The 57,106-nt window shown below is 39.5% G+C and carries 64 protein-coding genes and 2 riboswitches (2 of these 66 only partly in view); of the genes, 48 read left to right on the top strand and 16 right to left on the bottom strand.

Going from position 1 to position 57,106, the window contains the following annotated elements:
- The 9 genes from cobA to M3206_RS10340 form a co-directional block, all read left to right on the top strand.
- Positions 1-590, top strand: partial view of a uroporphyrinogen-III C-methyltransferase gene (cobA, locus tag M3206_RS10380; protein ID WP_251312453.1) — the 3' portion only. The gene continues 187 nt to the left of window position 1, outside the view; the window shows 590 of its 777 coding nt (coding positions 188-777); its start codon lies beyond the left edge, outside the window; it ends in the stop codon at positions 588-590.
- Between the two features lie 174 nt (positions 591-764).
- Complete coding sequence (locus tag M3206_RS10375) at positions 765-1,919, top strand: MFS transporter (RefSeq protein WP_251312452.1); 1,155 nt, start codon at positions 765-767, stop codon at positions 1,917-1,919.
- Between the two features lie 16 nt (positions 1,920-1,935).
- Positions 1,936-4,368 (top strand): nitrite reductase large subunit NirB, encoded by a 2,433-nt coding sequence (gene nirB / locus M3206_RS10370; protein WP_251312451.1) that lies wholly within the window; start codon positions 1,936-1,938, stop codon positions 4,366-4,368.
- Positions 4,369-4,381: 13 nt separating this feature from the next.
- Positions 4,382-4,687, top strand: coding sequence for a nitrite reductase small subunit NirD (nirD, locus tag M3206_RS10365; protein WP_251312450.1), 306 nt, complete (start codon positions 4,382-4,384; stop codon positions 4,685-4,687).
- Positions 4,688-4,714: 27 nt separating this feature from the next.
- Positions 4,715-6,853 (top strand): assimilatory nitrate reductase catalytic subunit NasC, encoded by a 2,139-nt coding sequence (nasC, locus tag M3206_RS10360; RefSeq protein WP_251312449.1) that lies wholly within the window; start codon positions 4,715-4,717, stop codon positions 6,851-6,853.
- 162 nt (positions 6,854-7,015) lie between these two features.
- Positions 7,016-7,957 carry a bifunctional helix-turn-helix transcriptional regulator/GNAT family N-acetyltransferase gene (locus tag M3206_RS10355; RefSeq protein WP_251312448.1) on the top strand — a complete coding sequence of 314 codons (942 nt, stop codon included), beginning with the start codon at positions 7,016-7,018 and terminating at the stop codon, positions 7,955-7,957.
- A 132-nt stretch (positions 7,958-8,089) separates the two neighbouring features.
- Complete coding sequence (nfsA, locus tag M3206_RS10350) at positions 8,090-8,836, top strand: oxygen-insensitive NADPH nitroreductase (protein WP_251312447.1); 747 nt, start codon at positions 8,090-8,092, stop codon at positions 8,834-8,836.
- A gap of 19 nt (positions 8,837-8,855) precedes the next feature.
- A complete protein-coding gene (locus M3206_RS10345) occupies positions 8,856-9,698 on the top strand; it encodes a DUF72 domain-containing protein (protein WP_251312446.1) in 843 nt (280 codons plus the stop codon).
- 95 nt (positions 9,699-9,793) lie between these two features.
- Entirely contained in the window at positions 9,794-10,006 is a 213-nt protein-coding gene (locus tag M3206_RS10340) for a hypothetical protein (protein WP_251312445.1), read from the top strand.
- 35 nt (positions 10,007-10,041) lie between these two features.
- Here M3206_RS10340 and M3206_RS10335 read toward each other — a convergent pair whose 3' ends face one another.
- On the bottom strand, positions 10,042-10,344 hold the full coding sequence (locus M3206_RS10335; RefSeq protein ID WP_251312444.1) for a YunC family protein: 303 nt from the start codon (positions 10,342-10,344) through the stop codon (positions 10,042-10,044).
- A gap of 207 nt (positions 10,345-10,551) precedes the next feature.
- Here M3206_RS10335 and M3206_RS10330 point away from each other — a divergent pair, with 207 nt between their 5' ends.
- The 6 genes from M3206_RS10330 (at position 10,552) to M3206_RS10305 (ending at position 16,545) form a co-directional block, all read left to right on the top strand.
- Positions 10,552-11,346 (top strand): thymidylate synthase, encoded by a 795-nt coding sequence (locus M3206_RS10330; RefSeq protein WP_251312443.1) that lies wholly within the window; start codon positions 10,552-10,554, stop codon positions 11,344-11,346.
- Positions 11,343-11,825, top strand: a complete 483-nt coding sequence (locus M3206_RS10325; RefSeq protein ID WP_251312442.1) for a dihydrofolate reductase — start codon at positions 11,343-11,345, stop codon at positions 11,823-11,825. Before M3206_RS10330 ends, M3206_RS10325 begins: the two co-directional genes overlap by 4 nt.
- A 56-nt stretch (positions 11,826-11,881) precedes the next feature.
- Positions 11,882-12,745: a sporulation protein YunB gene (gene yunB / locus M3206_RS10320; RefSeq protein ID WP_251312441.1), complete on the top strand. Its 864-nt coding sequence runs from the start codon at positions 11,882-11,884 to the stop codon at positions 12,743-12,745.
- Positions 12,746-12,834: 89 nt separating this feature from the next.
- Positions 12,835-13,016: riboswitch (Lysine riboswitch) on the top strand.
- A 195-nt stretch (positions 13,017-13,211) separates the two neighbouring features.
- Positions 13,212-14,747: a Na+/H+ antiporter NhaC family protein gene (locus M3206_RS10315; RefSeq protein WP_251312473.1), complete on the top strand. Its 1,536-nt coding sequence runs from the start codon at positions 13,212-13,214 to the stop codon at positions 14,745-14,747.
- A 189-nt stretch (positions 14,748-14,936) separates the two neighbouring features.
- Positions 14,937-16,439: a sodium-dependent transporter gene (locus M3206_RS10310; protein ID WP_251312440.1), complete on the top strand. Its 1,503-nt coding sequence runs from the start codon at positions 14,937-14,939 to the stop codon at positions 16,437-16,439.
- A 1-nt stretch (position 16,440) separates the two neighbouring features.
- Positions 16,441-16,545 carry a MetS family NSS transporter small subunit gene (locus M3206_RS10305; RefSeq protein ID WP_251312439.1) on the top strand — a complete coding sequence of 35 codons (105 nt, stop codon included), beginning with the start codon at positions 16,441-16,443 and terminating at the stop codon, positions 16,543-16,545.
- Positions 16,546-16,638: 93 nt separating this feature from the next.
- On the opposite strand, the gene M3206_RS10300 is transcribed toward M3206_RS10305, so the two are convergent.
- The gene (locus M3206_RS10300; RefSeq protein ID WP_251312438.1) at positions 16,639-17,640 is read right to left on the bottom strand and encodes a M23 family metallopeptidase; all 1,002 of its coding nucleotides are present in this window, start codon (positions 17,638-17,640) and stop codon (positions 16,639-16,641) included.
- Between the two features lie 188 nt (positions 17,641-17,828).
- Here M3206_RS10300 and lipA point away from each other — a divergent pair, with 188 nt between their 5' ends.
- Positions 17,829-18,713, top strand: coding sequence for a lipoyl synthase (gene lipA / locus M3206_RS10295; RefSeq protein ID WP_251312437.1), 885 nt, complete (start codon positions 17,829-17,831; stop codon positions 18,711-18,713).
- A gap of 34 nt (positions 18,714-18,747) precedes the next feature.
- Here lipA and M3206_RS10290 read toward each other — a convergent pair whose 3' ends face one another.
- A complete protein-coding gene (locus M3206_RS10290) occupies positions 18,748-19,359 on the bottom strand; it encodes a YhcN/YlaJ family sporulation lipoprotein (protein ID WP_251312436.1) in 612 nt (203 codons plus the stop codon).
- A gap of 122 nt (positions 19,360-19,481) precedes the next feature.
- Here M3206_RS10290 and M3206_RS10285 point away from each other — a divergent pair, with 122 nt between their 5' ends.
- Positions 19,482-19,757 carry a YutD family protein gene (locus M3206_RS10285; protein ID WP_251312435.1) on the top strand — a complete coding sequence of 92 codons (276 nt, stop codon included), beginning with the start codon at positions 19,482-19,484 and terminating at the stop codon, positions 19,755-19,757.
- Between the two features lie 27 nt (positions 19,758-19,784).
- Here M3206_RS10285 and M3206_RS10280 read toward each other — a convergent pair whose 3' ends face one another.
- Positions 19,785-20,072 (bottom strand): hypothetical protein, encoded by a 288-nt coding sequence (locus M3206_RS10280; RefSeq protein ID WP_425590726.1) that lies wholly within the window; start codon positions 20,070-20,072, stop codon positions 19,785-19,787.
- Between the two features lie 93 nt (positions 20,073-20,165).
- Entirely contained in the window at positions 20,166-20,435 is a 270-nt protein-coding gene (locus tag M3206_RS10275; RefSeq protein WP_251312433.1) for a DUF3055 domain-containing protein, read from the bottom strand.
- 109 nt (positions 20,436-20,544) lie between these two features.
- Here M3206_RS10275 and M3206_RS10270 point away from each other — a divergent pair, with 109 nt between their 5' ends.
- The 3 genes from M3206_RS10270 to M3206_RS10260 all read left to right on the top strand — a co-directional run bounded on the left by M3206_RS10270 (position 20,545) and on the right by M3206_RS10260 (position 22,560).
- Positions 20,545-20,985 carry a DUF86 domain-containing protein gene (locus M3206_RS10270; protein WP_251312432.1) on the top strand — a complete coding sequence of 147 codons (441 nt, stop codon included), beginning with the start codon at positions 20,545-20,547 and terminating at the stop codon, positions 20,983-20,985.
- Between the two features lie 85 nt (positions 20,986-21,070).
- Complete coding sequence (locus M3206_RS10265; protein WP_251312472.1) at positions 21,071-21,727, top strand: helix-turn-helix transcriptional regulator; 657 nt, start codon at positions 21,071-21,073, stop codon at positions 21,725-21,727.
- A gap of 65 nt (positions 21,728-21,792) precedes the next feature.
- Positions 21,793-22,560 (top strand): TIGR01457 family HAD-type hydrolase, encoded by a 768-nt coding sequence (locus M3206_RS10260; protein WP_251312431.1) that lies wholly within the window; start codon positions 21,793-21,795, stop codon positions 22,558-22,560.
- 67 nt (positions 22,561-22,627) lie between these two features.
- Here M3206_RS10260 and M3206_RS10255 read toward each other — a convergent pair whose 3' ends face one another.
- Entirely contained in the window at positions 22,628-23,125 is a 498-nt protein-coding gene (locus M3206_RS10255; RefSeq protein ID WP_251312430.1) for a phosphatidylglycerophosphatase A family protein, read from the bottom strand.
- 183 nt (positions 23,126-23,308) lie between these two features.
- Here M3206_RS10255 and yutH point away from each other — a divergent pair, with 183 nt between their 5' ends.
- From yutH to argF, 10 genes are all read left to right on the top strand, one after another.
- Positions 23,309-24,331 (top strand): spore coat putative kinase YutH, encoded by a 1,023-nt coding sequence (yutH, locus tag M3206_RS10250; RefSeq protein ID WP_251312429.1) that lies wholly within the window; start codon positions 23,309-23,311, stop codon positions 24,329-24,331.
- 81 nt (positions 24,332-24,412) lie between these two features.
- Positions 24,413-25,378, top strand: a complete 966-nt coding sequence (locus M3206_RS10245) for a 2-hydroxyacid dehydrogenase (RefSeq protein ID WP_251312428.1) — start codon at positions 24,413-24,415, stop codon at positions 25,376-25,378.
- Between the two features lie 12 nt (positions 25,379-25,390).
- Positions 25,391-26,170, top strand: a complete 780-nt coding sequence (locus M3206_RS10240) for an SDR family oxidoreductase (protein ID WP_251312427.1) — start codon at positions 25,391-25,393, stop codon at positions 26,168-26,170.
- Positions 26,171-26,577: 407 nt separating this feature from the next.
- The gene (gene argC / locus M3206_RS10235; RefSeq protein WP_251312426.1) at positions 26,578-27,612 is read left to right on the top strand and encodes an N-acetyl-gamma-glutamyl-phosphate reductase; all 1,035 of its coding nucleotides are present in this window, start codon (positions 26,578-26,580) and stop codon (positions 27,610-27,612) included.
- Positions 27,613-27,630: 18 nt separating this feature from the next.
- On the top strand, positions 27,631-28,857 hold the full coding sequence (gene argJ, locus M3206_RS10230) for a bifunctional ornithine acetyltransferase/N-acetylglutamate synthase (RefSeq protein ID WP_251312425.1): 1,227 nt from the start codon (positions 27,631-27,633) through the stop codon (positions 28,855-28,857).
- 21 nt (positions 28,858-28,878) lie between these two features.
- Positions 28,879-29,619, top strand: a complete 741-nt coding sequence (gene argB, locus M3206_RS10225; protein ID WP_251312424.1) for an acetylglutamate kinase — start codon at positions 28,879-28,881, stop codon at positions 29,617-29,619.
- Positions 29,616-30,773, top strand: coding sequence for an acetylornithine transaminase (locus M3206_RS10220; RefSeq protein ID WP_251312423.1), 1,158 nt, complete (start codon positions 29,616-29,618; stop codon positions 30,771-30,773). Before argB ends, M3206_RS10220 begins: the two co-directional genes overlap by 4 nt.
- 86 nt (positions 30,774-30,859) lie before the next feature.
- Positions 30,860-31,912: a carbamoyl phosphate synthase small subunit gene (locus M3206_RS10215; protein ID WP_251312422.1), complete on the top strand. Its 1,053-nt coding sequence runs from the start codon at positions 30,860-30,862 to the stop codon at positions 31,910-31,912.
- On the top strand, positions 31,905-34,997 hold the full coding sequence (locus M3206_RS10210; protein ID WP_251312421.1) for a carbamoyl phosphate synthase large subunit: 3,093 nt from the start codon (positions 31,905-31,907) through the stop codon (positions 34,995-34,997). Before M3206_RS10215 ends, M3206_RS10210 begins: the two co-directional genes overlap by 8 nt.
- On the top strand, positions 34,997-35,944 hold the full coding sequence (gene argF / locus M3206_RS10205; protein ID WP_251312420.1) for an ornithine carbamoyltransferase: 948 nt from the start codon (positions 34,997-34,999) through the stop codon (positions 35,942-35,944). Before M3206_RS10210 ends, argF begins: the two co-directional genes overlap by 1 nt.
- Positions 35,945-36,108: 164 nt before the next feature.
- On the opposite strand, the gene M3206_RS10200 is transcribed toward argF, so the two are convergent.
- On the bottom strand, positions 36,109-36,354 hold the full coding sequence (locus M3206_RS10200) for a NifU family protein (protein ID WP_425590725.1): 246 nt from the start codon (positions 36,352-36,354) through the stop codon (positions 36,109-36,111).
- Positions 36,355-36,511: 157 nt separating this feature from the next.
- On the opposite strand from M3206_RS10200, the gene M3206_RS10195 reads away from it, so the two are divergent.
- A complete protein-coding gene (locus tag M3206_RS10195) occupies positions 36,512-36,835 on the top strand; it encodes a YuzD family protein (protein ID WP_251312419.1) in 324 nt (107 codons plus the stop codon).
- Between the two features lie 87 nt (positions 36,836-36,922).
- Complete coding sequence (locus M3206_RS10190) at positions 36,923-37,219, top strand: LSM domain-containing protein (protein ID WP_251312418.1); 297 nt, start codon at positions 36,923-36,925, stop codon at positions 37,217-37,219.
- 60 nt (positions 37,220-37,279) lie between these two features.
- On the opposite strand, the gene M3206_RS10185 is transcribed toward M3206_RS10190, so the two are convergent.
- Positions 37,280-38,344 (bottom strand): NAD(P)/FAD-dependent oxidoreductase, encoded by a 1,065-nt coding sequence (locus M3206_RS10185; RefSeq protein ID WP_251312417.1) that lies wholly within the window; start codon positions 38,342-38,344, stop codon positions 37,280-37,282.
- 228 nt (positions 38,345-38,572) lie between these two features.
- Here M3206_RS10185 and M3206_RS10180 point away from each other — a divergent pair, with 228 nt between their 5' ends.
- Positions 38,573-38,809, top strand: coding sequence for a YuzB family protein (locus tag M3206_RS10180; RefSeq protein ID WP_251312416.1), 237 nt, complete (start codon positions 38,573-38,575; stop codon positions 38,807-38,809).
- Between the two features lie 221 nt (positions 38,810-39,030).
- The gene (locus M3206_RS10175) at positions 39,031-40,206 is read left to right on the top strand and encodes a NupC/NupG family nucleoside CNT transporter (protein ID WP_251312415.1); all 1,176 of its coding nucleotides are present in this window, start codon (positions 39,031-39,033) and stop codon (positions 40,204-40,206) included.
- A gap of 443 nt (positions 40,207-40,649) precedes the next feature.
- On the opposite strand, the gene M3206_RS10170 is transcribed toward M3206_RS10175, so the two are convergent.
- Positions 40,650-41,219, bottom strand: a complete 570-nt coding sequence (locus M3206_RS10170; RefSeq protein WP_251312414.1) for an ECF transporter S component — start codon at positions 41,217-41,219, stop codon at positions 40,650-40,652.
- A 188-nt stretch (positions 41,220-41,407) separates the two neighbouring features.
- A riboswitch (FMN riboswitch) is annotated at positions 41,408-41,563 on the bottom strand.
- Positions 41,564-41,659: 96 nt separating this feature from the next.
- On the opposite strand from M3206_RS10170, the gene M3206_RS10165 reads away from it, so the two are divergent.
- Complete coding sequence (locus M3206_RS10165; protein ID WP_251312413.1) at positions 41,660-41,902, top strand: hypothetical protein; 243 nt, start codon at positions 41,660-41,662, stop codon at positions 41,900-41,902.
- A gap of 17 nt (positions 41,903-41,919) precedes the next feature.
- Positions 41,920-42,783 (top strand): diaminopimelate epimerase, encoded by an 864-nt coding sequence (gene dapF / locus M3206_RS10160; protein WP_251312412.1) that lies wholly within the window; start codon positions 41,920-41,922, stop codon positions 42,781-42,783.
- A 54-nt stretch (positions 42,784-42,837) separates the two neighbouring features.
- Here dapF and mqnE read toward each other — a convergent pair whose 3' ends face one another.
- Positions 42,838-43,935, bottom strand: coding sequence for an aminofutalosine synthase MqnE (gene mqnE, locus M3206_RS10155; RefSeq protein ID WP_251312411.1), 1,098 nt, complete (start codon positions 43,933-43,935; stop codon positions 42,838-42,840).
- Between the two features lie 339 nt (positions 43,936-44,274).
- Between mqnE and M3206_RS10150 the strand changes: the two genes are divergently transcribed.
- The gene (locus M3206_RS10150; protein ID WP_251312410.1) at positions 44,275-44,454 is read left to right on the top strand and encodes an aspartyl-phosphate phosphatase Spo0E family protein; all 180 of its coding nucleotides are present in this window, start codon (positions 44,275-44,277) and stop codon (positions 44,452-44,454) included.
- Positions 44,455-44,536: 82 nt separating this feature from the next.
- Positions 44,537-44,893: a HesB/IscA family protein gene (locus M3206_RS10145; protein WP_251312409.1), complete on the top strand. Its 357-nt coding sequence runs from the start codon at positions 44,537-44,539 to the stop codon at positions 44,891-44,893.
- A gap of 60 nt (positions 44,894-44,953) precedes the next feature.
- On the opposite strand, the gene M3206_RS10140 is transcribed toward M3206_RS10145, so the two are convergent.
- The 3 genes from M3206_RS10140 to M3206_RS10130 all read right to left on the bottom strand — a co-directional run bounded on the left by M3206_RS10140 (position 44,954) and on the right by M3206_RS10130 (position 46,476).
- On the bottom strand, positions 44,954-45,115 hold the full coding sequence (locus tag M3206_RS10140; protein ID WP_251312408.1) for a hypothetical protein: 162 nt from the start codon (positions 45,113-45,115) through the stop codon (positions 44,954-44,956).
- Between the two features lie 138 nt (positions 45,116-45,253).
- Positions 45,254-45,427 carry a hypothetical protein gene (locus tag M3206_RS10135; protein ID WP_251312407.1) on the bottom strand — a complete coding sequence of 58 codons (174 nt, stop codon included), beginning with the start codon at positions 45,425-45,427 and terminating at the stop codon, positions 45,254-45,256.
- Positions 45,428-45,495: 68 nt separating this feature from the next.
- Positions 45,496-46,476: an NAD(P)/FAD-dependent oxidoreductase gene (locus M3206_RS10130; protein WP_251312406.1), complete on the bottom strand. Its 981-nt coding sequence runs from the start codon at positions 46,474-46,476 to the stop codon at positions 45,496-45,498.
- Positions 46,477-46,858: 382 nt separating this feature from the next.
- Here M3206_RS10130 and M3206_RS10125 point away from each other — a divergent pair, with 382 nt between their 5' ends.
- From M3206_RS10125 to M3206_RS10105, 5 genes are all read left to right on the top strand, one after another.
- Positions 46,859-48,058, top strand: coding sequence for an NAD(P)/FAD-dependent oxidoreductase (locus M3206_RS10125; protein WP_251312405.1), 1,200 nt, complete (start codon positions 46,859-46,861; stop codon positions 48,056-48,058).
- A gap of 100 nt (positions 48,059-48,158) precedes the next feature.
- Positions 48,159-48,641 carry an NUDIX domain-containing protein gene (locus M3206_RS10120; protein WP_251312404.1) on the top strand — a complete coding sequence of 161 codons (483 nt, stop codon included), beginning with the start codon at positions 48,159-48,161 and terminating at the stop codon, positions 48,639-48,641.
- 148 nt (positions 48,642-48,789) lie between these two features.
- The gene (locus M3206_RS10115; protein ID WP_251312403.1) at positions 48,790-48,924 is read left to right on the top strand and encodes a YuiA family protein; all 135 of its coding nucleotides are present in this window, start codon (positions 48,790-48,792) and stop codon (positions 48,922-48,924) included.
- Between the two features lie 86 nt (positions 48,925-49,010).
- A complete protein-coding gene (locus M3206_RS10110) occupies positions 49,011-49,334 on the top strand; it encodes a YuiB family protein (RefSeq protein WP_251312402.1) in 324 nt (107 codons plus the stop codon).
- Positions 49,335-49,703: 369 nt separating this feature from the next.
- Positions 49,704-50,387, top strand: coding sequence for a 3D domain-containing protein (locus M3206_RS10105; RefSeq protein ID WP_251312401.1), 684 nt, complete (start codon positions 49,704-49,706; stop codon positions 50,385-50,387).
- A gap of 33 nt (positions 50,388-50,420) precedes the next feature.
- On the opposite strand, the gene M3206_RS10100 is transcribed toward M3206_RS10105, so the two are convergent.
- Together M3206_RS10100 and M3206_RS10095 are read right to left on the bottom strand one after the other, a co-directional pair.
- Positions 50,421-51,254, bottom strand: a complete 834-nt coding sequence (locus tag M3206_RS10100) for a helical backbone metal receptor (RefSeq protein ID WP_251312400.1) — start codon at positions 51,252-51,254, stop codon at positions 50,421-50,423.
- Positions 51,255-51,270: 16 nt separating this feature from the next.
- Positions 51,271-51,753: a divergent PAP2 family protein gene (locus M3206_RS10095; RefSeq protein ID WP_251312399.1), complete on the bottom strand. Its 483-nt coding sequence runs from the start codon at positions 51,751-51,753 to the stop codon at positions 51,271-51,273.
- A gap of 112 nt (positions 51,754-51,865) precedes the next feature.
- On the opposite strand from M3206_RS10095, the gene M3206_RS10090 reads away from it, so the two are divergent.
- The 4 genes from M3206_RS10090 to M3206_RS10075 all read left to right on the top strand — a co-directional run bounded on the left by M3206_RS10090 (position 51,866) and on the right by M3206_RS10075 (position 55,726).
- On the top strand, positions 51,866-52,243 hold the full coding sequence (locus tag M3206_RS10090) for a DUF309 domain-containing protein (protein ID WP_251312398.1): 378 nt from the start codon (positions 51,866-51,868) through the stop codon (positions 52,241-52,243).
- Between the two features lie 81 nt (positions 52,244-52,324).
- Complete coding sequence (locus tag M3206_RS10085; RefSeq protein WP_251312397.1) at positions 52,325-53,812, top strand: leucyl aminopeptidase; 1,488 nt, start codon at positions 52,325-52,327, stop codon at positions 53,810-53,812.
- 142 nt (positions 53,813-53,954) lie between these two features.
- The gene (locus M3206_RS10080; RefSeq protein ID WP_251312396.1) at positions 53,955-55,274 is read left to right on the top strand and encodes a Na+/H+ antiporter family protein; all 1,320 of its coding nucleotides are present in this window, start codon (positions 53,955-53,957) and stop codon (positions 55,272-55,274) included.
- A 302-nt stretch (positions 55,275-55,576) separates the two neighbouring features.
- Positions 55,577-55,726: a hypothetical protein gene (locus M3206_RS10075; protein ID WP_251312395.1), complete on the top strand. Its 150-nt coding sequence runs from the start codon at positions 55,577-55,579 to the stop codon at positions 55,724-55,726.
- A gap of 34 nt (positions 55,727-55,760) precedes the next feature.
- Here M3206_RS10075 and M3206_RS10070 read toward each other — a convergent pair whose 3' ends face one another.
- The gene (locus tag M3206_RS10070) at positions 55,761-56,930 is read right to left on the bottom strand and encodes a CapA family protein (protein WP_251312394.1); all 1,170 of its coding nucleotides are present in this window, start codon (positions 56,928-56,930) and stop codon (positions 55,761-55,763) included.
- A gap of 111 nt (positions 56,931-57,041) precedes the next feature.
- Between M3206_RS10070 and kynU the strand changes: the two genes are divergently transcribed.
- Positions 57,042-57,106 carry the beginning of a kynureninase gene (gene kynU / locus M3206_RS10065; protein WP_251312393.1) on the top strand. 1,207 nt of this gene lie beyond the right edge of the window, so the window shows 65 of its 1,272 coding nt (coding positions 1-65); the start codon lies at positions 57,042-57,044; its stop codon lies beyond the right edge, outside the window.

The raw sequence follows: 57,106 nt of genomic DNA, 5'->3' as shown, positions 1-57,106 counted from the left end.
TGGATCAAGACATGATTAATCAATATTTAGTAAGGCAAACCAAACGGGGAAGAATTGTTACCAGACTAAAAGGGGGTGACCCTTTTGTATACGGAAGAGGTGGTGAAGAAGCACAAGTACTTGCAAAACATGGAATTCCATATGAAATTGTGCCAGGGATCACATCTGGAATGGCAGCTCCCATGTATGCTGGAATTCCTGTTACACATCGAGACTATAGTTCCACGTTTGCGATTGTAACTGGACATATGAGACAAGGAAAAGATCATTTATGTTGGGAAAGCATTGCAAAAGGAATTGATACGTTAGTGATCTATATGGGAGTCGGTAATTTGCCGTATATTCAACAGCAGTTATTAAAACATGGACGTTCCAAAAACACTCCGGTGGCTATAGTACACTCTGGAACAACAGTAAAACAACACACTGTAACTGGGACACTTCTATCAATTGTGGAGATCGCAGAGAAAAATCAGATTCAAAATCCAGGTATAATCATCATCGGTGAAGTGGTTCGATTACGTGAAAAAATACAATGGTTTGAGCAAGTGAACCGTCAACAGACCGCTTTAGATGCTTTAACAATTTAAGTGTTGATCAAACTGATTAGATAATCAACAACCTATAGGAGGAATCAAATGGATAAAAAGACCAATGGAATTGGCATATTGACATTTTTAATTCTTGCTATTCAGGTATGGTTTCAGAAATGTTAATCCAATCGTTTGAAAGGATGAAAAAATGAAAGAACAAAAAAATGCTTTATGGTTATCCACGATAGCTATGATTCTTGGACAATGGGTGCACAGGTTGCTCCAATCATACAAAACATGTATGGATTGAGCGATACAAAGCTAAGTCTGCTTATAGCCATACCTGTTTTACTGGGTTCATTAATGAGAATCCCTTTAGGAATAGCAAGTGATCGATATGGTGGAAGGAAGGTTTATACCGTAACGATGTTAGCACTAGTTATTCCTTTAGTGGGAATTGGATATGCGGCTTCCTTTGAAATGTTATTGTTTTGGACATTTTTGATTGGATTAGCAGGTGCCACTTTTGCAATTGCGATTTCTTACGTTTCTGCCTGGTATACGTTCGGAAAACAAGGTTATGTGTTAGGTGTTGTAGGATTAGGAAATATAGGATCTGCAATATCTGGATTTACAATTCCTACCATGGTTACTGAATTGGGCCTTTCTTGGACGTTTTGGGGCGGTGCCATATTAATGGGTTTGATGACTATCATTTTTTGGTTGTTCACAAAAGAAGCTCCCCTTTCAAATAAAAAAATGACAGTGAAAGAAGCATTTTCTGTAATGAAATACAGGTCCCTTTGGATGTTGTCCATGTTTTATTTTCTTACTTTTGGAGGATTCGTAGCTTTTAGCCTTTATTTACCGACATTGTTGAAAGGACTCTATCAAGTTTCACTCGTAGATGTAGGGATGAAAACAGCTTGGTTTGTAGTAATCGCTACATTCATAAGGCCTTTTGGAAGTTATCTTGCAGATCGATTTGGAGCAAAAATGCCATTAATGTTTCTGTTTGTGGGAACTTCAGTAATCTCCATCTTGATCCCTTTAGTAGTCGATAATAGTGGCATTTTCACTTTTGTTTTCTTATTGTTGGGGTTGTTTTTAGGAGCAGGAAATGGTGCCGTATTCAAACTCGTGCCCGAGGTGGCCCCAGGAAAAACAGGTGCATCAGCAGGAATTATTGGCGCGATCGGAGGTATTGGAGGCTTTATATTGCCGCTTGTTTTTGGGATGACAAAAGATATGATCGGAAGCTACACACCAGGATTTGTATTGTTTTCAATCTTTTCCGCTTTGTGTCTGATTGGAACAATACGTAGTGTGAAAGATGGAAAAAGAAGCAGCCATAAGAATGTCAAAGTTTATCCATCCATTCAATGAATTGGAGGTAATATGTATGAAAAAGAAAAAATTAGTGTTGGTTGGAAATGGAATGGCAGGTGTACGTTGTATAGAAGAGATATTGAAAATAGACTCGGATGGATTTGAAATTACCATTTTTGGACGTGAACCATACCCAAACTATAACCGGATCTTATTATCGACCGTACTACAAGGTGATACATCAATTGATGATATTACCATTAACGAATTGGAATGGTATGAGCAGCATAATATACAACTCTATACAGGGGAAACCGTGGTAGAGATTGATAAAGAAAGAAAACAAGTATATACCGATAAAGATAGACAAATAGAATACGATGAACTGATTCTTGCAACAGGATCTTTACCGTTCATGCTTCCATTACCAGGAGCAGATAAGGAAGGGGTTACCGCATTCCGTGATATCCAAGATTGTCAAACAATGATTGAGTCAGCTCAACAATATAGAAAAGCTGTTGTCATCGGTGGAGGGCTACTAGGTCTAGAAGCTGCCAGAGGATTATTGAATCTTGGTATGGAAGTGGATGTCGTACATATTTGTGAGCATTTAATGGAAAGACAACTTGATCCAACCGCTTCTAAAATGCTTCAAAAAGAACTCGAGGCGCAAGGGATGAACTTTTTGCTTAACAAGCAAACGGAAGAAATCTTTGGTAGTCGTCGAGTGGAAGGATTGCTTTTTAAAGACGGTTCAAAAATCGAGGCTGATTTGGTCGTAATGGCTGTGGGAATCAGACCCAATGTTCAATTAGCAAAGAATAATGGAATTCAAGTGAATCGGGGAATCGTTGTTAATGATTATATGCAGACGGACTGTCCGAACATTTATGCAGTCGGAGAGTGTGCAGAACATCGAGAGATTGTATACGGTCTAGTTGCTCCTCTATATGAGCAAGGAAAAATCTTGGCTGAGAAAGTTTGTGGTGTAGAGAGTAAAAAATATGAGGGTTCGGTTGTTTCAACACAATTAAAAGTCTCAGGTGTGGACGTCTTCTCTGCAGGTGACTTCTTGGATAATCATGATACAAATTCGATCAAAGTATATGACGATTTTGAAGGGATTTATAAAAAAGTAGTTTTTCGGGATGACAAAGTGGCCGGAGCCGTATTATTCGGTGATATTGGAGAAGGACCCAAATTGTTGAACATGATAAACGATAGGACTGATATTTCAAATCTCTCCAAAGTTGCCATACTCCAAGACCATTCGGGTGGTGAATCAAGTAAGAGTGCTGCACTAGAAATGGTTAACAGTGAAGTTATTTGCGGCTGTAATGGTGTTACAAAAGGTGAAATTTGTGGAGCGATTGTTGAAAACGGTCTGACAACAGTAGATCAAGTAAAAGACAATACAAATGCTTCACGATCTTGCGGGGGATGTAAACCTCTCGTACAAGATCTATTAGAATACACACTTGGTGACGAATTTGACCAAAGTGAAATAAAAGAAGCAGTGTGTGGATGTACAACTTTAAGCCGTGAAGAAGTGATTGAAGAAATTAAATCTAAAAACTTAAAGTTTGTTAAAGAAATAATGAACGTACTCGGCTGGAAGAACGAAGAAGGGTGTTCGAAATGCCGTCCTGCACTGAACTACTATTTAGGTATGTTATATCCTTCAGACTATGAAGATGAACAGGAATCCCGTTTTGTCAATGATCGCCTACATGCCAATATTCAGAAGGATGGAACTTATTCTGTCGTCCCAAGAATGTACGGCGGGGTGACAAATGTAACTGACTTAAGAAAAATAGCGGACGTAGCGGAAAAATATGACGTTCCTATGATTAAATTAACAGGCGGCCAACGTATCGATCTATTAGGAATAAAGAAAGAAGATCTCCCAAAAGTTTGGGCAGACCTTGATATGCCTTCTGGATATGCGTATGGAAAAGCTTTAAGAACGGTAAAAACATGTGTTGGCAGTCAATTTTGCCGATTTGGAACCCAGGATTCTACTCAACTAGGAATTGATCTTGAAAAGAAATTTGAACGTCTTAATACCCCGCATAAAGTTAAAATGTCAGTTTCAGCATGCCCGCGTAATTGTGCAGAATCAGGTATTAAAGATGTTGGTATCGTCGGTGTGGATGGTGGTTTTGAAATATACGTCGGTGGAAACGGGGGCACTCATCTGCGTGCTGGAGATTTATTATGTACGGTTAAAAAAGAAAAAGAGGTTATTGAAACAACGGCCGCTTTTCTTCAATATTATCGGGAGACAGCAACATATTTGGAACGGACTTCTAAGTGGATAGAACGTATAGGATTAGAGAATATACGCGAGGTGCTGTTTGATGAAGAAAACAAAAAACAGCTGGTAGCAAGAATAGAAGAAGCTCTTGCCCATACAAAAGACCCTTGGGAAGAAATCGTTAAGAATCAAGAAATACAAGAAAAGTTATTTCGAAACTTAGAAACTCAAACCTCTGTTAGAGCGTAAGGAGGAAAAGATTATGGAGCGTATATACGTTGCCAATGTGAATAACCTTCCAGAGAAATTAGGTAAATCTGTGAAAGTACGAAACTATGATATTGCGTTATTCAAACTATCAACTGGAGTGATACATGCAATTGAAAATAGCTGTCCACATAAAGGGGGAGTCCTTTCTCAGGGGATCATCAGCGGAAAGCATGTATATTGTCCAATGCATAATTGGAAGATTTGTACGGAAGAGGGTAAAGCTCAAAAACCAGATGAAGGTTGTGTGAAAACATTCGAAGTAGAGATAAAAGATGAAAAAGTTTATGTTTGTCTCTAGTAGTAAGCCAAAAGGTGTGACCATTAAATGAATGATTTTCTTAGTTATTACCGACAAAAAGAGAAAGAACTAGGAACAGAAAACGTGATGGATACCCAGTGTCCCTTTTGCAGTGTACAGTGTACAATGCAGATCGTTGAACAACGGATGGTAGGGCATGAAAAATATAAGGTTCTGCCAAAATATAATCCGACCTCAGAAGAAAGGGTATGTATAAAAGGACTTAATGCTCATCAACATGCACTAAGTCAGGAGCGCATTCAATATCCCATGCTAAAAAAGAACGGAGAGTTTGTTCGGATTTCATGGCAGAAAGCGCTCGAGTATATACAAGAAAGATTCTCAGAAATTCAACGCCAAAATGGATTTGATGGAATAGGTGTATATGGAGGGGGTTCCCTAACAAATGAATCGGCTTATTTGTTAGGGAAGTTTGCGCGTGTTGCATTTAAAACAAAGCATATTGACTATAATGGTCGGTTTTGTATGTCAGCGGCTGCTACAGCAGCAAATGAAGCGTTCGGTATAGATCGTGGATTTACGAACAAGTTGTCAGAAATTCCTTTCGCTCGTTGTCTTATTTTAGCAGGAACAAATATTGCGGAATGCCAACCGACCCTAATGCCTTATCTGACAAAGGCAAAGGAGAATGGATCATTTATCATTGTGATTGATCCTAGGGAAACAGCTACAACGGGAGTTGCTGATTTACATTTAAAAGTGAAACCTGGAACGGACGCTGCACTCGTTAACGGTATTCTAAAGGTCATTTTTGAAAAGGGTTATTTGAATGAAGAGTTTATAGATGAAAAAACAAACGGAATCGATGAACTAAAAGAACATATAAGCACGATTAAATTAAATGATATATCAAAATTGACAGGAATTTCAGAGGAATCGATTCAACTTGCAGCTGTAAAATATGCGACATCTTCTACAGGGATGATTTTTACCGCAAGAGGAGTAGAGCAGCAAACCGATGGGTACATGGCAGTCAGAAATTTTTTAAACCTTGTATTAGTTACTGGTAAAATTGGGAAAATCGGTTGTGGATATGGAGCCATTACGGGACAAGGAAATGGGCAAGGTGGCAGGGAACATGGTCAAAAAGCGGATCAGCTTCCTGGATACCGTAGTTTGGAAAACGAAGAGCACCGTAAATATATCTCTAGAGTATGGGGGATAAACGAAGAAGACTTACCTCGTAAGGGGGTTTCAGCTTATGAAATGATTGAGAAAATAGATGCTGGAGACATCCAAGGTTTATTTGTAATGGGCTCAAATCCTGTTGTTTCGAATCCGAATGCGAATTATGTAAAACAATCATTAGAAAAATTGAGATGTTTAGTCGTTGTTGATTTGTTCATTTCCGAGACAGCAAAATTGGCAGATTTGATCCTACCGTGTTCATCTTACCTAGAAAACGAAGGTACAATGACAAATCTTGAAGGGCGTGTAACGCTGAGGGAAGCATCTCGTAAAAATCCCGGAGAAACCAAACATGACTGGAAAATATTATGTGAGATTGCAAAGATTCTTGGTAGGGGTGAATTTTTCTCGTTTTCTTCACCAGAAGAAATTTTCAATGAACTTAGGGTAGCAAGTCGTGGGGGAATCGCGGATTACTTTGGGATTACGTATAATCGTTTGAAAAAAGAAAGAGTCTATTGGCCGTGTCCTGAATACGATCATCCGGGGGAAAGCAGACTTTTTACTAAAACATTTGCACATCCAGATGGAAAAGGAAGAATAATATCCGTTAATAACCACTATCCAAAAGAACAAATCGACATTGAATATCCGCTTTATTTAACGACAGGAAGGATAATTTCACATTATTTGACAGGTGAACAAACAAGAATCAGTCCAGCATTGAATTCACTTACCTTCGAATCGTTTTTAGAAATCCATCCTGATACTGCAAAGAAATATAAAGTCGAAAATCATGCATTGGTTAAACTTTCGTCTAAAAGAGGGCAGATAATAGTCAGGAGTAAATATTCAAATAAAATTCGTGAAGATACTGTTTTTGTTCCTTTCCATTGGGGAGATGATCAAAATGTAAACAAGATTACTCATGAAGCGCTAGATCCGACATGTAAAATGCCAGGATTTAAAGTTTGTGCAGTGAGCGTAAGTCCGGTTATTGATTTATCGATAAATTGAACACCTTATGTTTTAACTTAATGCATAAAGTCATTAAAGCCTCTGTATAAATGAGGCTTTTTTATTTGGAATCCTGCTATCCGTTACATTAGTTGACTAAGTCAACTAATGTAGGATATACTCGAAAAAAATATAAAATTCAGAATAGTAAGGAGGATGGTTTTGAAAAGAGTAAACTACATAGAGAAGATTCGTAGATTCAACAGGTACTATGCAAATATTTTAGGAAAAATCGATCAAGAAATATATAACCAGCCATTTCCGTTAACCGAGGCCCGTGTGATCACTGAAATTCATTCCAAGAAGGGCAGCACCGCAACGGAAGTAAGAGAGAACCTTGGAATTGATCGAGGATATATGAGCCGTATAATCCAACGCTTTGAAGATGAAAACATCATCGAAAAAAAACAATCTACTAAAGATAAGCGACAGTACTCTCTTTTTCTAACAGAACATGGAGAAAAAATTTATAGCGACTTGGTAGAAAAATCAAATCATGGAGTAGAGCAAATGGTTCAAAACTTGCCTGAAAGTGATCTGAGTAAGCTTGTCGAATCAATGGAAAATATTCAATCGATTTATTCGGAGGAAAAGCAACCTCATCCATCCGAGCTCATCATTCGTCCATTCAGACCCGGTGACGCTGGATATATTGCGTATCTTCATGGAACATTATATGACCAATCCTATAAGTTTGGCCGTATATTTGAATATTACGTCATGAAAGGGTTAGCGGAGTTTATGAAGGATCCTGATGGAGGCGAGCTGTGGGTTGCTGAAGTAAACGGTGAAATAGCCGGATCGGTTGCGATTACTAAATCCACTAACGCGGTAGCTCAGCTAAGATGGTTTATCTTAAATGAAAAGTATCAAGGTATGGGTATTGGGAAGAAGCTGTTAAAGACGGCACTTGATTTCTGTAAAGAAAAAAAATATAAGCATGTTTTTTTATGGACAGTAAGCACTTTAGATGCCGCTCGTTATCTTTATCAAACGTTCAATTTTAAACGAACAGAAGAAAAACCAAATGAAGAGTGGACGGGAAAGCCATTAGTTGAAGAACGTTGGGATTTGAATCTAGAGGAAGCATGCTTTAATAAATAAAAACGATCTATAAAGTCGGGTAATAATCTAGTAACTGATTATGCGATTCCAGCGCCTAGGGTTCGCATTTTTGCTCTGAAAAAGGATATAATGCAATCAACAAACATGATTAGTTAAAGGAGTATGCCTCACATGAATGAAGTGATAGAGACCATATTAGCTCACAGATCAATTCGTAGATTCAAAGATAAAACCATAAGTGAAGAAACCATCACAACGCTCGTAGAATGTGCGCAGGCTGCCTCAACTTCAAGCTATCAGCAGGTATGTACCATTATCGGTGTTGAAGAACAGGAGAAGAAACAAAAACTTGCAGAACTTGCAGGCAATCAATCTTATGTTGCTGAAAATGGTTACTTCTTTGTTTTTTGTCTCGATTATAATCGTCATAAAATTGCAGCTGAAATGAAGGATAAGGATATTAGTGAAACCATTCAATCCACAGAAGCTTTTATTGTTGGAACAGTAGATGCTTCATTAGCTGCACAAAATGTAGCAGTAGCTGCAGAATCGCTCGGGCTTGGAATTGTATACATAGGTGGAATCAGAAACAACCTTAAAGAAGTATCCGAACTACTGGGCTGTCCAGAGTATGTCCTTCCGCTGTTCGGTATGGCGATCGGATATCCAGATGCTACCCCAGGAAAGAAACCTCGATTACCTTTGGGTGCTGTTTTTCATAAAAACGGGTATAAGGATAATGAGGAAGCGAAAAGTCTATTAGAACAATATGAATCAGAAACAGCAAAATATTATACGAAGCGTACCGGGGGCAGACGTACGGAGGGCTGGGTGACACAAATCACTACATCCATGGCGTCTCCAAAGCGTGCGTATATGAAAGATTTTGTTCGTAAGAAGGGATTAAACAAAACATAAAGGCAGGTGGATCTAGAGAATGATTAAAATAGGTGTAACAGGGTGGGGAGATCATGATTCTCTCTATCCGGATGGTACTCCTGCAAAAGATAAATTGGCAGTTTATAGTGGTCATTTTCCCGTTGTTGAGGTAGATTCTTCTTTTTATGCGGTTCAACCTGTAAAAAACTATGAAAAGTGGGTTGCTACTACACCGAAAGATTTTTCTTTTGTTGTAAAGGCGTATCAAGGCATGACCGGACATTCAAGAGGAAAACTGCCTTTTGATTCTGTAAAACAAATGTATGAAGCGTTCATACAATCGATACAGCCGGTGATAGATTCAAGAAAACTGGAGATGGTGCTTTTTCAGTATCCACCATGGTTTGACTGTAAAAAGGAGAATGTACAGGTACTGCGATATGCAAAAGAGATGATGGGTGATATTCCAGTAGCTTTAGAGTTTCGGAATCAGACTTGGTTTAGTGATGAGATGAAAGAGAGAACACTCCAGTTTATAGAGGATGAAGGATGGATTCACACCGTTTGCGACGAACCGCAGGCTGGCAGTGGATCAATACCAATCGTCATGCATACAACAGAGGAAAAGACATTGATTCGATTGCACGGCAGAAATGTATATGGCTGGAATAACTCTGGCCAGCCGAACTGGCGGGAAGTGAGGTACTTGTACCGTTACAACCCAGCAGAACTTAACGAGTGGAAAGAACGTGTTCAGCAATTAGCTTCAGAAACGAAGGATCTTATCATTTTGTTTAACAACAATTCTGGCGGAGATGCAGCCGATAATGCAAAAGAAATGATTGATCTGTTAGATATTCAGTACGATTTTCTGGCACCGCGTCAGCTTGATTTGTTTTAGGATGTATTTCCTTATATTACAAATTAATGTCAAAAAGTAATAATTGATTCATTTTATAAAATTGCCTGATATACTAGTAGGGTGAATTTAATAACGTGAGCTGGATGAAGAAAGTGGGGATCAGTTTGGATTTTAAAAAACTAATTCAGATGATGTACTACTTACAGATTGCCTTTGTCGTCAGTGGCGTTTATTTACTGTTCATTTACATATTCACAAACAATTCAGAACGGATTCAGTTTCTGACACTGGTGATATGTATCAATCTAATTTCATTAAAAGTTACTAGAGATCGTTTTAAAGCATAAAGAAAACTGCGCCAAAATTGCGCAGTTTTTTATCTTTATAGCATCTTTAAAAGTGCTTTTCTCCCTTGCATACCAACCTCAATACCTTTTTCCTTAGCTTCGTGCGTAATAGATTCTAAAGGTGCATCCAGCAGCTGTTCGATCGTTCTAACTCCTACAGCACGCCCTGCAATAATTTTACGGTCTGCTAACTTTTCATTTAATAAGGCTACATCTAGAGCTCCGCACATGATATATCCATTCTCGTTAAAAACAGCCATAAAATTTGTTTTTGGCAAACGAAGGGTGACAGCGGTAAACGGATGTCCTTCTATTAAAATCGGATTCATCTCTAACATGCTTCCACTCCTTTCTCCTTACTATTTTTATGTGTAAAAAAGGAAAAAGTGTTAGGTATTGACGCTAATTTTAAGGCAAAATAAAGAACAAAAAAGATATTTCGTCTGGGAATTGGACAGGACTGCCGTCTGTGATACGATAAATAGAAATGAGGATTTTGTAATAGGTTCTTACAAGGAATAAAAAAATTTAAAGAGGCGATAAAGATGAAACAATACTTGGATTTTCTTCAAGATATTTTACATAACGGTACGAAAAAGGAAGATCGGACAGGCACTGGAACGGTCTCCGTTTTTGGTCGTCAGATGAGATATGATTTAGAGGAGGGTTTTCCTCTCGTAACAACAAAAAAGCTACACCTAAAATCAATCATTCATGAACTTTTGTGGTTCTTAAAAGGGGATACCAATATCGCCTATCTAAAGGAAAACAAAGTACGGATCTGGGACGAATGGGCAGATGAAGAAGGAAATCTAGGACCCGTTTATGGGCACCAATGGCGTTCATGGTCTGCTCCAAACGGTGAGACCATTGACCAGATCTCAACCGTGATTGAAGACATAAAAAATAATCCGGATTCAAGAAGATTGATCGTTTCGGCTTGGAACCCAGCAGATGTGCCAAATATGGCTTTGCCTCCATGTCATCTGCTCTTTCAGTTTTACGTTGCAGACGGTAAACTTTCCTGCCAGTTATATCAGCGTTCTGCTGACAGCTTCCTGGGTGTTCCGTTCAACATTGCTTCCTATGCCTTATTAACGATGATGGTTGCTCAGGTGACAGGATTAAAGCCAGGGGAATTTGTTCATACAGTAGGCGACGCTCATATCTATCTGAACCACCTAGAGCAAGTTAAGCTCCAACTGACACGCGATCCTAAGCCGTTGCCAAAGATGAAATTAAATCCAGCAGTCACGAATATTTTTGATTTCACTTTTGAGGATTTTGAACTCGTGGATTACGAGGCACACCCTCATATTAAAGGAGAGGTAAGTGTATGATCTCTTTTGTCGTAGCGATGGATGAAAACAGAGGTATAGGAAAAGATAATGATTTGCCTTGGTACCTCCCAAATGATTTAAAGCATTTTAAGAAAACAACGATGGGAAAGCCCATCGTAATGGGCAGAAAAACCTATGAATCGATCGGCAAGCCGCTGCCTGGACGAGAAAATATCGTCGTTACCCGAGATCAAAATTATGAGGCAGAAGGGGTAACGATTGTTCATTCCGTTGATGATGTTCTTAAGATCAAAGCTGAAGAAATGTGTGTAATCGGTGGTTCGGAAATTTTTAAGCAGTTCCTTCCTGTAGCGGACCGTTTATATATTACAGAGATCTATCATACGTTTGATGCGGATACTTACTTCCCAGAGATAAACGATAAGGAGTGGAAAGAAGTCTCTCGTACTGCTGGTATCGTAGATGAGAAAAATAAATATCCGCACGATTTTGTAGAATACGAAAAAATTAACGCGTAAATATCGAATGAGCCCCCCTCTTGTCTGCATACATTGTAGGAAAGGGGGGTTACCTTTTGTTAAAACGAAAAAAAATGAAACTTCGAAAAGGGCCGCTTCCGTTTCGATATGTTCTGCTGATCTCATTTACACTGTTTATTTTTATCACACTACAAGGTTTGTGGCTGGTTGACCGTGGGATCGAACCTACATTAATGCATGTAGCTCAACGAAAAACGGAAGAGATCGCATCCTTGGCGATCAATGAAGCCATTATTAATAAATTGTTTGATTCTATTGATATGCAGGATATTTTAATTTCTAAAGAAGATAAAGATGGAAATATTGTTTATGCCGGAGTTAATCAAAAGATTGTAAATAATGTACAAAATAAATCTGCTATTGTCGTTCAAGAGTTTTTAAAAGAGATTGAGAAAGGACGCATCCCCGAAAGCATTGCTGCTTCAGAAGACCTAAATTTAAAAACCAGTCATTCGAATGACCCAGGCGTGATCATGGAAATACCTTTAGGGCAAGCGACTGAAAACTCCCTGCTCGCTAACCTTGGTCCTAAGATACCGATTAAGTTTACAATCGTTGGAGATGTTAATACAGACATTGAAGAGAAAATTGAGACGGTGGGCATCAATAATACGTGGATTTCAATTAATATCATTGTTACGGTTAAGGCGAAGGTGGTTATCCCATTTGCAACTGAAACAGCTACAGTGACAAGACCTATTCAGATCATGGCGCAGTTTATTCCTGGAGAAGTACCGATTTATTATAATCAGTCTGGTGATCCGATACAGCCGGCACTGCCGATTGATCCTAATATAAAAGACAAAGAAGATGCTAAAAAGAAGAAGAAGAAGGAAGATGCAGAGGAAATGGAAGAAACTGCCGCAGAAGAGATTGAAGATGGGGTTGCAGAAGATTAAATTAACGAATTCTATAAGGGTTGACCATTAAGTGAACTTTGATATAATGTGAAGTGAATGTAAATTTCATATGTCTTTAAGCCTATCACCGATGGGGTAGAGGAGCGGATGTTAAGAGTACTTTTTCAGAGAGTGACGTCGATGAAGGAAAAGGAAAGGAACTTCCGCCGAAGCAAAAAGAAATGGTCGATTTCTTTTTGCTGGGTTTACACTAAATAAGTGTAAAACTGTCACTGCGAGGGTAATTACGCAGTGGAGGACTACTGATCGATGAGGAAAACCATAAATTACTTAAGTGATTGATAGCAGGTTATTTCCTTGTCTATTGATCACTTTTTTATTTGTCTTTTTTTCCTCAGCGTCTTGTATAACTCCTCAACTTGGATGGCTAAATAGAAGAAGGAGGAACATCGTGGAATTTGAGAATTCGATTTATTCATTAATACCGCCTGTGTTAGCCATACTTATGGTTATTTTAACGAGGCAAGTACTGATCTCGCTTGGGGCGGGGATTGTGGCAGGAGCATTATTGCTTCACGACTTTAATATTGGAGCAACATTAAAAGAGATAGGAACGATCGTGAAAGGGCATTTTATTTCAGAAGGAGCCCTGAATGAATGGAACGTTTATATACTATTGTTCCTATTGATTTTAGGGATGATGACAAGCATTATTTCCTTAGCTGGCGGAAGCCGTGCATTTGGAGAATGGGCAATCTCAAGAGTTAGAACAAGACGAGGAGCTCAAATTTTGACAGTGGTATTTGGACTAGTTATCTTTATTGATGACTATTTTAACTCACTGGCTGTCGGTAATGTAAGCAGACCCATTACGGATCGCCATAGAATCTCACGCGCTAAACTTGCCTATTACCTAGATTCAACGGCTGCACCAGTCTGTGTGATCTCTCCAGTATCCAGCTGGGGCGCTTATATTATTGGAATTATTGGAACGATTTTAGCCACGCATGAGATCACAAATATTTCAGCATTCAGTGCTTTTATTCAAATGATTCCTATGAATTTTTATGCAATTTTTGCACTTATATTAGTGTTTGCTGTTGCTTATTTTCAACTTGACTTTGGTCCGATGAAACAGCATGAAGAGCGTGCTCTTGCTACTGGTGAAGTAATTGATCCAGAGAAAAAAGGAGCAATTGGGGAAGGAATTAAGCTTGAAGAGAGCGATAAAGGAAAAGTTGGTGACCTTGTGTGGCCGATCGTTCTATTGATCATAACAACCGTCAGTTTCATGTTCTACACAGGTATTGAAAATGTTAAGGGTCTTGAAGAACCTACGAAGGTTACGCTTTTATCCATTTTTGAAAATACAGATGTACCAAAGTCTCTGCTCTATGGGGGATTGGTTGGTTTAGCGGCTGCAATCCTTTTCTTCTTGCCTAAAAAGATGGGTGCATCTTCACTAGTAAGGGGATTAGGCAGAGGTATTCAATCTATGATGGGTGCTGTAACGATCTTAATCTTTGCATGGACGATCATTTCAGTCATCGATAGTATGGGAACTGGAAAATATTTAGCTGGATTAGTCGATCAGCATATGAACCTGGCTTATCTCCCGCTAGTACTATTCATACTTTCTGGTCTTATGGCTTTTGCTACAGGTACATCATGGGGAACGTTCGGTGTAATGCTTCCGATTGCTGCAGAAATTGCTGCTTCGACAAATATAGAACTCATGCTTCCAGTATTGGCAGCAGTACTTGCGGGTGCAGTATTTGGGGACCATTGTTCACCGATTTCAGATACGACCATTCTTTCCTCTACTGGAGCTGGAAGCCATCATATTGATCACGTCTTAACCCAGCTTCCTTATAGTATAATTGCCGCTGTTATATCCGCTATAGGCTATTTAGCATTAGGATTAACTGAAAATATATGGGTTGGACTCCTTGTATCCTCCATTGCTTTTGCTATATCTATAGTCCTAATAAAAAAATGGACAGATAAAGATAATAAGAAAGAACGTCCGATAGGAGCTTAATTTAGAAGTGCCCGGTTGTAAACCGGGCACTTTTTCTTATATTTATACGACTTTGTTCGCTATATTACGACAAATTTACTAAAAAACCTTTTGACATGACTTATTTGGTTGTAATATACTAAACCCAGAATAGTCAGAAAAAAGTAACAATTGTAAAATTTTCGACTTATCTAAAAGGGGGAAACAACAATGGAAGATCGACAACAATGGGGAAGCCGCTATGGGTTTATTTTAGCCGCGGTGGGTTCTGCTATCGGTTTAGGCAACATCTGGAGATTCCCAGCAGTTGCTTATGAAAACGGTGGAGGAGCATTTTTTATTCCTTACTTAATCGCACTATTAACGGCAGGTATTCCCTTATTAATCCTGGAATTCACACTAGGACATAAGTATCGAGGATCAGCACCGTTATCTTACTTCCGCCTTCACAAGCATGCAGAATGGCTTGGATGGTGGCAAGTTTTTGTAGCGTTTGTAATCTCAACTTATTACGCGGTTATTGTCGCATGGGCACTCAAGTATTCTATCTATTCATTAAACCTTTCATGGGGAGACAAGCCATCTGATTTCTTCTATGGCGAAGTTCTTAAACTAAGTGATAAGCCGGGCGAGGTAGGCGGTCTTGTACCGGGAGTTCTTATTGCTCTGTTAATCGTATGGGTTGTTACGTTATTAGTTTTATACAAGGGTGTTTCAAAAGGTATTGAGAGATTTAACAAAATTTTTATCCCTGCTTTAGTAATTATGTTCTTTTTTATTGTTATCCGCGCAGTAACTCTTGAAGGTGCTGGAGAAGGGTTAAATACATTCTTTACACCTGACTGGAGTATGATCAACAACGGTAAAGTCTGGGTAGCAGCTTACGGTCAAATCTTCTTCTCATTATCTATTGCCTTTGCAATCATGGTGACATATTCAAGCTATCTGCCTAAAAAATCAGACATTAACAACAATGCTTTCATTACAGGTTTTGCAAACTCAGGTTTTGAACTTCTAGCTGGTATTGGAGTATTTGCAGCGCTAGGATTCATGGCGATGCAGCAAGGATTGTCAGTTGATGAAGTTGTAAAAGGCGGAATCGGACTGGCGTTTGAAGTATTCCCTGCAATCATCAATGAATTCCCTGGCTTTAACGGATTCTTTGGAACCATGTTCTTCTTAACGCTTGTATTTGCAGGTATGACATCACTCATCTCGATCGTTGAAACGTACGTTGCGGCATTACAAGACAAGTTCGGAATCTCTCGAACAAAAGCTGTTCTTATGGGTGGAGGAGTGGCTTCTGTCATCTCATTACTATTCGCTACAAAAGGCGGATTGTATATGCTCGACATTACAGACTATTTCATTAACAACTTTGGAATCACATTAGCAGGTCTTGTGGAAGTTGTCCTTATCGCTTGGTTCTTTAAACAGATGAGAGGACTGCAAAACCATGCAAACGTCATCTCAGATCTAAGAACAGGTTTATGGTGGAAAGTTTGTCTTGGTGTCATTACACCAGTTCTTCTAGGCTACATGATGTATGATAACATCAAACAAAACCTTGCAGAAAACTATGAAGGATATCCTACTGGATTAGTTGTAACTTATGGATTAGCTGTTGCCATTGGGGTTATCGTACTTGGTTTCTTGTTAAGCTTAGTAAAATGGAAAGCAGACGCTGTACAAGATAAAAAGGAGGTCAGCTGATATGACAGGAAGTGCAATTGCAATGATGGTTATCGGTATGGTGATCCTTTGGGGTGGCTTGCTGGCTAGTATAGCAAATGTGGTTTACGTTTCTAAAAAGAAATAAAAAGGAGCTGATTTCTCGATCGAGGAATCAGCTTTTTCATTTAAAAAACGAAATCCATATAAAATAAAAAAGAAGCTAGCGTAAGCTTCCTTTTTATCGTTTTCTGTTACTGATTCGTTCCTGTCGTTCCCATGCTTTTAAATACGGATAAGGATCAAAGGCCCATTCGGTAATCCCGTTATCACGGTACATTCCGAAATGAAGGTGTGGTGGAAACTTGCCTGAAGTTCCTGGAGGGCCATAACCCGTACTTCCTACATAGCCAAGCACTGTACCTGGTTCAACAATCGACCCTTTTTCAATGCTTTTATTAAAACTGGATAAGTGAGCGTAATAATGATACACGTTATTAATATCACGGACTCCAATTCTCCACCCGCCGAAGCGGTTCCATCCTTTTACTTCAACGATACCGTAAGAAACAGCTTTTACCGGAACACCATAATCAGCAAAAATATCTGTTCCTTCATGGATACGAAGGCCGCCAAAACCACGGCGGTCACCCCACGTGCTGCGATAGCTGTAGTTGGATCTTAACGGTACAATAAAGCTATGTTTATCTAAAGAAACCGTACCATATGTCTCATAGATCTTTGCATTTTCCATAATGATATCAACGGCTTTATCCCTTTGATAATAACTCCAAAGCCCGATTCGGAAATTTTCTATATCGTGACCATGTTTTTGTATAATTTCTGCGAATGTAAAAAGAATATCTTCATCATTGTTTCGGTCAGCGATTCCATCGTTGTTTCCGTCTTTTCCAATTCCCCCAAACATGGCAATCCGCTCAGGGTTTGTATCATCCATTATTGGATTTAATGGTCCTGACCATTGGATAGGAGAAAAGTATATGCCTACCAGCCCTTTTCTTGCCGGAAGATCCCGTCGTGCTTTTCGGACACTTCTTTCATATTGGTCGACACCAGCAAAATAATGCCATGGAATAAGTGTAACCGACTCCATTTTTTTATAAAGGCTCAGCCTGTCAACATCTTCTTTTGTGAATCGCTCGGCTGCCTCACTGCTTCTTTCAGGAAGAAAGGTCATTAGAAGGGCTGCCAGAGTGAGGAACAGGACTGTGAATTTCCTCATACGTCCCAAACCACTCCTTTCTTTCATTTACCATTAGTTTGTTGAACTTACAAGAAAACATGAAGGAAAAATGTTGGAAAAAACTCATGTTTGGACTTTTGGCTGTCGTATGGTAGAGTATTGATGGGAATAATGTTTAAATGAATGTAAAAGTGACTTTCAGACCTAGAAAATTTGGGGTGATGATGATGGCAAAGAAAGAAGAATATGTACGTAAACCGGAATGGTTGAAAATAAAGCTAAACACAAACGAAAACTATAAAGAATTAAAGAAAATGATGCGTGAAAAGAAACTACATACCGTTTGTGAAGAAGCCAAATGTCCAAATATTCACGAATGTTGGGCTGTCCGTAAAACAGCTACATTCATGATCTTAGGAGACATCTGTACACGAGCATGCCGTTTCTGTGCGGTGAAAACGGGCTTACCTACCGAGTTAGACTTACAGGAACCAGAACGTGTTGCGGAATCTGTAGAACAAATGGGACTTAAGCACGTGGTTATTACGGCTGTTGCACGTGATGATCTAAAAGACGGCGGAGCACATGTCTTTGCTGAAACGGTTCGCGCCGTACGCGCTCGTAATCCGTTCTGTTCAATCGAAGTTTTACCATCTGATATGCTTGGTGACATCGATGCACTTAAAACATTGATGGATGCAAAACCTGATATTATGAACCACAATATCGAAACGGTAAGAAGACTTTCACCAAGAGTTCGTGCTCGAGCTACTTATGATCGAACCATGGAATTCTTACGCCGTGCAAAAGAAATGAATCCAAACATCCCGACAAAATCAAGCCTTATGATCGGCCTTGGTGAAACCTGGGAAGAAATCATTGAAACGATGGATGATCTGCGAAAAAACAATGTGGATATTATGACGATAGGTCAGTACCTGCAGCCAACTAAGAAACATTTAAAAGTACAAAAGTATTATACACCTGAAGAATTTAAAGAGCTTCGTGACATTGCATTCAGTAAAGGATTCAAACACTGTGAGTCCGGTCCGCTCGTGCGTTCTTCTTATCATGCAGATGAACAAGTAAATGCTGCAGCGCAAAACATCTAATGAAAAACCAGAAGCAAAAATCTGCTTCTGGTTTTTATTTTCCTTCCATTTTACTGCGCATTGGGTTTGTTTCACCATTCATTTCGCCGTTCTCATTTTCTCCATGGTTCCATTTCTTACCCTGTGGAGATTTCTTCATTTCCTGAATCAAGCGGTCGATGATTCCTTCAATGTCATCTGTATCATTATTTAATGCTTGATATTGTTCAATTTTATTAATCATGCCGTTTTCATCAGAAACATATACGTGATAATATCTTGGAACAACTGAAAATGCGGTCATTTTAACTTGGTCTGCTGCAGCAACTCTGTTTTTATTTGTCGTCTTATACCCGATCAACACTTCTTCATCCGTCACGAGGGTCCCTACATCTTTAATATCTGGAAGCTGAAGAACCATATCTGAGATCATATCTGCAAGCTTTTGACGGTTTAAGTAAGGTGCAGCATTTCCTGATTTTACTTTATCCCCGGACATATGGCGCATATATCCAAAATCCCCGTAATCTTTGTTGTTGCCAATCCGATTCTCGTCTGTAACATTCGTTTCTGAAAATTTGTATTCTTGACCCATTTTCTTTTGATCATCACCGCCACACCCAGAGAGAACGATGACGAAACATAAGAACAATCCTAACTTTTTCACAGGTGTTTTCACCTCCTTATTCATTAGAATGGCCTGAAACGCAAATACTTTACAAAGAAATTGTTGGCTGTATATAGGCGAAGCATGGTAAAATAAGTATCAGGAAATGAGGTGAAGCATTTTTGATTACAGTTGGTAATTATTCCTATGAAGTGATTGAAGATGTAAGGGAAGCCTTTAATGAGGAACAATTTAAAGCCCGCTATAGTGAAATTTTACATAAATACGATTATATTGTTGGTGACCTTGGTTATGAACAACTTCGTTTGCGTGGATTTTTTGAAGATAATCACGAAAAGGCTACGTTCGATACAAAAATCAGTACATTGCCGGAATACATTTATGAGTATTGCAATTTCGGATGTCCTTATTTTGTATTGAAAAAAATAAACCCCTGAGTAAATGTCTCAGGGGTTTATTCTTGCTTATGTGCCGCGAGAATCTTCGTAGGGCGGTTCGGTATGAGTTTCAGGGTCATCATGCGTTGGATGCGCACCAGGATCATGCCTTTCCAGCCCTTCGTGTAAGGTTTTATTTTCGTAGTTAAAGGCACTGTAAGAACGCTGCTCTTCTTTCCACGGCGTTGATTTTCCTAAAGCCCGGTTGATCGGGGAACCATAAGGACCTTCAGGCAAATCTTCAGGGATCACATAGTTGCGTCCGGTCTCTACATTCGAAAAATCCGTATATTGCCTTGTTTCTTTTTCGAACAAAAAAACCATCCTCTCGGGGCCAGTTTAGGATAACATTCTATCCTTACTAAAAGTTTGTCCCATAGAAGATGATTTTTGCTTGGTACATTTTGATTATATAATTTCCGCTAAAAACTCACGCAGTTCCATAGCATCCTCTTCCGTTAAGTTAAAAGCATGTTCTAAATAGCCCTCTTCAACTAAATCATCTTGTCCAATAATAGCAAAGTGGCTGCCCAGCATATTTAAAACAAGTGACTTTCCATAATGACGACTTGTTTTCGTGATAGCAAGATCAAATCGTGTATTTCTCCCCATAAAGCTAACAAAACGGGTTTCTGTTTTTTCTGTATCATCATACAAGAAAAATCTTTCTTCGGACATGAATAAATCCTCCTCAAATTTCTTTAGCGGTAATTTTCATTTTTAGAATAAATGAATGCTCTCCTTTTATGTTACACTTTACTTGAGAAACTTACAAAAGGTGATGACTATGTATTTTGTGGACCGCAAGAAAATCAATGAGCATCTAGTGTATATGAATGAATTACTCTCAACATTTGAAACGATGTCTATTCCAAAAGACCGTGTAAACGTTCTTGCTGTAGAACGAATCGGCCACTTACTTATTGAATCCATGATGGATGTAGGAAATATGATTATTGACGGTTTTATCATGCGTGATCCAGGGAGCTTTGAGGACATCCTGGATATTCTTATTGACGAGAAAGTCTTACCCAGTGAAGAAGCGGGATCCCTAAAGAAAGTTGTGAATTTGCGTAAATCGCTCGTTCAGGACTACCCACAAGCGGATGTTGAACAAATATACAAAACCATTAAACGATATTCGTCCGAACTTTCAGTTTTCTCTGACCATGTTAAGCGATACTTAGAAAATGAATTAGGACCCGTATCTGCATTTTTACCTGAATAAAAGAAGACAAATTAGTTTTTAAACATTTTTATTTAGAAATGTACGTTTTCTTGTATATACGGTAAAATGGTAAAAAAGGATGGTGATGACTGTGAGGAATCATACATCAACACGTGATGAGATCATCTATCTTTTAAAGAGAAATAAGCGGATGACCGTTACGGAAATGGCTAAATCTCTTGGAATTACAGAAATGGCCGTTAGACGGCACTTAAATACATTAGAGAGAGACCACGTTATTGAAACAACGCTTGTCCGCCAAGCGATGGGTAGACCTATCCATTTTTATCATCTGAGCGCAAGCGGTGATGAGCAGTTTCCGCGAAACTATTCCGGATTAACCGTTGAGTTTTTAAGAGATATCGAAGAATTGAATGGGACGGAAATGGTTGATGGTTTGTTTAAAAGACGCGAAGATCGGCTTCAGGATAAATATAAGGATCGGATGAACAGCCTGTCAAAGTTTGAACAAAAAGTGAATGAACTCGCTAACATACAGAATGAAGCAGGTTATATGGTGGATTGGCAAAAAAGTGAGGATCCCGGTACTTATGTGCTAACTGAGTATAATTGCCCGATCGCAATGGTAGCCAATGAATATCAGCAAGCCTGTTCATGTGAACTATCTTTATTTAAAAGAATGCTCCAGACGGATAACATAGAACGGAAAACATGTATGGCAAAAGGCGGCGATTATTGCTGCTATATCATTAAAGAAAACAGAGTGGCATCTGAAGTTTAGTCTGCTTCAGGTGTGTTTTTTTTGTTCGATGCGCAAATGATAATGTACATAAAGGAGAGAAATGAATGAAAGCATATAAAGGTTTTTTGATCGATCTAGATGGCACGATGTACAGAGGAACGGAAAGAATCCAGGAAGCGGTTGATTTTGTAAAGAAACTGAACAAGCTTAACCTGCCTTATCTGTTTGTTACCAACAACTCCTCTAAAACCAAGAAAAAAGTTGCAGAAGTTTTAAAAGGGTTTGATATCCCGGCTTCTTCTGATCATGTTTTTACGACGAGCATGGCAACAGCGAGCTACATATCTAATTTGAAAGAAGATGCGACGGTTTATTGTATTGGTGAGGATGGTATTAGAGAAGCTCTTACTGAAAAGGGTTTAAAACTGGTAGAAGAAAATCCAGACTATGTCGTAATCGGCATAGACCGTTCAATCACGTATGAAAAATTGGCTAAAGCCTGCCTAGCTGTCAGAAACGGGGCTACATTTATCTCAACCAATGGAGATATTGCGCTTCCTACAGAAAGAGGGCTCTTGCCTGGGAATGGATCCCTGACTTCCGTTATTACAGTTTCAACACAGACTGAACCGATCTTTATCGGAAAACCTGAGCCGATTATCATGGAGATGGCACTTGAAACATTAGGAACGAGAAAAGAAGAAACGCTGATGATCGGTGACAATTACCAAACCGATATTCTAGCGGGTATACGAACGGGTCTTGATACCCTTCTTGTTCATACAGGCGTAACCACTAAAAAACACTTAGAAGATATCGACATCCACCCAACCTATACCGTTGATGGTTTAGACGAATGGGAGATCAAATAAAGGTTCTTTATGAATAAAAAAAGGCTTAAGGACAAAAGAGTTTCTCTCTTGTTCTTAAGCCTTATTATTATTCTGTGTTAGCAGCCCGGTGTGCAAGGCGGCTGGATGCTGCTGCTGCGATTGCACCTACGATATCATCTAAAAACGTGTGAACCTTCCCGGTAGATTTATCATTTAACTTTTCTAAAATCCCAGGTTTTTGTTTATCAATGAATCCGTAGTTCGTAAATCCGATTGAACCATATATATTTACGATAGAAAGTGCAATAATCTCATCAATGCCGTAGAGGCTCTCATCTCTAGCCAATATTTCTTGAAGCGGATGTTCGAGTTTCTTTTCTTCCGCTAAAACATCAAGACAGATGCCCGTTAATATGGCGTTTTGGACTTCGCGTTTTGCAATAACCCTTTCAACATTTTCTCTGCATACTTCCATCTTTAAATCAGGGTGGTAGGGGACTTGGAGAAAATAAACAAGTTCAGCTATATCGTTTACCGTAACGCCCCGTTCGTTTAGCAGTTTGCGTGCTGTTTCTTCGACATTTTCCACTTTTTTGTTTGGCATCCCTGTACTCCTTTTCTCTGATGGTCTCCTTAGCTTTGTATAGTATATGTTTTCTCAATAAAGATATGAATTTATCAAAAAAAGCTAACCACTTCGCCTATATGGGCATACAATGGTGTATCCATATATGCGGATGTTCATGTCGTACAACCGCTGGAAAGCTGATAGGTGGGGGGATCGCCTTTGTTTGAAAGAGATATTTTTCATCATTATCAACTGGTTTGTGAAGACAGACGATCGGAATCCGGATACCGGACATTTACCTGCAAGGGAGACCAATATATTGTAATTCCTCAACAGCAGATGACATATGAGCAATTGCAGGAAATGATGTTCATCAGTGATTTATTGCAGCAACGAGGAGAAGACAGCTTGCCTGTTCTACAGCCGACCATTACAAATATGCCCAGTGCCTATGTGGATGGAGAGTCTGTAATCATCTTTAAAAAGTCTCATAAGAAAAAAGAGAAGCGGAATGTTTCATTAGGCATGGAGCTAGCTGAGTTCCATAAACGGGGGAAAGGGCTCGAACAATATTACCCGGTTCAACAAGTTGCTTACGGACAATGGCCGCTTTTATGGATGAATCGTGTAGATGAAATGCACAATACGTATGCCGAAGTGTCATCAAGAAAACAAAAAAATGATTTTGATCATCTTTTCTTGACGACGTTTCCTTACTATGAGGGCTTAGCAGAGAATGCCATCCAATACATCACCGATTATCAGTTAGAAAGAGGACCAAAGGGAATTGGATCTGCAGCCATCTGTTATGACCGTTTTAGTGAACGTTCCTGGCTCAGATCTTCAGACGGTTTTATTAAACTTCCTGTTGGCTGGGTGATTGATAGTCCAATGAGAGATGTGGCAGAATGCATACGTGAAAAAATTTATCAGCCCGAATTCAGAAATGATGAGATCTTAAATTTAATTGATGACTACGAAAAGGTAAAACCTCTGTCAAAAGGTGCTTGGAGATTGCTGTATGGCAGACTCTTATTTCCAACTAACTATTTTGATACAGTCGACGGCCATTATAAAAATGAGAGGGATATTGGAAAAGAATTATATGTTCGCCGCTTTACTGACTTAATCTCGTACGAAAGACAAAATGAGTATTTTCTAAAAAGCTTTTTCAGATCGATCGGCCTGCCTGTTCGAGAATTGAATATTCCAATAGTGGATTGGCTCGTTCCAATGATCTAACGAAAGAGGGCTCTTCATAGGAGCTCTTTTTTTGTTTTTTTATAACGCTCATGCGAAAATACGAGAAAGGAGTGAAAGCGGATGCAGAAACCATACGTATATGTGACAAGAAAGCTACCAGAAGAAACACTTAAGAAGTTAAAAGAAATAGCCGAAGTCGGCATGTGGCCTCATGAAGAAAAAGCCGTTCCTCGTGAAGTTCTTCTAAAAGAAGCACAAAAAGCGGAAGGACTATTAACGATGCTGTCAGACAAAGTGGATGGAGAACTTCTAGACAAAGCCGAATCTTTAAAAGTTGTGGCTAACCTCGCTGTCGGTTATGACAATATTGATATTCAAAAAGCGAAAGAAAATAACATAACGGTATGCAATACACCAGATGTCCTGACGGATTCAACAGCAGATCTAGCATTTTCATTAATCTTAGCCTCAGCTAGACGCCTTGTTGAATCAGCCAACTACGTAAAAGAAGGGAAATGGAACAGCTGGGGACCTTTATTGCTGGCGGGCGCAGATGTTCATCATAAGACGATCGGTATCGTAGGGATGGGACGGATAGGTGAAGCCGTTGCTAGACGGGCGAAGGGATTTGATATGAACATCCTCTATCACAACCGTAACCGAAAGCATGATGCCGAAAAAAATCTTGGCGCGACATATAAAGACTTTTATGATCTTTTAAAGGAATCTGATTTTGTTGTTTGTCTTGCACCTTTAACAGAAGAGACGAGGGGGATGTTTAACCGGGAAGCTTTTCAAGCGATGAAAAAAAGCGCGATCTTTATTAATGCTGGTCGAGGTGCATCCGTTGATGAAGAGGCACTTGTAGATGCACTGCAAAATGGCACCATAGCTGGAGCTGGATTAGATGTCTTTGTTAAAGAACCAATCGCACCGGATCACCCGCTCTTATCGATGAATCAAGTCGTGGCTTTGCCTCACATTGGAAGTGCTAGCGTGGAAACGAGAATGAAGATGGCTGAACGGGCTTGTCGAAACATCGGATTGATTCTAGAAGGAAAAGCGGCTGAAACACCAGTCGGCTAAGGAGGTAAGAAGATGAACACTCGTCCTTTAAAAGGAAAAACAGCATTAATTACTGGAGCTAGCCGTCTAAATGGCATCGGGGCAGCCGCCTGCTTACAGCTTGCTCAAAAGGGCGCTAATATTTTCTTTACCACTTGGGGTACATATGATAACCAAACGTACAAGGAGAATCATCAAAGTGATCCGACTATTTTAGTTAAGAAACTGGAGGGCCTTGGTGTAGAAACGGCGTTCATGGAGATTGATCTCGCCGATCCAAAGCAATTTCCAGATCTCTTTCATCAAGTTGAACAAAAAATTGGCCAGCCAAGTATTCTAGTCAATAATGCATGTTTTTCAGAGCACCACCCTTGGAAAGAAACAACCAGTGAAATGCTGGACAAGCATTATACCGTAAATCTCCGTGCTACCACGCTTTTAAGTGTGGAATTTGCAAAACGATTGAAAGGAACGGACGGAAGCATCATCCATCTGACTTCTGGTCAGTCAAAGGGTCCAATGATTGGGGAGCTCGCATATGCTGCAACAAAAGGAGCGATCGAAGCGTTAACGGTAACGATGGCTGCCGAATTAGGCTCTAAAGGAATTCGGGTTAACGCGGTTAATCCGGGTCCGACCGATACGGGATGGATGACGGAAGACCTGAAAAAAGCTTTGCTGCCAAAGTTTCCTCTAGGAAGAGTCGGTAAACCAGAGGATGCAGCAAGGCTGATCGCGTTTTTAGCTTCACCAGAAGCTGAATGGATTACGGGCCAAGTCATCCACTCTGAAGGTGGATTCTTAAGACAATAATTATCGTTTTTATAAAGCTTACTTGTAAGGTGGTTTATGGCCGGCTTATATGTAAGCTTTTTTATTTAGGGGGAGAGTAGATAGAGTAGAGGAGACGAAGTTTGTCGCGATGTGTCGACTCGTGGTTATTTTGCAATTAACGTGGGATTTTTTCATTTATCGCAGGAAAAAAGTAAAATACCGTGGGATTCCTCCAGTATTCAGTCTCATTCATTTCAATACCTGCTCTCGATCCCTGTGGTGGGACTGCCGAACACTAAATCCTACTAATTCCCATCCTTATTTTTACAATACTGCATTAAAAATGAAAGAATTTTATAATAAATGAAAATTTAATAAATATACTCTTGAATAAATTTTTATACAGTCCTATAATGAACCTTAACTTATTAAAGGAGTGATATGTTTTGAGAGCTGGAATTATTGGAGTAACCGGATATGGTGGATTAGAATTGTTCCGGCTGTTAACCGCACATCAAGAAATAAACGAGTTATTCCTATACTCATCCTCAAAACAAGGTCAACTACTTTCGGATGAAGCTCCCCACCTGTTTGAAATGAACCAGGAAAAACTTCGCTCATTTGAACAGCTAGAAACAGACGAACTTGATGTATTGTTCTGTTCTGCTCCAAGCGGAGTATCATCAGAACTTCTTCCTCCACATCTAGAAGGAAAGATGAAAGTAATCGATCTAGCAGGAGATTTTCGTTTAAAAGAGGCTGATGTCTATCGCAAATGGTATGGGAAAGAGCCTCCGAACGCTACTTTTGTAGACAATGCGGTTTACGGTTTAACTGAATGGAATGAGAACAAAATAAAAGAAGCGAATTTGATCGCGAATCCCGGCTGTTACCCTACAGCAACACTCTTAGGGATACTGCCCTTAGTAAAAACAAACGTGATCAACCCGAAGTCACTGATCATTGATGCAAAAAGTGGTCTATCAGGAGCCGGTGCTTCACCCAATAAAGCATCACATTTTACAAAAGTGAATGATAGTCTGAGTGTTTATAAAATGAACAAACATCAGCATATCCCAGAGATCGAACAAACATTAAAAACCTTTGCTGAAACTGAAGTGAACATTACTTTTACGACGCACCTTGTACCAATGACGAGAGGGATCATGGCTACCATCTATGCAGAACTTACAGAAGATATACAGCCGCATACGGTTAGTGAGATTTTTAATGAATTCTATCAATCAAAACCATTCGTTCGAGTTTTTAAGGAAAAAACAGATCTCTTTACAAAGCAGGTGTACGGTTCCAACTATTGTGATTTAACCTTTGCTTTGGATGAACGAACGAATCGAATCACCGTAATATCTGTAATCGACAATTTGATCAAAGGTGCGGCAGGGCAAGCTGTACAAAATATGAATATCATGTTCGGATTGAATGAAACAGAGGGACTTCAACAATCGCCATTGTTCCCTTAAATCGAGGAGGCAGGATAAATGCAGGCTACTAAACCATCCATACACAAAGTTACAGGAATAAATATTGCAACCCCTAAAGGCTTTTACGCAAGCGGACTGCATTGCGGAGTAAAACATAAAAAGCTTGATTTAGGACTTTTATACAGCTTAAAACCTGCCTGCGCTGCGGGGGTTTACACGACTAATCAAGTTCAGGCCGCTCCTCTAAAAGTGACACAGGAGAGCATCAAACAAGAAGGTAAGCTCCAAGCCGTTATCGTCAATTCTGGTAACGCCAATGCATGTACAGGAAAACAAGGGTACGAAGACGCAAAACAAATGCAAATTCAAACAGCGAATAAGCTCGGCATTTCTCCACACCTTGTTGGAGTAGCATCAACCGGAGTAATTGGAGAACATCTGCCGATGGATAAGATTTCAGCAGGTATTCAAAATCTTGAGCTCGATGCCGAATTAAAAGGCTCAATTGATTTTTCTCAAGCGATCTTAACAACAGATACCGTATCAAAAAATACAGCATACTCCCTTAAAATCAATGATAAAACGATCACGATCGCAGGTACTGCCAAAGGATCAGGGATGATTCATCCAAACATGGCGACGATGCTTGGATTTATAACAACAGATGCAAACATTCATCAGGATAACCTTCACGAAGCACTGTCTTATGCGGTAGAGCGAACATTTAACTGCATTACAGTAGACGGTGATACTTCAACAAATGATATGGTGCTTATGCTTGCTAATGGTATGGCTGAGAATGAGGAACTGAACAGAAACCATCCTGAATGGGATCTATTCTTGGATGCGCTTGTACTCGTTTGTGAAGACTTGGGCAAACTGATCGCCAAAGATGGGGAGGGAGCGAGCAAACTAATTGAAGTGAACGTACGAGGAGCCAGAACAGAGAAGGATGCTAGAATCATAGCCAAAACGGTGGTTGGTTCACCTCTTGTTAAAACAGCAGTCTTTGGATGTGACGCGAACTGGGGAAGAATTCTGTGTGCTGCAGGCTATAGCGGCGTAGCTTTTAACCCAGATCAGATGAAAATACTGATCGGAGAACATGAAGTGGTGGCAGATGGAGAGCCTGTCATGTTTTCAGAAGCAGATATTCGAAACTATTTAAAAGGTCAGGAGATTCATATTACGGTCATCCTATCAGAAGGATTCGGAAACGGAAGAGCTTGGGGATGCGACTTAACCTATGATTATGTACAAATTAATGCTAGTTATCGAACATAAAAAGGGGTGTGAGGAAGTTTGTTGTCTGTATTAAAAATCGGCGGAAGCACGCTGGAAAATTTACAGCCTGCCTTCTTTAACAGTCTGCATAACAAGATTCATCAAGGTGAAAAAGTAGTTATCGTTCATGGCGGGGGACCTGAAATAAATAAAAAGCTAAAAGAAAAGGGATTACCTATTCAAAAGAAAGATGGCATAAGGATCACATCCGAAGAAGCCCTTTCATGTGTTAAAACAGCATTAATGGATGAAGCAAATAATAAACTGGTTGATCGCTTGCAGCAAGAAGGAATTCAAGCTGTCGGATTAAGCGGATCCGAAAATACACTCATTCAATGTGAGTTCTTAGATCAAGAGAAGTATGGGTTTGTCGGTAAAGTAATAAATGTGAACATCGTCCTTTTAGAAGAACTACTGATTGCGGGAAAAGTGCCGGTAATTGCTTCTCTAGGCGTCACTGAAAACGGAGAAGAAGTAAATATCAATGCAGACACCGTGGCTGGTGAAGCTGCAGCTGCCTTATCTGCCGAATCCGTTTGTTTTGTTACTGATATTTCTGGAGTTCAAATAGAAGGAAAGAAGGCTGATCAGTTATCTGTTACTGAGTTAAAGCAGGGGATTGTTGATGGGCACATTTACGGCGGAATGATACCTAAAGTAGAAGCTACAGTGAACTGTCTGAACCTGAACATCAAAGAGGTTCTAATAGCAGATCAAACGTTGACAGGCACACGATGCTATAAGGAGGTACTAGTAACATGAGTTCATTATTCCCAACATATAAAAGAAAAGAATTTCAGCTAGAAAAGGGAAGCGGGACCTATGTGTTTGATGAAAACAATAAGCGCTATCTGGATTTCACTAGCGGGATAGCAGTAACGAATCTAGGACACTGTCATCCAGAAGTGGTTTCGGCCATCCAGGATCAGAGTGAGAAAATATGGCACACTTCAAATCTATTTAAGAACGACCAGCAGGAAGTCCTTGCTGAGACACTTGTTAAGAATACCCCTTTAGATTTAGCCTTTTTTTGCAACAGCGGTGCAGAAGCCAATGAGGCTGCAATCAAACTCGCAAAAAAGTATACAGGAAAAAATAAAATCATAACGTTTAAGGATTCTTTCCATGGTCGTACATTCGGTGCTATGTCTGCAACTGGGCAGCAAAAGGTGAAAGACGGTTATGGTGAGCTTATTTCGGAGTTTGTGCATCTTCCGTGGAATGAAACCGAGGAGCTATCAAAAATTGCAGATGAGGATACTGCCGCAATCATGATGGAAGTGTTTCAAGGCGAAGGCGGAGTACGCATGGCGGATCTGTCATTTTATAAGGAAATTCAAAAAATATGTGATGATAATCATATCCTGCTGATCGTGGATGAAGTGCAGACCGGAATCGGAAGAACAGGGAAACGATATGCATATGACCATTTCGATTTACATCCAGACATCGTTACACTTGCTAAAGGATTGGGAAATGGATTCCCGATCGGAGCGATGCTTGGTAAAGAAATATTGAAAACTGCCTTTGGACCTGGAAGCCACGGAACCACGTTCGGCGGAAGCCCTTTAGCTTGCAGTGTGGGTCAGACCGTTCTGAATATCATTTTTCAGGAAGATTTTTTACATGAGGTGGAGTGTAAAGGGAACAACTTTATGAAAGTCCTAAAAGACTCACTCCATTCGCATCCACTCGTAAAAGAAGTAAGAGGCAAAGGTTTATTGATCGGGATAGAATGTGAGAGACCTGTGGGAAGTTTCATAGAGTGGCTGGAAGAGCAAGGTTTACTGACCGTACCGGCAGGAGAGAACGTGATTCGTCTGCTACCGCCACTAACTGTATCTGAAGAAGAACTTGAAACAGCTGCAGGAATCATTAGTCAATTATTTAAACAGTTTCATAAGGTATCAACATAAAGGACGAATAATCCTTATTTTTTATACAAATGAATGAATAAAAATACGTATGGTTATAGGTTTTATACAAAGAGAGGGATGGAACCATGAAAGGCTCTATTACATTAGCGAATGGGACTTCATTTGAAGGCGACTGGATCGGCGAACATCAGTATTGCTCAGGTGAAGTTGTATTTTATACAGGAATGACAGGGTATGAACAAGTACTGACGGATCCATCATACCAAGGACAGATCGTCGTATTTTCCTACCCGTTTATCGGTAACTATGGCTTTAAGCCTGAAAGTATGGAATCTGCTCAAATTCAAGTTTCGGGTGTCATCATGGCAGATTGCTATCCTTTTCAGCTCGAGGGAGAACAACATTCATTGACTGCGTACCTGAATCATCATCGAATTCCTGCTCTCACCAATGTGGATACAAGAGCTCTTATCCAGCAGATTCGTAAAAAAGGTTCAGTGCCTGCTGTTATGCATGCAAGTCCATTGTCTGCTGAATCCTTTCAATTACAAGAATGCTGGCCGGCAACATCACTTGAGAAGTTCGGTACGGGTAAAACACATATTGTCTTAATCGATTTTGGCTATAAGAAATCGATTGCTGAATCCCTTGTCGATCAAGGCTGTACGGTAACTGTTGTTCCCTATCATTATGAGGTTTCAGAAATAGAAAAATTGAATCCAGATGGGTTTGTGTTCTCAAATGGAGCAGGAGACCCTATGAGATTTTCAAAATACTTTCATCGCTATAAACATATTGCAATCAGTTATCCGGTGCTTGGCATCTGCCTTGGCCATCAAATACTGGCACTCGCATTTGGCGGGGAAACCATGAAACTTAAGTTTGGTCATCGGGGAGCGAATCATCCTGTCATGAATGTTAAGACCGGAAAAGTATCGATGAGTTCACAGAACCATAGTTATGTGGTGAAAAAAGAGAGTCTCTACGCTACCGGATTCAACATTTGGTTTAAGAATGTCAATGATGATAGCGTGGAAGGCTTGTGGCACAGCCAATACGAAGTTTCAAGTGTTCAGTTTCATCCTGAGGCAGCACCTGGTCCACAAGAACATGCAGAGATTTTTCAAGAATTCATACAGACTGTAAAGCATAAAGAGAAGGTGAGAAGCTATGCCTAAAGACTCCAACATCAAGAAGGTTCTCGTCATTGGTTCCGGCCCCATCGTAATCGGGCAGGCCGCAGAGTTTGATTATTCAGGAACCCAAGCTTGTAAAGCGTTAAAAGAAGAAGGGATTCAAGTTGTCTTAATCAACAACAATCCTGCAACCATCATGACGGATCAAACATTCGCAGACGAGATTTACTTTGAACCATTAACCGTTGAATATGCAGAAAAGATTATTCAAAAAGAAAAGCCGGATGGCCTGCTTGCGACAGTAGGAGGTCAAACTGGCTTGAATCTTGCGATGGATCTCTATGAAAATGGAATCCTACAAAAATATGGCGTAAGACTATTAGGTACAGATATCCAATCAATAAAAAAAGCAGAGGACCGAGAAGTATTCCGTGCTCTTATGCATAAGCTTGGTGAACCCGTACCTGAAAGTGAAATCGTATCTTCCATCGAAGAAGCGATTGGGTTTGCAGATGCAACAGGCTACCCAGTCATCGTGCGTCCCGCTTATACACTCGGAGGATTTGGCGGGGGAATCGCCAGTTCGAAAGAAGCGCTTACTAATCTTGTCAAACAAGGTCTTTCAGCAAGTCCGATCAAACAATGTCTGATAGAAAAAAGTATCGCAGGCTACAAAGAGATCGAGTATGAAGTGATGCGTGACGAGAACGGCACATGCATCACGGTTTGTAATATGGAAAATGTGGATCCAGTAGGGGTACACACTGGTGATTCTGTAGTGGTCGCACCTAGTCAGACACTGACAGATGACGAATATCAAGCTTTAAGAAAAGCTTCTCTTACAATTATTTCAGCACTAGAGATCGTTGGAGGCTGTAATATACAGTTTGCCCTTCACCCGCATTCATCGGAGTATTATTTAATCGAAGTGAATCCACGAGTGAGCCGCTCATCAGCGCTTGCTTCTAAAGCTACAGGTTATCCGATAGCTAAGATCGCAGCAAAGCTTGCACTTGGGTATAACCTTCACGAACTGAAAAACCCTGTTACAGGAACAACATTCGCTAGTTTCGAACCTGCTTTAGATTATGTAGCCGTAAAAATGCCTCGTTGGCCGTTTGATAAATTTACTGACGCAAACAGAAAGCTTGGCACTCAGATGAAAGCAACCGGAGAAGTGATGGCTTTAGAACGAAATATGGCTTCAGCTTTCCAAAAAGCCATCCGTTCACTTGAGCTAAAAACAGAAGGTATATTCTTAAAAGAACTTTCCGCTTTTAAAGAAGAAGAATTGTTCAAATTAGCAGCTGATCCAGATGATCGACGTTTCTTTGTCGTTCTTGAACTGCTTAAAAGGGGTATTTCTCCTAACAAAATACATGAGGTTACGAAGATCTCGCCTTATTTCTTATCTGTGTACAGCCAGATGATCCAGATGTATCAGGAACTGAAAAAAGTAAACGTACAAACGATCGATGAAGCACAGCTGAAGATGGCTAAAAAGTTTGGCTTCTCAGATCAAGATTTAGCTAAAATCTGGTCCGTCTCTGAAAAAGAGGTGAGACAGAAACGAGAGGAATGGCAGATCACGCCTTCATACAAAATGGTTGATACGTGCGCTGCTGAATTTGAAGCAAAAACCACTTATTTTTATTCGAGCTGGAGTGGAGAAAGTGATAAAAAGCCAGAACAAAAGAAAAAAGTGGCTGTTATTGGCTCGGGTCCTATACGTATCGGTCAGGGTGTAGAATTCGATTACTGCTGTGTACACAGTGCATTAGCCTTAAACAGATTGGGTTATGAAGCCATTTTAATCAATAACAATCCAGAAACGGTAAGTACAGATTATGAAGTATCTGATTCACTGTACTTTGAACCCTTAACGTTTGAGGACATCTATCATGTTTTACAATTCGAAGGGATAACAGAGGTTATTTTGCAGTTTGGCGGCCAGACTTCAATCAACTTAGCAGAAGAACTAGAAAATGCCGGCATCCATGTACTAGGAACGCCGGCAGATACGGTTGATCAGATGGAAGACCGAGATCGTTTCTATCAATTTTTAGATCAAATCGGTATTCCGAAACTAGATGGATTTACAGCCCATGATAAAGAAGAAACGAAAACTTTTGCTAAAAAGTTAGGATTTCCTGTCCTTGTCCGACCTTCCTATGTTATTGGAGGAAGCGGGATGAAAGTGTTCTACTCTGAAAAAGAGCTTAACGCCTTTTTATTGAATGAGGTTGTGGTCTATCCGATCTTGATCGATACGTTCCTTGAAGGAAAAGAAGCTGAAGTAGATGTACTAACAGATGGATCAGACATATTTATACCAGGCATTTTTGAACATATTGAAGGAACCGGCGTTCATTCTGGCGATAGTTTGACCGTAACCCCGCCACAGTCGCTTACGAAAGATGTTCAACACCAAATAATCAGCTATTCGGAAAAAATCGCAACAAACATGGAGTATAAAGGATTGTTCAATATACAATTTGCTGTTGATGGTGAAAAAGTTTATGTGATTGAAGTAAATCCAAGGGCTTCAAGAACAGCTCCGATCATGAGTAAGATCACAGATGTAAACTTAGTCCAAAAAGGAACAGAACTGATGCTTGGAACTTCTTTAAACGAATTAAAACTGGAAGATGTGCATAATGGCCAGCCGTTTATTACCGTTAAAGCACCTGTTTTTTCAACGATCAAACTCCCTGGTGTTACTCCAGTGCTTTCACCAGTTATGTCTTCAACGGGTGAAGTGATCGGAACAGACGAAGATTTTACGTCTGCACTCGTTAAAGCTTTAAAAGGATCAACACTTCAACTGAATAACCTATGGGACTTTAAAGGAAGTGTTTTTATTGAAGGTGATTCCGCAAAAGCTGAATACGACTCATGGAAAGATCTTGGATTTGAGGTCGTTACGGAGAAAGAACTTTCGTTTGATGAATGGATTAAAACGGACAATAAAGTGGCGTATATCCATTTTACTGATGAGACGAATAACTTCACTGCTAAAATGGCTGTTCTGGAAAGGGTGCATGTTTTCACACGAAAAGAGACCGCAGACGCTTATCTGCAAGCAGCAATTTTAGTAAAGAACACAAGAAAGGAAGTGTTGATCTGATGTCAATCGTTCATCCTTTACGCACAACAAGAACGAAAAAGGATTTCCTGACATTGCTCGATTATTCGGGAAATGAAATCATCGATCTGCTGAATCTGGCGAAAGACTTAAAAAAACAAGGGGCATCCGCACCGCCCTTATTAAAAGGGAAAATCCTAGGGATGATCTTTGAAAAATCGTCTACACGAACACGAGTGTCTTTTGAAGCTGCAATGCTTAAGCTCGGGGGTCATGCGATCCATTTAAGTACACGCGATATACAAATGGGAAGAGGGGAAACTGTTTCAGATACAGCTAAAGTGCTATCTGGCTATCTGGACGGAATCATGATCCGTACCTTCCACCAATCCATCGTTGAAGAACTAGCACAAAACAGTACGATTCCCGTTATTAATGGACTGACAGATGAGTTCCATCCATGTCAGGCACTCGCTGACCTATTAACGATCTTAGAATATAAGGGCTCATTTAAAGGAAAAAAAGTGGCATATATCGGTGATGGCAATAATGTTGCTCATTCCCTGCTGATTGCTTCAGTTAAAGTCGGCATGGATTGCACGATTATTACACCAAAAAATTATGAGCCGAACGAAGAGATCGTCACACATGCAAAAGAAATCGCAAACCAAACAGGTGCTAACGTACAAGTTACAAACGATCCGGTATACGGTATAAAGAACAGTGATGTGATCTATACAGATGTATGGGCGAGTATGGGGCAAGAGAGCGAAGCGGAAGAAAGACTGGCTCATTTTGAACCGTACCAAGTAAACGAAGAGCTGGTATCACATGCAAAAAAAGATTACATCTTCATGCACTGTCTGCCCGCACACCGCGGAGAAGAAGTAACAGCAGAAATCATCGATGGTCATCATTCAGTGGTGTTCCCCGAAGCCGAAAACCGACTCCACGCACAAAAAGCATTACTCGTTCATTTGATGTCTTAAAGCATGTGAAGGCTTCATTTCTAATACATTCCTTTGATGCGGAGGCTAGACAGGTGTGACTCCTGGGGCTCACCGCCCGTCCCCGGAAAGGGAGTATTAGAAACGGAAATTACCAGCTTTCAAAAGCATTAAAAAAGCCGCTCCATAGAGGAGCGGCTTCTTTATTAAAATACTTGCTCTAGTTCAACTACACCAGGAACTTCTTCAAGAAGTGCACGTTCGATACCAGCTTTTAAAGTGATTGTCGAACTTGGGCAGCTTCCGCAAGCACCCATAAGACGTACTTTTACAACACCGTCTTCAATATCCACTAACTCGACGTCTCCACCATCACGAAGAAGGAACGGACGCAATTTATCAAGAACTTCTTCTACTTGTTCGCGCATCTCTAAGTTTTGAGTTTCAGCCATAACTATCAAGGCTCCTTTCTTAAAAAGAACTTACCATTAGTATACGGGATATAGAATAAAAAATCCATGAGCAAGCATCATGATATTTGCTCCTTTTTCTTTCTCGCAAAATAAGGTATGATGAAAGCAAATAAGCGCATACATTGAGGTGTTCTTCATGAAAAATTCACTTTTAATAAAAGTATATGGTGCAGAGCAGAAATGTGCGAGTTGTGTACATCTTCCATCAGCAAAAGAAACAGCAGAGTGGCTGGAAGCTGCCATCTCCAGAAAATTTCCGAACACTGTATTTCAAGTACAGTATATCGATATGGAAAAGCCAGAAAATGATGAAGATCAAGCATTCTCCGTAAGAATTATAGATGAAGACCTTTTTTATCCCGTAGTCGTAATTAACGGTGAAATTGTCGCAGAAGGAAATCCAAACCTTAAAACAATCTACAACATTATTGAACAGAACGGTTATGGCGCTGTAAGTTAAGCGCCTATTTTTTTTGAATTGGGTTTGTACACATACTTTGTCTCTTTTTCAGAATATGATGTTATGGAAAAAAGGAGGCAAATGCCATTGTTAAACCCTTCAAAAGGTAAATTATTTAAGGATGAATCACACGCTGGACCTTCTCACCATCATTTTCATCACCTGTGCCATAAATATATGGGACAAAACGTGACGATTGAATTGGATGATGGAAATGAGTATCATGGTAGACTTCACAGCTATGATAAGGACAATATGTATTTGATCTTGCCAGGTGAACAGCGTGACAGCCGCATTATTTTTGTGGCACCATTCTTTCCTGGTTTCGGAATTTTTGGATTTCCATTTTTCCGGATCCGCCGTTTCCGTCCCTTCTTTTGGTAATTTCAGATCATGGACCGGACAAAAAGAAGCCGACTAACTTATGGGTTAGTCGGCTTCTTTTTATACTTGATATTTATATAGCCATAAGATACCTGATTTTAATAAGCGTGGTACACGGCCGATCAACGCGGCGCTTCCCATTGTGCCGAATCCGCTCTTTTTGCCCAGGGATCCCATTACACCTTTTAATTTAATCTCATTCATTTCAGGAAGCGGCTGGTTATTCCAGCGTGCTAATAGAACTTGAGAGATCTGTTCTGCTTGTTCTTCAGCAAGCTGTGCACTCGGTGCATAAGGGAGACTTGCGCAATCCCCAACTACATAAACATGTTCATCAGATGGAAGGTGATGATGTTCAGATAGGACAACACGTCCCTGGCCATCTTTTTCAACATCTAGTGCGCGAACGATATGGCTTGGCTGAATACCTGCTGTCCAAACGATTGCATCACATTCCACTCTTTCATCATGGTTATAAAGAGCGCCTTGTTCAACTTTCGTTACATTCGAATTATTGATTACTTCAACACCATGTTCAACAAACCAATTTTGAACATAGTTGCTCAATCTCTTTTTGTATCCGGAAAGAATGATATCTCCGCGGTCAAACAGTTTAATGGAAAGGTCCGGTCTGCTCTCACGAAGTTCTGATGCAAGTTCAACACCAGAGAGTCCTGCTCCAACAACACCAACAACTGCATTAGCAGGTAGGTTATTAAGTACTTGGTACGTATGGCGCGACTTATCGATCGTTTGAATACTTAATGTGAATTGATCAGCTCCTGGCACATTGTGATACTTGTCTTCACATCCAAGGCCGATAACGAGATCATCATAAGATACATCGTCCTGATCTTTTAACCGTACTTTCTTTTCATTAAGATCAATTCCTGTAACTTCCCCATATTTAATATTCAAGCGAGGGTGTTCAGGAAAGGTAACCCGAACATGATGATCTGAAATTGTTCCGGCAGCTAGCGCGTAGTATTCAGTTTTCAAACAATGATAGGGCACACGATCAATGAGTGTAAGTTGAATATTTTCAGGGAGGTCTGAGGAATTAAGAAGCCTCTTCAACACACGCATATTTCCATATCCTCCGCCAAGTAAAACGAGGTGCTTCATTTTTCATTTCCCCTTTTCTTTCAAGACAATGCTTATCTATTTTTGTAGAAGTGTATATTAACTAATAACCTTAAAATAATGTAAGTAAACGATTTCAGGTTTTTAACATGTTTAAGTATAGCACTTTGCAATAAATTCACAACTATTTTTGCGGAAAAATCAATGTCTTTACATTGACTAGCTTTCAATAAACCGTTAGGATGTATTCATTAAGAGGTGAATGGGAAAATGAGACCGATTATCGAGTTTTGTGTCAGTAATTTAGCGAGTGGAGCTCAAAAAGCACTCGAAGAATTAGAAAAAGATTATGATCTAGATGTGATCGAATACGGATGTCTGGGTTATTGTGGACAATGTGCAAAATCACTTTTTGCTCTTGTAAATGGAGATATTGTGCATGGCGAATCACCAGAAGAACTCGTTAAAAATATTTACAACCATATAGAAGAAAACGTTATGTTTTAAGCAACAGCTCCTCTTATAAATTGGGTAGCTGTTTTTTTATTGGGATAGGTCATTTTTAATTGGGAAAAATATCTACGGTATAAATGCTAAAAAAAAGATTGCAATTTTGTCGATATTTGTTACATTATTAAAGGGTCAGTCATTTGATGTCTGACAACTGAATGTAAAAATTGAAAGCAGTTTCATTACTCGCTTTTTAAATGTATAAGGGGGAACATTTAATGTCAATTCTAATTGGAATACTTGGTATACTTCTCTTAATTGCAATCGCTTTCATTATGTCCAATGATAAAAAGAACATAAATTTTAGAGCCGTTGTTATTATGTTTGCAGTACAATTGGGTATTGCTTATTTCATGCTAAATACGAAAATAGGGAAAACAGTCTTAAACAAGATTGTAAACGTTTTTAATAAAATACTTTCTTTCGGTAATGATGGTATTGCATTCGTTTTTGGTGATTTAAGTGGAAAAGAATATTTCTTCATAAATGTTCTTATGATGATTATCTTTGTATCTGCGTTGTTATCTATTCTAACGTACACAAGAATCTTGCCATTAGCGATCAAATACATTGGTGGGACAGTAGCAAAAGTTACTGGACTTCCAAAAATCGAATCTTTTGTAGCAGTAAACTCGATGGTGTTTGGTGATACAACTGCCATTATTTCTGTTAAATCTCAGCTTCACAAGTTATCAGCTAACCGATTATTTGTTGTTGTTACCTCTTCTTTAGTAGCTGTAAGTTGTTCAATCCTAGGCGCTTATATGCAAATGATCCCGGCTGAATATGTTCTTGTTGCACTTCCAATTAACGTGTTCTCTGGACTTATCCTTTCATCAATCGTATGTCCGGTTAAGGCTGAGGAAGATGAAGAAATTCAAGTCAAAGAAATGATTCCAGAAAAATCTTTGTTCGAAGCCATAGGTAACGGTGCATTAGACGGAGGGAAAGTTGCCCTAATCGTTGGTGCTATGTTAATCACATATATCGGATTACTTTCAATGGTGAACTTTGCTTTTGATTCTGTATTCGGCCTAACATTCCAAGAAGTATTAGGTTATATATTTGCTCCAGTGGCATTTATTATGGGTATTCCAGCACATGAAATTGTTAAATCTGGATCAGTAATGGGAACAAAGGTCGCGGCCAACGAGTTTGTTGCGATGCTTGACTTTATGAAAATGATTCCTAACATGACTCCAAAGACAGTTGGTATCGTATCATCATTCTTAATCTCATTTGCTAACTTCTCTTCAATCGGAATTATTCTAGGTACTGTACAAGCCATTAATGGCGAAAAGGCTTCATTGCTTGCTAAAGTAGGTTTGAAGGTATTACTAGTAGCTACAATGGGATCCGTTTTAACGGGAACAATCGTAGGTCTATTCTTATAAAATACAGTAAAAAGAATGCAAGCATATGCTTGCATTCTTTTTTTGGTTATTCTTTAAAAGATTGTGGATGCTGAGACAGAGATCAACAAGCTTTTGAAAGTAAAATCTGGAGTGTGGAAAACTGTGCATAGAATCACTCATACGGTGCATAGAAGTCCAGTTTTTGTGCATAGAAAAGCGTAATGTGCATAGAGCCTTATTTTAAAGGCATCGACTAATCCTTTTGGTGCATAGAAGTCGAACTTTTATGCATAGACCTCATATTACGGTGCATAGAATAACCCTTTACGCTAATACACATAAACAAAAAGACTGACGACTACCGCTTGGCATCAGCCAAGTTTCATTATCAGGCATCTTTCCTGGAAAGCGAGGGCTAGTAATTGACTACCTTCACCTTAAAAAAACCGCTGCGTAAAAATCACGCAGCGGTTTTTTCTATGTTAAGCCATTTGTTTCATTACCCATGGCTTCAATCGATTATATAAAGCTAAAAACAATAAAGTGATGATCATTCCTTTTACTAAATTAAATGGCGTGATCCCTTTAAGAATCAGGTCCATCATCATCTGACTGGACATCGGCTCGGCTCCAAGGAACCATGTATATGCCGGCAGGATAATCACGTAATTAAGGAATCCCATCATTAAGGTCATTAAAGCTGTTCCTAGAACCAGACCACCTGATAGACGTTTAACCGTATGTTTTTTGCGGAATAAGTACGATACTGGCAAAATAAACACTACACCGGCAATAAAGTTAGCCAGCTGTCCGACTGGAACCCCTGTAAAGCTTCCGACTATACCATAGTGTAGGGTGTTTTTTATTCCTTCCACCATGATACCTGCGATTGGACCAAAAATGATGGCCGCCAGCAGAGCGGGAACTTCACTAAAGTCGATTTTTAAGAATGGCGGCAGCCCCGGAAAGGGGAAGTCCAGCATCATCAGCACATATGAAATCGTACTGAGCATAGAAACAGCTACCATTTGTTTGATTTTTCCCTTTTGCATTGAAATCTCTCCTCTTTTGTCTTGCGCCATCTAATGATTTCAAATGCAGCACAGTCTGCATCACACAAAAAAACCTTAGCCATAAATTGTGGACTAAGGGAGTTGTTGTATGAAGAACAGCATCATTAAGAAGCATGTAGAATGCATACTTAACAAAGGGTTCCATCTTTTGTGATGAACCGCTGTACCAACATCTTCTCCCATCCAGACTATACTGTCGGCTCTGGAGTTACACCAGATCAGCATGAAAAATTCAAAGCTCGAATTTTTCCGCTCACGGGCTGATGAAGAGGGAATCTTCAATTACCGCCGGTCGGGAATTTCACCCTGCCCCGAAGATGGATCGCTATTGTATTTTGTTACACGACCTATTATACTTTAAAAAATGTTAGTTGTGAATAAGAACACCATTATCACACCTTAAATAGAGGATGAATGACATGAAATTAACCTTTGAATATACATGGCCTTATGAACGAATGATGAATGACATCTATATCGCCGAATGTCCTTTTTGTAAAAGTGATAACGTGTTGACCAGTTTTAAAGAAGAACAATTAGATCTTGCAAAAGAAGGCGTCAAGCAAAGGCTGATCATGCCGTGCTGTCATGGGAAGATTGTTATCCTGAATGCAGATGACGATTATTTTTATACCGATGAAAAATTAAGAAGCCGACAATAAGGAGCTTTAACGAAAACATGAAAAAACTGAAATTCACAAAAATGCATGGACTCGGAAATAATTATGTTTATGTAAATATGTTTAAAGAAACAATCCCTGAAGCTGACCTTCCATCTCTAGCGGTTGCTGTATCAAATCCTTATACTGGAATCGGATCGGATGGGATGATATTGATCTGTCCGAGTGAGAAAGCACCGGTTAAAATGAGGGTATTTAATAACGATGGTTCTGAAGCAAAAAATTGTGGAAACGGTCTTCGATGTGTCGCGAAATATGCTTATGAAAATGGCATAGTGAAAGAAGAAGAGTTCCAAATTGAAACCCTTGGGGGACTCGTTAGGGCAAAACTTGTTATGGATGCAGACCACCAAGTGACTCAGGTGACTATTAACATGGGCAATCCCATTCTTGATCCTGAACAAGTTCCTGTAAAAGGATTCTCAAACAAAGACTCAGTTATAAATGAACCCGTTTCATTTAAAGGTCGCGATTTAAATATGACCGCAGTCTCAATGGGGAATCCGCATGCTGTTTTCTTTGTAGATAATATTGAAGAAACGCCGTTGCATTCTTTAGGTCCTGTTATTGAAAAAGATTCGATGTTCCCGGATTGGGTGAATGCGGAATTTGTAGAGATGATTTCTGATCAAGAAATGCACTTTCGTGTCTGGGAAAGAGGGTCTGGCATTACACAAGCCTGTGGAACGGGAGCATGTGCCGCAGCCGTTGCAGCCATTTTAAACAAAAAAGCTGAAAAAAATACGGATATTACCGTTCATTTAGCTGGCGGAGACCTTATTATTAACTGGCAGGACAACGGAGATGTGTTAATGACTGGCCCTGCCGAAGTAATCTGTACAGGGGAATATCATATGAAATAGGTTGATTATACAAAAAGCCCGACTAGCAAAATGCAGTCGGGCTTTCATTATTCTTTAATATTTTTGAATAATGTTATAGAATGTGTCACGTTCAACAGGGGTTTTATTCGCTGTTTTAATTAAGTGAACAAGTTCTTTACGTGTAATACCTGATGATGTCAGGGCACCTACAGCATGTGAGATACGTTCTTCGATCAATGTTCCATGGATATCATCTGATCCAAAAGTAAGGGCCATTTGCGTAAGCTGTACGCCAATATTGATCCAATACGCTTTGATATGGTCAAAGTTATCCAGCATAAGGCGGCTGATTGCCAACGTTCTCATATCATCAAAAGCAGATGTACGTCGTGTTAAGCCCATTGATTGTGAACGAGGCTGCATAGCAAGTGGAATAAATACCATGAAACCGTTCGTTACATCTTGAAGCTGGCGGAGGCGGTCCATATGAATGAGACGCTCTTCCTTCGTCTCTATAGAACCGTACAACATGGTTGCATGTGTTTTTAGTCCTAATCCGTGTGCGATCTCATGAGCTTCAAGCCATTGATCCGTTGATGCCTTGTCAGGACTCATTTTTAAACGATAACGTTCAGTGAGGATTTCTGCTCCTCCACCTGGCATCGTATCAAGGCCAGCTTTAATCAATTCTTGTAAGGCTTCTTTCATAGAAATACCGGCAATTCTAGAGAAGAATTCAATTTCAGCTCCTGTATACGCTTTAACCGTAACTTGAGGATAATGCTTCTTTAACGTGCTGACGGTATTCAAGTAGTAATCAAAAGGAACTTCGTGATTATGCCCGCCAACGATGTGGAACTCACGAATATTGTCATTCCACCGTTTTTGAACATACTCTAAAAGCTGCCCTTCGTTCATCGTATAAGCGCCTTCTTCACCAGGTTTGCGTTTAAATCCGCAGAAGCTGCAAGTCGCTTCACAAACGTTCGTTGGGTTGATATATAGGTTTTCAATGAAATAGACATGATCTCCATTTTTTTGAAGATTCACTTCATTGGCGAGTGTTGCTACAGATAGCAAATCGTTCGTTTCATAAAGATACAAACCATCTTCAATTGTAAGGCGTTCACCATGTCTAACCTTTTCTGCAATTGCTTCCATTCGAGTATCGAGCGTTAAAATATTTGCCATATTTTTATCCCCCTAATTTTTCTAGCGAAATGTCGGATGATGTGTAAAAAAATTTTGAACCTAAGGACAGAGCTATGCTCTCCTTTTTTAAAGTCGATGCGAATACTATGTAAAATAAGGAATTTAAGGATAATCCTATCAAAACAAGCCTATTCAGGCATCAATATGCTTTTCTCATTATAAGCCTAAACATACATTTGGACAAGGAAGTCACTTTTATAAAAACTTTCTATAAACAAAAAAGCGTGTATTTTTTTAGGCGAATATTGTCTGTTAATTGAAAAAAATGTAAAATAGACGTACCTTACTTGTTGGAAAATGAAGAGTGGAGTGACGAAAATGAAAGCCCCATCAGCTGCCGCTAGACTAGAAAAAATCGAACAACTAGAAGCGTTACGTAATAAGATGATACAAACCGCAAATACATTTGGAATACAACATCCGATGGTTTTAAAATATAGTAAAAAAATTGATGAAACTCATAATAAGATTATGGAGCTGCAAAATAGCGAAAAATAGTTTGTCATAAGCGGATACCTTGAGAGCATAGAGCGGAAACGGTATACTTAAGTCATAATCCTTATTAAAAGGAGTGAGGTTAATGATCGTTGAGATTACAGAAAGTGCAGCAAGCAGAATTAAGGAAATGCTGGCTGATGAAGATGATAAAAATCAATTCCTTCGTGTTGCTGTAAAAGGCGGCGGATGTACGGGGCTCTCTTATGGAATGGGATTCGATAGCGAGCTTAGTGATTCAGACCAAGAAGAAATGATCGAAGGAATTCGTGTAGTTGTTGATGAAGATAGTGCGAAAGTGTTAAAAGGCACTGTAATTGATTTTAAACAGAACATGATGGGTGGAGGATTTACGATTACAAATCCAAACGCCATTGCATCATGCGGCTGTGGATCCTCTTTCCGTACAGCAACAAATGCGGGTACGCCAGAAGAGTGTTAATAACGATACAACTATAAAACCTCCTGAACTTAGGTTCAGGAGGTTTTTGTTATGTAATTACTATATAAGATTAAATATAAATGCAAGACCGATTAAATCTGATAATACCGATGCACCAATAAGGAGCATCTTGTTCTGTTTCTTTGTCTGCCTTAAACCAAGGGGCATTAAAACAGTTCCTAAAATAAAGAACACGATCCCTAAAATCAAATTCATTTCCATTGATTGATCTCCTCGTCTAAAAAAGGGTAAAAGAAAACCCGGCGCGCCAACACCGGGTTAAAAATCAAGTTTGTCAGCGGCACTTGTCCGCCTCACAAACTATAATAACAAAGAACTGGCTCAGAATCTAGAAGGAAATTATTCCAAGGTGTACTTTTCCAGTTCACTTAAAAGTTCTTTTAAACGCGGGACTTGGACTTTTGTATCCTCTACGAATGACTCATCCGTAATATGAAGCTGAGCTGCAATTCTTTGGATCTCCTGTAAACAGTCGGCTACATGCATTTCTTCTTCAGTAAATTGTCTATTCAAGGGAATCATTCCTTTCAACCATATGTATGAAAGGCACCAGACCCTGTGTCCGGTGCCTTTAAGATTATTTAAAATAAACTTGTGCTGTGCATTGGCTGCGTTTTTGCATTCGGATCGATATAGGTTTTGGCATTGTTTACAGCTGTTGGTGCTTCTCCAAAACCGGATGCGATCAGCTTCACTTTGCCGTCATACGTACACACATCACCAGCAGCATAGATGCCTTTAATGTTTGTTTCCATTTTAGAGTTCACAACGATTGAATTCTTTTGGATATCCAGTCCCCATGTTTTAATCGGACCAAGAGAAGAAATGAATCCGTAGTTGACGATAACGGCATCTACTTCGATCGTCTCTTTTAAATCTCCGTTCTGTAGGACAACTGCTGAAATATTTTCACCGTCACCAATCAATTCGGTTACTTGATATGGAGTCTTGACAACGACTTTGGAATTCATTAATTGTTCAACACTATGTTCATGAGCACGGAACTTATCACGTCTATGAGTCAGTGTCACTTGAGGTGAGATTGGTTCTAGCATCAACGACCAATCCAGGGCTGAATCTCCGCCTCCGCAAACGAGAACCCTTTTTCCTGCAAATGCTTGTAGATCATCTACGAAATAGTGCAAGTTTTTACCCTCATATTGTTGAGCAGTAGCTAACTCCAATCGGCGTGGCTGGAATGCACCAACGCCTGCTGTTATAAGTACAGCTTTACTATAATGAACCGTTTTATCGGTAGTTAGTTCAAAGATTTCTTCGTCATTCTTTTGTACGTTTTGAACAGATTCTTCTAAGACGACTGCAGGATTAAATTGCATCGCCTGCTCTTTTAAATTGTTAACAAGATCTTGTGCCAGAACTTTTGGGAAACCGGCAACATCGTATATGTATTTTTCAGGGTATAATGCAGAAAGCTGTCCACCAAGCTGTGGCATACTTTCAATAATTTTTACCTTCATCTGACGCATGCCGCCGTAAAATGCAGCGAACAATCCAGATGGACCTCCTCCAATAATCGTAATATCATAAATTTCTTTTGCCATCACTTTCACCTCTTCTGTTTTCTATGACTGATGAACATGTAATATGTTCTTAACCAGAACTCTTTGCTTGTCTCCATAAAAACATTCTTTATGAAGGCAAAAAGTCCTCTTTTTTCAATAGTATATTTTGGCATAGCGTGATTTTCAGAAAGATAACAATCCCCTAAAAGAATTGAATATTTATCATAACGAAAAAAGGGTTGAAAAAACAAGAGAAAAGGAATAAGATGAGTACGTATCAAAAAGATGTCGATATTTCGAACATTTTTTTTGCATTTATTTATGTCTTATTACGTGAAATATATCACAATCTCTTCCTTTTCTTCATATTTAATGATTGAAAAGGTCAAACTAAAAAAAACTAGAACTGGAAGTGAAATTAATGAGTAAGCCAAAAATACTTATTCTGGGCGGCGGTTATGGCGGAATCATGTCAGCTGTGCGTTTACAGAAAGAACTAGGTTCAGATGAAGCAGAAGTAACACTTGTAAACAAACATAACTATCATTACCAAACAACATGGCTTCATGAGAATGCTGCAGGTACATTGCATCACGACAAAACACGTATCATGATCGATGACATCATCGATATGAACAAAGTGAACTTTGTACAAGATACAGTTGTAGAAATCAAGAAAGATGAAAAACGTGTTGTCTTAGAGAACCAAGAGTTAACGTATGACTATTTAGTGATTGCTCTAGGATCAGATCCAGAAACATTTGGTATCCAAGGTCTTAAAGAAAATGCGTTCAGCATCCGCAGCATTAACTCTGTACGTAAAATTCGTGAGCACATTGACTACTCTTTTGCTCGCTATAATAATGAAGGACAAAAAGACGAGCTTATTACAATCGTAGTAGGTGGAGCTGGATTCACAGGTATCGAGTTCGTAGGAGAGCTTGCTGACCGTGTACCTGAGCTTTGCCGCGAGTATGATATTCCTCGTGAAAAAGTTCGTATCGTAAATATCGAGGCAGCTCCAACAGTTCTTCCTGGATTTGATGAAGAGCTTGTAGAGTATGCGATCAATAACTTAGAGCGCCGTGGAATTGAATTCCTTGTTAACACACCGATCAAAGAGTGTAATACAGATGGTGTTGTTCTAGCTAATGGTGAAGAAATCAAAGCAAATACAATCGTGTGGACAGGCGGAGTTCGCGGTAACCACCTAATTGAAGAAGCTGGATTTGAAACAATGCGCGGACGTGTGAAAGTGGATAAGGATCTTCGCATGCCAGGGTATGAGTACATCTTCGTAGCAGGAGATTGCGCACTTATCATTGATGAAGAAGCAAACCGTCCATATCCTCCAACTGCACAAATCGCTATTCAACAAGCTTACACAATCGGCCGTAATATCAAAGCATTGATGAATGGCGGAAAGCTTGAAGAATTCAAACCTGACATCAAAGGTACTGTTGCATCACTTGGAAAAGGTGAAGCGATCGGTAAAGTAGGAAACAAGAAGTTGTTTGGTGCTACAGCATCTGCAATGAAAAAAGTGATCGATAACCGTTACTTGTTCTTGCTTGGCGGAATTCCAATGGTTATTAAAAAAGGTAAATTAAAACTTTTCTAAATCGAATCGTGTAAAATAGGAACAGGAGCAAAATGCTTCTGTTCTTTTTTATCTTTATGAATCATATGGATGAAGCCCTAGAGAGAGGACGATTGTGCAGATGAATAAAAAAGACAGAGGGAAGGTCTGGCTCGCAGCTGCTGGCCTTTTAATAGATGAGGATGGAAAATGGCTCGTCGTAAAAAAGAAGTATGGTGGATTAAAAGGTAAATGGTCCATTCCGGCAGGTTTTGTTGATGCAGGTGAGACTGTAGACGAAGCAGCAGTTAGAGAAGTCTTTGAGGAGACGGGTATCTTAGGAGAAGTTGTTTCAGTTATAGGCATACGCTCAGGTGTAATCAAAGAAACCATCAGTGATAACATGATTGTTTTTTTGCTGAAAAAGAAAAGCGGGGCCATATTTCCCGCTGAAAGTGAAATAGAAAGTGCGGCATTCTTGACTCCCGAAGAGCTTCAGAAAGACCCCACCACTTCTTTGATGGTTCATTACTTTATGAATGAGACCAACAAGCATATAGAGGATAAAATGAATCCGGGAAGTCTATTCGGTTATACAACTTATAAAATTTTTGATTGTAGATAAAAATGTACGAAATATTCTGATAATTTAAGAATGTGCTTAATGATTACGCTTACATCAGGATATTTAGCCTTAAAACAGGTTTTTCAATCCCTTTATTCCTTGTTATTATTATCTGAAAATTTAAACTAAAAAAAGGGAGTGTTACAACATGAGAAAACATGCGGTTCAGAAAAATAAGCATGATCAATGTCAATATTGTGAAGGTAAAGGATATTTCCAGCTTTTGCTCGGAGGTTCTGAAACGTGTGTAGAATGCTGCGGAAGCGGAAAGAAAAGAGCTTAAGCACAGTAAGGTAACGCTCTCAATGTAATTGACGTAAATCTCCCCATTTAGTAAACTAACGACAGATATATGGGGGTGTCAACATCATGGATTTGCTTTTACCACAGTTTTTCATTTCAATGCTGCTTTTCATGGTTCTCTTTTTTGGAATCGGCTTTTTGCTAAATATGCTTCTGCGCGCTACATGGTTTATGGTTATTCTTTATCCGCTAGTTGTCGTTATGATCGTGGATGATGTCAGATTTTTTGAGTATTTTACTAAGCCAGGTTCAAGTTTTCAAAAGCTTGGAAGTCACTTAGTCAATTTATCTCCTTCAGATATAACAATATTAGCTTTCGGATTGATCGGTGCTATTTTAGCAGGTGTTGCGATCAAGATGCTCCGTGTCCGTGGTTATCAGATGTTCTAAAAGACTCTCCTTTTGGGGAGTCTTTTTTTGTCGTTTTCCGCGGATTGAGCGTTGTATTTTATATCTAATTTGGTGAAAAGGTCGATATTTGTCGTCTCGTGGTTATTTTTCAATTAACGTGGGATTTTTATGATTAGTGTAAGGATAAAAGAAATTAACGTGGGATAATCTCTACTATTCGTGGGATTCTTGGGTAAAACATTCCTAGAGGGTATATAAAGTTTAGTTTATTATCTCACTTAAACATGCACATCATATAAAATGCGCGCTTACCTGTCTAATTCTCTCCTGTTTTCCCGATAAAACAACTATTTCGTATACTATTTTTCACGTTTGGGAAGGAATAGTAGGGAGAGGAGTGGACATTTTTTGCTCACATTAAGAAAAATTGCAAAAAGAACTGTTTTCACCATTCTGTTTGTTTGTGCAATTTGCACAACGTTTCGTTCTGTTTCTGGGGTTCAGGCAGACGATATTGCCAGTTGGCTGGATGAACGACAATCGAGTGATATTCGGTTTGTTGATGCTGCACTGAAAACATTGTCACAAACTTTAAAAACAATGCCGTCCTTTTATGCTCCAAATATGATGCTTTCTTCTGCTGAAGTAAAGTCTCCAAAGTCGATAGAAGAGATCATTGATTTTACAAAATATCCATCTGTAAGTGTGACGGCAACAGGGTATACGGCCGGTAAAGAAAGTACAGGCAAAGAAAAAACGCATCCTGCTTATGGAATCACGAAGTCTGGAGTAAAGGTAAAAAGGGATTTATATTCTACCATTGCGGCTGATACAACCATTTTTCCGATCGGTACGGTTCTATGGATTCCCGGGTATGGATATGGAGTAGTAGCAGATACCGGTTCTGCGATAAAAGGCCATAGAATTGATCTTTATTACGATACCGTAGAAGAAGTCTATAAAAAATGGGGTAAGAAAACGATTGACGTGTATGTGGTACAGCGCGGAGATGGTAATATAACAGAAGCCGAACTGAAAGAATTGAACGAAGATAAATCCATGCAAGTGTTCAGACAGCAGCTTATATATTGATATAAGCTACATAATAAAAGAAAGAGCTTCAGGTTATCTCATGATAACCTGAAGCTCTTTCATATATCTTTCTTCATCGTCAGGTAAAAAAGCAGGATAATCTTGAGGATGAATAAGTGCAGCAAGTCTTTTTAAGCCGAAGATCAAACGTGGTGAAGGGCGGCAGAATAAAGATTCCTCAAGCTTTTCAATCTCCGTTCCAAAAGTGTGTAAGACTTCCCAGCCATCCCTCTTTTTTATGTGAGATGGATTCATCTTATCGGTTTTCACACCGACCCAAACCATACCGATCAGATCAGGTTTACGCTCCACAACGTCTTTCCATGTGGTTTGTACGGAGGCGAGCTCTACATCTTCAAAAATATTTAACCCGCCTGCAAGACGTGAGACCTCTGTCAGCCAATTTATCTTCCCAGGTGTGAAAACAGGTTTTGGCCACCATTCGAAATAGATTCTTTTACGGTGACGAAGAGTTTCACTAATTTTCTTATATTCTTCTATTTCATTCTTCATCCATTTCACGGCTTGAAGGGCTGAATCCATTTTGTTGACCCTTTTCCCTAAGTCCAGCAGATCGTTTTGAATATCAGCCAATGACTGTGGATCATAGATAACATGCGGAATGTTTCGCATTTTTAATTCTTCAATGTTCTTTTCCATTCCGGGTACACTTAAACTAGCTAAAACTAAATCGGGTTCTAAAGCCTCTAGTTTGTTCATATCGATCGATAAGTCAGGACCTAATCGCGGCAGTTGTTCAACGTCTGATGGCCAGTCTGAAAAGTCGTCCACTCCAATCAAATCAGAAGCTGCCCCTAAAAAGTGAAGAAGCTCAGTATTGCTCGGACAAATTGAGACCAGTTTCAAAACACGGTACCTCCTCTTATAAAAAGAGCCACGATAAGATTAATGTTTGTAAGATTCCAAGCAAACCGCCAAAGAACACCTCTTTAGGACTGTGTCCTAATAGCTCTTTTAACTCTTTTCTTTGCTCTTCAACATCTTTCTGTTCAAACTGTTTATTCGTTTCCTTAACGTGATCTCTGAATTCTTCTACTAAATCATTCAATACCGCAGCTTGTTCTCCTGCATGCCAACGAATACCTTTCGCATCATACATGACTATAATGGCAAACATAGTCGCAATAGCAAAAAGAGTAGAACCTACGCCATGAAGGGCACCCACTGCAGTCGCAAGAGATGTAACGGAAGCGGAGTGTGAACTTGGCATTCCACCAGTACTTATAAATAAGCCCCATTTAATTTGTCTAGTTTGAAAATAGTGGATCGGTATTTTTAGGAATTGTGCAGAAAAAACACCTAATAAAGCTGCAATTAATGGAAAGTTCAAGAATAGATCAGACATAAATGGCTCCCTCTCATTGTGGTGGTTTATAGTATGGCTTATTTAGATAGTTGTTACCCGATTTGAATGGTGTTCAATCTCTGATAACATGAAGATGGATGGAGGGGTGAAGATGGACTTTTTTTCTCAAGAGTATTATGAGTTTTTTGTTGTATTTAATGAAGGAGACTATTACACAGGGCATGATTTATTAGAGGCGATCTGGCTTACAGACCGAAGCAATCTGTTTATTAAGGGTCTCTTACAAATGACTGTTGCTTTATATCATTATGAATATGGCAATGTAAAAGGTGCACGTGAGATGATGAAAGTCGCAAAGGTCTATTTGGATCCTTACACCCCTCGATTTTGGAATTTAAATGTAGAGGAAGTCCTTCATTTTATTGATCAATGTCTAGATTTAATGCCACTTGATATAGATAGAGTTCCGTTCACCGCAGCAAAAAATCTCCCTGCCTTGCCGACATACTTTATGAATTTAGAAGAATAATACATGGGGAATTCGAAATATTCTAAAAGAAAGAGTATAATGATTGGGTAAGGAAGAAAATGTACAAGGGGGAACTTTAACGTGTTTACGATAAGACATCCATGGAATGCGAAAGAACAAGAAGAAGTCCTACTGGTCGGTTTATTTCAAGAACCTAAACTCTCTGGAGTGCTGGCGGATATAGATGAAGAGCTTAAAGGTCACATCACAGAACTGATTAAAGACGGTGACCTTTCAAATAAATTTAAAAGTATAAAAAAATTAAACACATTCAATCAGTTTGGTACAAAACGAATTTATTTTGCTGGTTTAGGAAAAAAAGAAGAGCTTACATATGACAGAGTAAGAAATACATTCGGAAGAGCGATTCAAGAGATTTTAAAAGAGAAGAGAACTCATTTTTCAATACTTCTGGATACTTTTAAGAGTGACCAATTATCAGAGGAAAAACTTGCTCATGCTTTTAGTGAAGCGGCAGGAACTTCGTCATATCAATTTGAGAACTATAAGAAGAAATCGAATGAACCCCAAAAAAAGCTTGAGAAAGTTACGGTATATACAGAAAGTAGAGAAGCAGAAACTGGCCTAACGAGCGGTTATGCGTATGCGAAAGGTATTAATCTAGCACGTGATCTCGTGAACACACCAGCCAATTTGCTGACACCGACAGACCTTGCAGCGGAAGCAATCGATGTGGCTTTAGAATACGGGATGGAATATGAAATCTTAGAAAAAGAAGATATGGAGAAGTTGGGGATGGGAGGTATCCTTGCTGTAAGTCAAGGTTCAGACCAGCCGCCTAAGTTGATCACCGTAAAATACCAAGGACGAAAAACATGGGATTCAGTAGTTGCTTTAGTAGGAAAGGGTTTAACCTTTGATGCCGGCGGTTACTCGATCAAACCTGCATTAAACATGCACGAGATGAAAAGCGACATGGGTGGAAGTGCTGCAGTGCTTGGTGCCATGGAAGCGATCGGTCGTTTGAAGCCTGAAATTAATATAATGTTTGTCATTCCATCTTCAGAAAACCTTGTAAACGGATCTGCCATGAAACCAGGTGATGTTATCACTTCTTTAAGCGGTAAAACGATCGAAGTGCGTAATACGGATGCTGAAGGACGCCTAATTCTTGGTGATGCGATTACGTACGCAAAAGAACAAGGAGCGGAATTCATCGTAGACGTTGCAACGTTAACAGGGGGCGTTTTAGTAGCCCTTGGTGATTGTACAACAGGTGCATTAACGAACGATGAACGTTTTTATGAGCATATTAAACAGTCCGCAGAAGATGAAGCGGAGTTTTTATGGCTGCTCCCTAGTTTCCAGCCATACAAAGATATGCTGAAATCAAGTGATGTCGCTGATCTTAACAATTCTACCGGAAAGCTGGGTCATGCGATAACAGGCGGATTATTTGTAGGAGAGTTCGCAGAGAAAACACCCTGGGTTCATTTGGATATCGCAGGAACAGCATATTCCTCGAAAGCATCTGAGCTTGGTCCAAAAGGTGCAACAGGGGTAATGGTCCGAACATTAACCACGTTTGTTCGAAACTTTAAAGCATAATACAAACAGGAAGCTGATTCTTACAGGATTTAGCTTCCTGTTTTTTATTGACACAAACAATCAAACATGTTAATTTGTTAAGAGTTTAACAAATTAATGATTTAGCGAAATAAAGCAATAAAGTTTTTAGGAGGAAATATTAATGAATGCTGTAGTATTAGCGGTAGCAATTATGCTGGTACTAAGCCTTTTACGTATACATGTAGTTGTTGCTTTACTAGTAGGTGCACTTACTGGCGGATTTATCGCCGGGATGGGCATTACAGATACAATAACAGTATTTACAGAAGGATTAGGATCCAATGCAGTCATTGCACTCAGTTATGCATTGCTAGGAAGTTTTGCTGTGGCTCTCTCACGAACAGGACTTCCGGTTTTGATGGTTAATAAAGCCATCTTGTTAGTAGGGAAAGAAGGAGAATCAAGAAAAAAATCACTTTCAAAAGTTCTAATTCTTTTTGTCATCTTAATGATCTCATCTTTTTCTCAGAACTTGATTCCCGTTCATATCGCCATTATTCCAATATTCATTCCGCCACTTCTGCATGTTTTGAATGAACTTCAACTAGACAGACGTCTTGTGGCGACTGTTATTACATTTGGTCTAATAACGCCTTACATGTGGTTTCCGGTCGGTTTTGGTGGTATCTTTCACGAAATCCTTCAGACGAATATGAAAGATAGCGGTTTAACGATAAAATTAGATCAAATTCCAACAGCGATGACAATACCATCCTTTGGTATGATCGCAGGACTACTGATTGCTGTCTTCATCACGTACCGAAAGCCTCGTAGCTATGAAACTAAAGCCATTAGCGCTTCGGATTCAGAAAAAGCTGCCTATACAAAAAGATCAATCATTATTGCAGTTCTAGCAATTGCCGCAACACTTTTCGTACAATTAAAAACGGACTCAATGATCTTCGGTGCTCTTTCAGGTATTGTACTTCTGTATTTTAGTGGTCAACTAAAATTAAAATCTTCTGATGCTATCCTGACGGAAGGCATGAAAATGATGTCTTATATCGGTTTCGTCATGATCGCTGCAGCTGGTTTTGCTGAAGTTATGCGTGAGACTGGTGATGTTGAAAAACTGGTCAAAGATAGTGCTGCATTAATCGGTAACTCCACTTCACTCGGAGTACTGCTCATGTTAGTAATCGGCCTGCTGGTAACAATGGGAATTGGTTCTTCATTCTCAACCATTCCGATCATTACAACCATCTTCGTTCCACTTTGTGCCGAGCTAGGCCTAAGTGTAATGGCAACGATCGCACTGATTGGAACATCAGCTGCACTAGGGGACGCAGGATCACCGGCATCAGACAGTACACTCGGACCAACATCAGGTTTAAATGTAGACAATCAGCATAATCACATTTGGGATACATGCGTCCCAACCTTCATGCATTACAACTTACCATTGATCGTATTTGGTTACATCGCAGTCATGGTGTTATAAAGATAAAAAAGACAGGCTCATCTGAGTCTGTCTTTTTTAGCATTTTGGTTATTGTTATTGCATGATGTTGACTAAGGATCTATTTTAAAAGAATACTTTTTCTTTAGATCTTCTAAGCAAGTCGATTGTAGTGGAAGGTGCGAGACTCCTAATGACGCATAGCGGCAGGAGGCTCACCGCACGCCCCATGGAAAGCGAGTGCCCGAACCGGAGATCGACTACTTTCAAAAAAACAGTAAAAACAAAAATGCCTTTATTTTTTTAAAAAATACACATCCTATAAAGTAAGGAGGGATGTAACAATGGCTAAAAGAAAACATGCTTTAGACGCAGCCAAAAGAAACAATCAAACACCCACAGAAAGTATGACAAACGTTGAATTTTCAGATGAAAAGTTTTCAGACGAAATCCCAAAAAGAGATACACAAAGTCCGCGATCTAAAGGAAAATAAGAAAAAGCTGGCACTTCATAGCCAGCTTTTTCCTTTATTCAAAGAAATTTAGCTCGGGTATCCATTGTTTCATATGTGACTTCATTTCATCATATGATTTTTTCATACCAGTCAGGTTTTTCATTGGGTGGATAACGAAAGAACGATCGACATATGTCGGAAGAAATTTAGGTTCCCTAAGGCTGATTTCAGTCTCTTCTCCTTTTACATGCTTCGTTACGGTAAGTTGTACAACACCGCCAATATCTTTAAAATTCCCTCTTTGACCTGATAGGAAATTACCTAATGAATAAGCAACAAATGTTTTTGAACCATCGCTCGCTGTCTCCCACTTCACGGGCTGGAGGACGTGTGGATGATGCCCGATGATGATATCACCGCCAGCTTCTGTTACGACTTTTACCATTTCCTTTTGAAAATCATTTGGCATTCTTTCATATTCATTGCCGAAATGCAAAGAAACTACGGATACATCGGATATCTCTTTAGCCCTTTTTATTTCCTTTTTGATCTTTTCTGCCTCGATTAAATTTACAAGATGATCTTTCCCAGTAGGGACAGGTATTCCGTTTGTCCCGTATGTATAACTTAAAAAGGAAACCGTGATATCGTTCTTTTTCATGAGCCTTATGTTTTGTTGATCTTCTTGTGAAGCATATGCGCCCGTGTACACGACATCAATTTCGTTCCAATAATTTAAGGCGCTAAGTATAACTTTTTCTCCTCGATCCAGGGTATGGTTGTTCGCTAAGGTAACAAGGTCAACCCCATTCTCCTTTAATGCATCTCCCACCTCGTGGGGAGAATTGAATGATGGGTATGAAGATAACCCGTGCTGTGTACCGCCGATCATCGTCTCCTGGTTAGCCACAGTAATATCGGGCTGTGTGAGATAGGATTTTACGGGAACAAAATTCGGATTGAAATTATATTGGCCTGATTGCTGTTTGGCTTTATTATAAACTGTGTCATGAATTAAAATATCACCAACAGCTGCAAGTGTCAGGCTTGTCGATTTTTCAACTGGCTTTTCTACGGCAGGTTCAGGTTTCGGTTCTTTCTTTTGAGGCACAGCCATATTTTCCTGTTTGGTTGGCTTTTTCTCTTCTACGACCTTTAAATCTGCGTTATTATACATATATAAGAGTACAATGGTAATAAAGAAAACAAAAATAATTCCGAAAAACCACAGATAACGTTTCACTGGCAACACCCCTTTTTTTCTATCATAATAGATGATAGCAGAAAAAGTATAGGTCTTTTTACCTTGTATTGAAAACGGTTACAAGTAATAGTCGCAGGAGGAATGGACAAAATGAGCCGAATTACAGCAGAAACAGTAGAACGTTTAGATCAGAATGATAAACTTGCTTCCTTTAA

It is taken from the genome of Fictibacillus phosphorivorans, from assembly GCF_023715845.1.
Lineage (GTDB): Bacteria > Bacillota > Bacilli > Bacillales > Fictibacillaceae > Fictibacillus > Fictibacillus phosphorivorans_D.
This window is presented reverse-complemented; position numbering and strand designations above follow the sequence as displayed.

Excerpts from the sequence above, each read along its gene's own strand:
- M3206_RS10375 (WP_251312452.1), top strand. The coding sequence starts at position 765 with ATGGTTATCCACGATAGCTATGATTCTTGGACAATGGGTGCACAGGTT.
- nirB (WP_251312451.1), top strand. The coding sequence starts at position 1,936 with ATGAAAAAGAAAAAATTAGTGTTGGTTGGAAATGGAATGGCAGGTGTA.
- nirD (WP_251312450.1), top strand. The coding sequence starts at position 4,382 with ATGGAGCGTATATACGTTGCCAATGTGAATAACCTTCCAGAGAAATTA.
- nasC (WP_251312449.1), top strand. The coding sequence starts at position 4,715 with ATGAATGATTTTCTTAGTTATTACCGACAAAAAGAGAAAGAACTAGGA.
- nfsA (WP_251312447.1), top strand. The coding sequence starts at position 8,090 with ATGAATGAAGTGATAGAGACCATATTAGCTCACAGATCAATTCGTAGA.
- M3206_RS10345 (WP_251312446.1), top strand. The coding sequence starts at position 8,856 with ATGATTAAAATAGGTGTAACAGGGTGGGGAGATCATGATTCTCTCTAT.
- M3206_RS10335 (WP_251312444.1), bottom strand. The coding sequence starts at position 10,344 with ATGTTAGAGATGAATCCGATTTTAATAGAAGGACATCCGTTTACCGCT.
- M3206_RS10330 (WP_251312443.1), top strand. The coding sequence starts at position 10,552 with ATGAAACAATACTTGGATTTTCTTCAAGATATTTTACATAACGGTACG.
- M3206_RS10325 (WP_251312442.1), top strand. The coding sequence starts at position 11,343 with ATGATCTCTTTTGTCGTAGCGATGGATGAAAACAGAGGTATAGGAAAA.
- M3206_RS10315 (WP_251312473.1), top strand. The coding sequence starts at position 13,212 with ATGGTTATTTTAACGAGGCAAGTACTGATCTCGCTTGGGGCGGGGATT.
- M3206_RS10310 (WP_251312440.1), top strand. The coding sequence starts at position 14,937 with ATGGAAGATCGACAACAATGGGGAAGCCGCTATGGGTTTATTTTAGCC.
- M3206_RS10305 (WP_251312439.1), top strand. The coding sequence starts at position 16,441 with ATGACAGGAAGTGCAATTGCAATGATGGTTATCGGTATGGTGATCCTT.
- M3206_RS10300 (WP_251312438.1), bottom strand. The coding sequence starts at position 17,640 with ATGAGGAAATTCACAGTCCTGTTCCTCACTCTGGCAGCCCTTCTAATG.
- lipA (WP_251312437.1), top strand. The coding sequence starts at position 17,829 with ATGGCAAAGAAAGAAGAATATGTACGTAAACCGGAATGGTTGAAAATA.
- M3206_RS10275 (WP_251312433.1), bottom strand. The coding sequence starts at position 20,435 with ATGTCCGAAGAAAGATTTTTCTTGTATGATGATACAGAAAAAACAGAA.
- M3206_RS10270 (WP_251312432.1), top strand. The coding sequence starts at position 20,545 with ATGTATTTTGTGGACCGCAAGAAAATCAATGAGCATCTAGTGTATATG.
- M3206_RS10265 (WP_251312472.1), top strand. The coding sequence starts at position 21,071 with ATGACTGTGAGGAATCATACATCAACACGTGATGAGATCATCTATCTT.
- M3206_RS10260 (WP_251312431.1), top strand. The coding sequence starts at position 21,793 with ATGAAAGCATATAAAGGTTTTTTGATCGATCTAGATGGCACGATGTAC.
- M3206_RS10255 (WP_251312430.1), bottom strand. The coding sequence starts at position 23,125 with ATGCCAAACAAAAAAGTGGAAAATGTCGAAGAAACAGCACGCAAACTG.
- M3206_RS10245 (WP_251312428.1), top strand. The coding sequence starts at position 24,413 with ATGCAGAAACCATACGTATATGTGACAAGAAAGCTACCAGAAGAAACA.
- M3206_RS10240 (WP_251312427.1), top strand. The coding sequence starts at position 25,391 with ATGAACACTCGTCCTTTAAAAGGAAAAACAGCATTAATTACTGGAGCT.
- argJ (WP_251312425.1), top strand. The coding sequence starts at position 27,631 with ATGCAGGCTACTAAACCATCCATACACAAAGTTACAGGAATAAATATT.
- M3206_RS10220 (WP_251312423.1), top strand. The coding sequence starts at position 29,616 with ATGAGTTCATTATTCCCAACATATAAAAGAAAAGAATTTCAGCTAGAA.
- M3206_RS10215 (WP_251312422.1), top strand. The coding sequence starts at position 30,860 with ATGAAAGGCTCTATTACATTAGCGAATGGGACTTCATTTGAAGGCGAC.
- M3206_RS10210 (WP_251312421.1), top strand. The coding sequence starts at position 31,905 with ATGCCTAAAGACTCCAACATCAAGAAGGTTCTCGTCATTGGTTCCGGC.
- argF (WP_251312420.1), top strand. The coding sequence starts at position 34,997 with ATGTCAATCGTTCATCCTTTACGCACAACAAGAACGAAAAAGGATTTC.
- M3206_RS10200 (WP_425590725.1), bottom strand. The coding sequence starts at position 36,354 with ATGGCTGAAACTCAAAACTTAGAGATGCGCGAACAAGTAGAAGAAGTT.
- M3206_RS10195 (WP_251312419.1), top strand. The coding sequence starts at position 36,512 with ATGAAAAATTCACTTTTAATAAAAGTATATGGTGCAGAGCAGAAATGT.
- M3206_RS10185 (WP_251312417.1), bottom strand. The coding sequence starts at position 38,344 with ATGAAGCACCTCGTTTTACTTGGCGGAGGATATGGAAATATGCGTGTG.
- M3206_RS10180 (WP_251312416.1), top strand. The coding sequence starts at position 38,573 with ATGAGACCGATTATCGAGTTTTGTGTCAGTAATTTAGCGAGTGGAGCT.
- M3206_RS10175 (WP_251312415.1), top strand. The coding sequence starts at position 39,031 with ATGTCAATTCTAATTGGAATACTTGGTATACTTCTCTTAATTGCAATC.
- M3206_RS10170 (WP_251312414.1), bottom strand. The coding sequence starts at position 41,219 with ATGCAAAAGGGAAAAATCAAACAAATGGTAGCTGTTTCTATGCTCAGT.
- M3206_RS10165 (WP_251312413.1), top strand. The coding sequence starts at position 41,660 with ATGAAATTAACCTTTGAATATACATGGCCTTATGAACGAATGATGAAT.
- dapF (WP_251312412.1), top strand. The coding sequence starts at position 41,920 with ATGAAAAAACTGAAATTCACAAAAATGCATGGACTCGGAAATAATTAT.
- mqnE (WP_251312411.1), bottom strand. The coding sequence starts at position 43,935 with ATGGCAAATATTTTAACGCTCGATACTCGAATGGAAGCAATTGCAGAA.
- M3206_RS10150 (WP_251312410.1), top strand. The coding sequence starts at position 44,275 with ATGAAAGCCCCATCAGCTGCCGCTAGACTAGAAAAAATCGAACAACTA.
- M3206_RS10145 (WP_251312409.1), top strand. The coding sequence starts at position 44,537 with ATGATCGTTGAGATTACAGAAAGTGCAGCAAGCAGAATTAAGGAAATG.
- M3206_RS10140 (WP_251312408.1), bottom strand. The coding sequence starts at position 45,115 with ATGGAAATGAATTTGATTTTAGGGATCGTGTTCTTTATTTTAGGAACT.
- M3206_RS10130 (WP_251312406.1), bottom strand. The coding sequence starts at position 46,476 with ATGGCAAAAGAAATTTATGATATTACGATTATTGGAGGAGGTCCATCT.
- M3206_RS10125 (WP_251312405.1), top strand. The coding sequence starts at position 46,859 with ATGAGTAAGCCAAAAATACTTATTCTGGGCGGCGGTTATGGCGGAATC.
- M3206_RS10120 (WP_251312404.1), top strand. The coding sequence starts at position 48,159 with ATGAATAAAAAAGACAGAGGGAAGGTCTGGCTCGCAGCTGCTGGCCTT.
- M3206_RS10115 (WP_251312403.1), top strand. The coding sequence starts at position 48,790 with ATGAGAAAACATGCGGTTCAGAAAAATAAGCATGATCAATGTCAATAT.
- M3206_RS10110 (WP_251312402.1), top strand. The coding sequence starts at position 49,011 with ATGGATTTGCTTTTACCACAGTTTTTCATTTCAATGCTGCTTTTCATG.
- M3206_RS10095 (WP_251312399.1), bottom strand. The coding sequence starts at position 51,753 with ATGTCTGATCTATTCTTGAACTTTCCATTAATTGCAGCTTTATTAGGT.
- M3206_RS10090 (WP_251312398.1), top strand. The coding sequence starts at position 51,866 with ATGGACTTTTTTTCTCAAGAGTATTATGAGTTTTTTGTTGTATTTAAT.
- M3206_RS10080 (WP_251312396.1), top strand. The coding sequence starts at position 53,955 with ATGAATGCTGTAGTATTAGCGGTAGCAATTATGCTGGTACTAAGCCTT.
- M3206_RS10075 (WP_251312395.1), top strand. The coding sequence starts at position 55,577 with ATGGCTAAAAGAAAACATGCTTTAGACGCAGCCAAAAGAAACAATCAA.